This is a genomic window from Oribacterium sinus (genome assembly GCF_014202695.1).
GTDB classification, from domain to species: domain Bacteria; phylum Bacillota; class Clostridia; order Lachnospirales; family Lachnospiraceae; genus Oribacterium; species Oribacterium sinus.
On record NZ_JACHHH010000006.1, the window covers coordinates 1 to 57,671 of the forward strand.

Annotated in this window: 47 protein-coding genes and 1 tRNA gene (1 of these 48 running past the window's edge); all 48 read left to right on the forward strand. The window is 43.0% G+C overall.

What is annotated here, in order from left to right:
- Window positions 1-271 precede the first annotated feature (271 nt).
- Window positions 272-344 (forward strand) — tRNA-Thr (locus tag HNQ46_RS06455).
- Between the two features lie 143 nt (window positions 345-487).
- Complete coding sequence (locus HNQ46_RS06460; protein ID WP_183683966.1) at window positions 488-1,018, forward strand: NusG domain II-containing protein; 531 nt, start codon at window positions 488-490, stop codon at window positions 1,016-1,018.
- Between the two features lie 101 nt (window positions 1,019-1,119).
- The gene (locus HNQ46_RS06465; RefSeq protein ID WP_183683968.1) at window positions 1,120-2,118 is read left to right on the forward strand and encodes a C40 family peptidase; all 999 of its coding nucleotides are present in this window, start codon (window positions 1,120-1,122) and stop codon (window positions 2,116-2,118) included.
- Window positions 2,119-2,333: 215 nt separating this feature from the next.
- Window positions 2,334-4,706 carry a carbohydrate-binding domain-containing protein gene (locus tag HNQ46_RS06470; protein ID WP_183683969.1) on the forward strand — a complete coding sequence of 791 codons (2,373 nt, stop codon included), beginning with the start codon at window positions 2,334-2,336 and terminating at the stop codon, window positions 4,704-4,706.
- Between the two features lie 156 nt (window positions 4,707-4,862).
- Window positions 4,863-5,582, forward strand: coding sequence for a L,D-transpeptidase family protein (locus tag HNQ46_RS06475; protein WP_243155873.1), 720 nt, complete (start codon window positions 4,863-4,865; stop codon window positions 5,580-5,582).
- Window positions 5,583-5,722: 140 nt separating this feature from the next.
- On the forward strand, window positions 5,723-6,580 hold the full coding sequence (locus HNQ46_RS06480; protein ID WP_183683971.1) for a YitT family protein: 858 nt from the start codon (window positions 5,723-5,725) through the stop codon (window positions 6,578-6,580).
- On the forward strand, window positions 6,546-7,697 hold the full coding sequence (locus HNQ46_RS06485; RefSeq protein ID WP_183683972.1) for a hypothetical protein: 1,152 nt from the start codon (window positions 6,546-6,548) through the stop codon (window positions 7,695-7,697). The genes HNQ46_RS06480 and HNQ46_RS06485 overlap by 35 nt, the downstream gene beginning before the upstream one ends.
- Window positions 7,698-7,705: 8 nt before the next feature.
- The gene (locus HNQ46_RS06490) at window positions 7,706-8,677 is read left to right on the forward strand and encodes a tRNA dihydrouridine synthase (protein WP_183683973.1); all 972 of its coding nucleotides are present in this window, start codon (window positions 7,706-7,708) and stop codon (window positions 8,675-8,677) included.
- Window positions 8,668-9,756, forward strand: a complete 1,089-nt coding sequence (gene fliB / locus HNQ46_RS06495; protein WP_183683974.1) for a flagellin lysine-N-methylase — start codon at window positions 8,668-8,670, stop codon at window positions 9,754-9,756. Before HNQ46_RS06490 ends, fliB begins: the two co-directional genes overlap by 10 nt.
- Before the next feature lie 149 nt (window positions 9,757-9,905).
- Window positions 9,906-11,390 (forward strand): DUF1846 domain-containing protein, encoded by a 1,485-nt coding sequence (locus HNQ46_RS06500; protein WP_183683975.1) that lies wholly within the window; start codon window positions 9,906-9,908, stop codon window positions 11,388-11,390.
- Window positions 11,391-11,716: 326 nt separating this feature from the next.
- Window positions 11,717-13,552 carry an NAD(P)-binding protein gene (locus HNQ46_RS06505; protein WP_183683976.1) on the forward strand — a complete coding sequence of 612 codons (1,836 nt, stop codon included), beginning with the start codon at window positions 11,717-11,719 and terminating at the stop codon, window positions 13,550-13,552.
- Window positions 13,546-15,279 (forward strand): [FeFe] hydrogenase, group A, encoded by a 1,734-nt coding sequence (locus tag HNQ46_RS06510; RefSeq protein ID WP_183684086.1) that lies wholly within the window; start codon window positions 13,546-13,548, stop codon window positions 15,277-15,279. Before HNQ46_RS06505 ends, HNQ46_RS06510 begins: the two co-directional genes overlap by 7 nt.
- 399 nt (window positions 15,280-15,678) lie before the next feature.
- On the forward strand, window positions 15,679-16,596 hold the full coding sequence (locus tag HNQ46_RS06515; protein ID WP_183683977.1) for an ABC transporter permease: 918 nt from the start codon (window positions 15,679-15,681) through the stop codon (window positions 16,594-16,596).
- A gap of 10 nt (window positions 16,597-16,606) precedes the next feature.
- Window positions 16,607-17,659 (forward strand): ABC transporter permease, encoded by a 1,053-nt coding sequence (locus HNQ46_RS06520; protein ID WP_183683978.1) that lies wholly within the window; start codon window positions 16,607-16,609, stop codon window positions 17,657-17,659.
- Between the two features lie 10 nt (window positions 17,660-17,669).
- Entirely contained in the window at window positions 17,670-18,674 is a 1,005-nt protein-coding gene (locus tag HNQ46_RS06525) for an ABC transporter ATP-binding protein (protein ID WP_183683979.1), read from the forward strand.
- On the forward strand, window positions 18,675-19,655 hold the full coding sequence (locus tag HNQ46_RS06530; protein ID WP_183683980.1) for an ABC transporter ATP-binding protein: 981 nt from the start codon (window positions 18,675-18,677) through the stop codon (window positions 19,653-19,655).
- Window positions 19,656-19,814: 159 nt separating this feature from the next.
- The gene (locus tag HNQ46_RS06535) at window positions 19,815-21,491 is read left to right on the forward strand and encodes a peptide ABC transporter substrate-binding protein (RefSeq protein ID WP_183683981.1); all 1,677 of its coding nucleotides are present in this window, start codon (window positions 19,815-19,817) and stop codon (window positions 21,489-21,491) included.
- 140 nt (window positions 21,492-21,631) lie between these two features.
- Window positions 21,632-23,302, forward strand: coding sequence for a peptide ABC transporter substrate-binding protein (locus HNQ46_RS06540; RefSeq protein WP_183683982.1), 1,671 nt, complete (start codon window positions 21,632-21,634; stop codon window positions 23,300-23,302).
- Window positions 23,303-23,407: 105 nt separating this feature from the next.
- Window positions 23,408-24,112: a UMP kinase gene (gene pyrH, locus HNQ46_RS06545; protein WP_183683983.1), complete on the forward strand. Its 705-nt coding sequence runs from the start codon at window positions 23,408-23,410 to the stop codon at window positions 24,110-24,112.
- A 131-nt stretch (window positions 24,113-24,243) separates the two neighbouring features.
- Window positions 24,244-24,798: a ribosome recycling factor gene (frr, locus tag HNQ46_RS06550; RefSeq protein WP_007156174.1), complete on the forward strand. Its 555-nt coding sequence runs from the start codon at window positions 24,244-24,246 to the stop codon at window positions 24,796-24,798.
- The gene (locus HNQ46_RS06555) at window positions 24,795-25,532 is read left to right on the forward strand and encodes an isoprenyl transferase (RefSeq protein ID WP_183683984.1); all 738 of its coding nucleotides are present in this window, start codon (window positions 24,795-24,797) and stop codon (window positions 25,530-25,532) included. Before frr ends, HNQ46_RS06555 begins: the two co-directional genes overlap by 4 nt.
- 111 nt (window positions 25,533-25,643) lie before the next feature.
- Window positions 25,644-26,519, forward strand: a complete 876-nt coding sequence (locus tag HNQ46_RS06560; RefSeq protein WP_183683985.1) for a phosphatidate cytidylyltransferase — start codon at window positions 25,644-25,646, stop codon at window positions 26,517-26,519.
- 239 nt (window positions 26,520-26,758) lie between these two features.
- Complete coding sequence (gene dxr / locus HNQ46_RS06565; RefSeq protein ID WP_183683986.1) at window positions 26,759-27,910, forward strand: 1-deoxy-D-xylulose-5-phosphate reductoisomerase; 1,152 nt, start codon at window positions 26,759-26,761, stop codon at window positions 27,908-27,910.
- The gene (locus HNQ46_RS06570) at window positions 27,907-29,082 is read left to right on the forward strand and encodes a M50 family metallopeptidase (protein WP_183683987.1); all 1,176 of its coding nucleotides are present in this window, start codon (window positions 27,907-27,909) and stop codon (window positions 29,080-29,082) included. Before dxr ends, HNQ46_RS06570 begins: the two co-directional genes overlap by 4 nt.
- 22 nt (window positions 29,083-29,104) lie before the next feature.
- Complete coding sequence (gene ispG, locus HNQ46_RS06575) at window positions 29,105-30,169, forward strand: flavodoxin-dependent (E)-4-hydroxy-3-methylbut-2-enyl-diphosphate synthase (protein WP_183683988.1); 1,065 nt, start codon at window positions 29,105-29,107, stop codon at window positions 30,167-30,169.
- Window positions 30,170-30,188: 19 nt separating this feature from the next.
- The gene (locus tag HNQ46_RS06580) at window positions 30,189-34,835 is read left to right on the forward strand and encodes a PolC-type DNA polymerase III (protein ID WP_183683989.1); all 4,647 of its coding nucleotides are present in this window, start codon (window positions 30,189-30,191) and stop codon (window positions 34,833-34,835) included.
- Window positions 34,836-34,943: 108 nt separating this feature from the next.
- Window positions 34,944-37,037, forward strand: a complete 2,094-nt coding sequence (locus HNQ46_RS06585; RefSeq protein WP_183683990.1) for an elongation factor G — start codon at window positions 34,944-34,946, stop codon at window positions 37,035-37,037.
- Between the two features lie 1,717 nt (window positions 37,038-38,754).
- Window positions 38,755-39,783 carry a phosphate acyltransferase PlsX gene (gene plsX / locus HNQ46_RS06590; protein ID WP_183683991.1) on the forward strand — a complete coding sequence of 343 codons (1,029 nt, stop codon included), beginning with the start codon at window positions 38,755-38,757 and terminating at the stop codon, window positions 39,781-39,783.
- Window positions 39,784-39,804: 21 nt separating this feature from the next.
- The gene (gene acpP / locus HNQ46_RS06595) at window positions 39,805-40,041 is read left to right on the forward strand and encodes an acyl carrier protein (protein ID WP_183683992.1); all 237 of its coding nucleotides are present in this window, start codon (window positions 39,805-39,807) and stop codon (window positions 40,039-40,041) included.
- Between the two features lie 2 nt (window positions 40,042-40,043).
- Window positions 40,044-40,769, forward strand: coding sequence for a ribonuclease III (rnc, locus tag HNQ46_RS06600; protein WP_183683993.1), 726 nt, complete (start codon window positions 40,044-40,046; stop codon window positions 40,767-40,769).
- Window positions 40,750-44,013, forward strand: a complete 3,264-nt coding sequence (gene smc / locus HNQ46_RS06605; RefSeq protein WP_183683994.1) for a chromosome segregation protein SMC — start codon at window positions 40,750-40,752, stop codon at window positions 44,011-44,013. Before rnc ends, smc begins: the two co-directional genes overlap by 20 nt.
- Before the next feature lie 9 nt (window positions 44,014-44,022).
- Window positions 44,023-44,898: a signal recognition particle-docking protein FtsY gene (gene ftsY, locus HNQ46_RS06610; RefSeq protein WP_183683995.1), complete on the forward strand. Its 876-nt coding sequence runs from the start codon at window positions 44,023-44,025 to the stop codon at window positions 44,896-44,898.
- Between the two features lie 445 nt (window positions 44,899-45,343).
- Window positions 45,344-45,658, forward strand: coding sequence for a helix-turn-helix domain-containing protein (locus HNQ46_RS06615; protein ID WP_007156149.1), 315 nt, complete (start codon window positions 45,344-45,346; stop codon window positions 45,656-45,658).
- A complete protein-coding gene (gene ffh / locus HNQ46_RS06620; protein WP_007156148.1) occupies window positions 45,648-47,027 on the forward strand; it encodes a signal recognition particle protein in 1,380 nt (459 codons plus the stop codon). The genes HNQ46_RS06615 and ffh overlap by 11 nt, the downstream gene beginning before the upstream one ends.
- Window positions 47,028-47,171: 144 nt before the next feature.
- Window positions 47,172-47,411 (forward strand): 30S ribosomal protein S16, encoded by a 240-nt coding sequence (gene rpsP, locus HNQ46_RS06625; protein WP_007156147.1) that lies wholly within the window; start codon window positions 47,172-47,174, stop codon window positions 47,409-47,411.
- A 26-nt stretch (window positions 47,412-47,437) separates the two neighbouring features.
- Window positions 47,438-47,665, forward strand: a complete 228-nt coding sequence (locus HNQ46_RS06630) for a KH domain-containing protein (RefSeq protein ID WP_007156146.1) — start codon at window positions 47,438-47,440, stop codon at window positions 47,663-47,665.
- A gap of 51 nt (window positions 47,666-47,716) precedes the next feature.
- Window positions 47,717-48,241 carry a ribosome maturation factor RimM gene (rimM, locus tag HNQ46_RS06635; protein ID WP_183683996.1) on the forward strand — a complete coding sequence of 175 codons (525 nt, stop codon included), beginning with the start codon at window positions 47,717-47,719 and terminating at the stop codon, window positions 48,239-48,241.
- A complete protein-coding gene (trmD, locus tag HNQ46_RS06640; RefSeq protein ID WP_183683997.1) occupies window positions 48,238-48,990 on the forward strand; it encodes a tRNA (guanosine(37)-N1)-methyltransferase TrmD in 753 nt (250 codons plus the stop codon). Before rimM ends, trmD begins: the two co-directional genes overlap by 4 nt.
- Window positions 48,991-49,151: 161 nt before the next feature.
- On the forward strand, window positions 49,152-49,505 hold the full coding sequence (gene rplS / locus HNQ46_RS06645) for a 50S ribosomal protein L19 (protein WP_040648518.1): 354 nt from the start codon (window positions 49,152-49,154) through the stop codon (window positions 49,503-49,505).
- Window positions 49,506-49,632: 127 nt separating this feature from the next.
- Window positions 49,633-50,160, forward strand: coding sequence for a signal peptidase I (gene lepB, locus HNQ46_RS06650; protein WP_007156142.1), 528 nt, complete (start codon window positions 49,633-49,635; stop codon window positions 50,158-50,160).
- 9 nt (window positions 50,161-50,169) lie between these two features.
- Complete coding sequence (gene ylqF, locus HNQ46_RS06655; RefSeq protein WP_183683998.1) at window positions 50,170-51,057, forward strand: ribosome biogenesis GTPase YlqF; 888 nt, start codon at window positions 50,170-50,172, stop codon at window positions 51,055-51,057.
- 51 nt (window positions 51,058-51,108) lie between these two features.
- Window positions 51,109-51,762, forward strand: coding sequence for a ribonuclease HII (locus HNQ46_RS06660; protein WP_183683999.1), 654 nt, complete (start codon window positions 51,109-51,111; stop codon window positions 51,760-51,762).
- Window positions 51,763-51,778: 16 nt separating this feature from the next.
- The gene (locus HNQ46_RS06665; protein ID WP_183684000.1) at window positions 51,779-52,231 is read left to right on the forward strand and encodes a YraN family protein; all 453 of its coding nucleotides are present in this window, start codon (window positions 51,779-51,781) and stop codon (window positions 52,229-52,231) included.
- 106 nt (window positions 52,232-52,337) lie between these two features.
- Window positions 52,338-53,477 carry a tryptophan--tRNA ligase gene (trpS, locus tag HNQ46_RS06670; RefSeq protein WP_183684001.1) on the forward strand — a complete coding sequence of 380 codons (1,140 nt, stop codon included), beginning with the start codon at window positions 52,338-52,340 and terminating at the stop codon, window positions 53,475-53,477.
- Window positions 53,450-54,001: a Holliday junction resolvase RecU gene (locus HNQ46_RS06675; protein ID WP_183684002.1), complete on the forward strand. Its 552-nt coding sequence runs from the start codon at window positions 53,450-53,452 to the stop codon at window positions 53,999-54,001. Before trpS ends, HNQ46_RS06675 begins: the two co-directional genes overlap by 28 nt.
- Window positions 54,002-54,078: 77 nt before the next feature.
- Window positions 54,079-55,473, forward strand: a complete 1,395-nt coding sequence (gene trkA / locus HNQ46_RS06680; protein ID WP_183684003.1) for a Trk system potassium transporter TrkA — start codon at window positions 54,079-54,081, stop codon at window positions 55,471-55,473.
- The gene (locus HNQ46_RS06685; protein ID WP_183684004.1) at window positions 55,463-56,911 is read left to right on the forward strand and encodes a TrkH family potassium uptake protein; all 1,449 of its coding nucleotides are present in this window, start codon (window positions 55,463-55,465) and stop codon (window positions 56,909-56,911) included. Before trkA ends, HNQ46_RS06685 begins: the two co-directional genes overlap by 11 nt.
- 210 nt (window positions 56,912-57,121) lie before the next feature.
- Window positions 57,122-57,671 carry the 5' portion of a tyrosine-type recombinase/integrase gene (locus HNQ46_RS06690; protein ID WP_183684005.1) on the forward strand. Its footprint extends 527 nt past the window's final position, so 550 of the gene's 1,077 nt are visible here — the first part of the coding sequence; its start codon is at window positions 57,122-57,124; its stop codon lies off the right edge, out of view.

A 57,671-nucleotide genomic window follows, 5' to 3' on the forward strand; every position in this document is an offset into this window, starting at 1 on the left:
TTTAGACTTTGTTCTATAAAGAGTCGGTCTTCTAAAGAAAGATGTTTTTGGTTACCGGGAATAATTTTACTCATAATAAACTCCTTCCATTGCTGTCAGAAGGAGCTCTAAACATACCATGAGAAATGTGAAAGAGAAAATATCAACTGTGCAGAAGTAAAATCTACCGGGAGACAGATGAGTGGAATTTACTTTTTCATTTTTGGAAGCGGAATAAGCTTGTATTTCGCTCTTGCCATGGAGAAAGAAGCTGTGCTATACTGCGGGGGATGCCACAATAGCACAGTCGGTAGTGCATCTGATTCGTAATCAGAAGGTCACCAGTTCAAGTCTGGTTTGTGGCCTCTCTTTAGTGGGGAAGCAGAGTAGGCTTCCCTGCTTTTTTATTCATAACGAGTATCGATTGCAAAGCGTGCGATATCTCGTTTCATTGGTGATTTTTTTTGAGTAAAACGGTCGATAGATAAGATAGGGAGTTGAAATAGTTATGGAAGTGCAGGGAAAGGAAGAAAAGAAAACAAGCATGGAGTCGGAGCTTTCTGAAGCAAAGGAAAAGCAGAACTTGGCGGATAAGAATGGTTCACCGGAAGGGGAGAAGAGAAAGGAACAAAAGAGAGTCCTTATCATTCTTCTTCTTGTATGTCTGATGGCAGCTTTATCTTTTTTTCTTCCAAAGGCTTTTGCCAAAAAGGATGCCAGAAAGGTACAGATTTTAAAAAACGGAATTGTTCTGATTGAAAAAAATCTCTCGGAAAACAGCAAAATTTTGATTATGGATAACGAGGCCAGAGAAGTGGACTTTAAGGAAAATCTGGCATCCCTTTCCGAAGATGAGGTAAATCCTGCAAAACATGAGGTGAACTTTATAGAAATTAAGGATGGAAAGGTGCTTTGTACCGAATCCAACTGTAATAATCAAATCTGTGTACGGACCCCGGCCATCAGTGTGGAAAATCCGGACCTGCCCATTGTGTGTCTGCCCCATGGCTTAATCATTCAAATTATTACAAAATCCTAACATTTCCCCGGATTAGCTTACAAATCTCATTTCGAACTTGCGAAAAAAGAAGCTATGCTTTATCATGCAGATGTATCATTTTATTAAAAAAGGAAAAGAAAATGAAGAAGAATTGGAAAATTTTAGTAGTGAACTCTATTTGTCTGATTTCTCTTTTTTCTGCCATCCCGGCTTATGCAGGTCGTTGGCAGAAGGGAAACGGCAAGAACAGCAATAAATGGTGGTACAATCATCAGGATGGAACCTATCCAAAGGCTACCTGGGCTTGGATTGACGGTAACGGTGACGGCATTGCAGAGTGCTATTATTTTGATGCCAACGGATGGCTAAAGTCCAATACCACGGTGGAGGGATATAAGGTAGATACTACCGGTGCCTGGCTTAAAGATGGTGTTGTGCAGGTGAAGGCTATCGGAGAAGCGGGAGTTTATACCAACGGTAAGAGCGAGTCCAGCTCCGGAACCATTGATGTGATGGGTTCTGACTTGGATTTGGGAACAGCAGTTTCCGATCAGGAAAACCAGAAGCCTTCTGTGGAGAAAAAGAGCTCCGCTTCCAAGAAGGCAAGTGCAAAGGAAGAAAAGAAGAGCGGACAGGATGTTCTGGAGGTTTCCGGCTCTTATTCCGGCCCCGAAGTGGAAGGGGACAGCAATCTTGCAACGGAAAAACCTGCTAAGAATAAGGCTGAGAATTTCAGCGGAAATGTTGGAAACAGTGCACAGGATTTAAAGAAGTCCGAGGCAACGGAGTTAATCAGCTATGCCCGTTCCTTCATTGCAGTACTTCCCTATAAGGTGGCAGGAACTTCTCTTAGTACCGGTGCGGATTGTTCCGGATTTACCCAGGAGGTATTTAAGAAATTCGGTATTTCCATCCCCAGAGATTCCCGTTCCCAGTATGCTTCTGCACAGAAGATTTCCGCGGAAGAGTTACAGCCCGGTGATTTAGTATTTTACGGTTCCTCCCCAAGTACCATTTATCATGTGGGAATTTATTCCGGAAACGGAACCATTATTCACTGTACAAGAACCGGTGACTTTGTTCGAGAGCACGATGTTTTCTACAAGAAGCCATACGGATACGGAAGATACACAAAATAATTTTCTTTTCTTAAATTCTATAGATAAAAAAATCAGCAAAAAGATCGATAGATTCGGCTCATACGGATTTATCGGTCTTTTTTTCATGTTTGAAACTTTCTGACATTCTTTCAGTTTCATTTCAGCAAAGCTTTCTATACTGGGGCTATCTCAAAAAGAAAGGAGATGTTGAAATTGAAAAAGCAGAACATATTCTTTTTGGGAACAAGAAAAGGATGAAAAAGGGAATCTATGGAAAAATGAAGAAGGATTATTTTAGGGAGAATTATTTATCTGAAGAGTACAGAAAGGAAAAGAAAAAAATGAAGAAGAAAATGAAGGTAAATTACAATAAGCTTGCAGCCTTGGCTTTAGGTCTGGGATTAAGTAGCATTATGGTGGCCTGTGGAAGTACAGCCAATGCGGCACAGAATAAAACAGTGAGCAATAATACACAAGCTACAAGCCAAAAGCCGGCGGAAAAGTCTACGGGAAGTGAAACCAAGATTACCGTGGAAAACGGAGAGATTAAAACAAACGGAAATGGCGTTTCTGTAGAGGGGAAAACCATTACCATTTCCGCTGCGGGGAACTACAGACTTTCCGGAAATTTGGAGGACGGTCAGGTGGTGATTGCGGCGGGAGATACCCATAAGGTCAACTTGGTTTTGGATAACTTCAGCATCAGCAACAAGGAAACAGCTCCTATTTATGGGAAGACCTCCGGGGATTTCACCCTAACTTTGGCGGAGAATTCCAAGAACTCTGTACAGGATCTTAGAGCGGCCAATACCGCAGAAGACAGCAATTCCAATTCTTCCAATAAAAAGACAGAGGATATTCCCGATGCGGCAATTTACAGTAAATCCGATTTAATATTAAGCGGAAGCGGTAGTCTGGATGTCAAAGGAAATTATGAGGACGGAATTCATGGTAAAGACAGCTTAACGATTGAAGGCGGAAACTATACTGTCGAGGCTACAAAGCACGGCATTAATGGTAAGGACAATCTGACTATCAATGATGGAAGCTTTACGATTACTGCAGGACAGGACGGCTTTAACACCAATGGAGATATGACGGTATCTAAAGGAAGCTATAGCCTTTCCGTTTCTGATGACGGTATGCATGCAGACGGTAAGCTGGTGGTAAATGAAGGAACGGTAAATATCGAGAACTCCAATGAGGGACTGGAGGGCGCTTCTATTGATATTAATGGAGGTACAATTACCGTAAAGTCTCAGGACGACGGTTTAAATGCGGCAAGCGACAGCAATTCAGGAAATGAATTTGCCGCACAGGAAGGAGTATATATCAATATCAATGGCGGTACCCTTCGGGTAAATGCAGGAGGTGACGGTCTGGATTCCAACGGAGACTTAAACATTAGCGGCGGAACTCTTATAGTAGATGGCGCCGGACACGGAAACGGACCTTTAGATTACAATGGAACAGGAACCATTACCGGCGGTACGGTTTTGGTAGCCGGAAACAACGAAATGTTCCAGACCTTTGACGGAAACAGCTCTACCCAGGCCTTTATGGTAGATTATCTCAGCAATAATCAAAATGCGGGAAGCACAATTAAAATTACTGACAGCAAGGAAAAAGAAATCTTCAATGTTTCCGATTTGCTAAACAGCTACGGTGTAGTGCTGTTCTCCTCTCCGGAGCTTAGCAATAATCAGAGCTATAAGCTTTCTATAGGAGATACTACTGAAGAATTTACCGTAAGTTCTATTGCTAATACTATTGGAAATGGAAATGCTATGGGCGGCGGAATGGGCCATGGCGGCCCACAGGGAGCTGCTCCAAATAAAGGCTTTAACGGCGGACAAAATGGAGGCCAGAATGGCGGCGGTCCGCAGGGCGGCCCTCCAAACGGAGGCTTTAATGGCGGACAAAATGGAGGACAGAATGGCGGCGGTCCACAGGGCGGTGCTCCAAACGGAGGCTTTAATGGCGGACAAAATGGAGGACAGAATGGCGGCGGTCCACAGGGTGGCCCTCCAAACGGAGGATTCCAAGGCGGCATGAACGGCAACCAGGGCATGCCCGGTGATAGGGGCGGATTCTCCGGTGGAGATGGCAACAACTTCCCCGGTAATCCCCCCGACGACAATGGCATGGGAATGCCTCCAATGAATAACGGTCAAGGAATGGAACGAGGAGGCATGAATGGTGAGCAGGGAATGCCCGGTGACAGAGGACAGGGCGGCATGAATGGCAGTCAAGGAATGCCCGGCGGAAGAGGTCAGAGAGGAATGAATGGAAATCAGGGAATGCCCGGTGACAGAGGACAGGGCAGCATGAACAATGGTCAGGGAATGGAAAGAGGAAGCAGAACGGATGGACAGGAAAGTAAGAAGAATAAGCAGAAGAATTCAAAATCTTCCAATAGTCAATCTCAAAAGAATTCGAACAAGAAAAATGTAGGTACATCCGATAAGAATGATGGAAATACTTCCAAGAACAATACTAAGAAGAAGTCTGACAACAGTTCTCAGAATCAGTCCGGCAAGAATTCCAAGAATAATTCTTCAAAGAAGAATACTCAGGCTGGAAATAAACAGGCTACTCAGGGAACAGAGAGTAATCAGGCAGGATAAATTTAAATAAGCTAAGGGTATGAATTCTATTTTTCCTTTACAAGCTTTCCTGAATTGGATATGATGTTATGGATTGTATCAAGATATTTCAGAGCGAAAAAGGAAAGGAAAGCTATGAATTTATTCTCTCAAAAGAAACAGCAAAAAAAGACTAAGATGGTACTTACAAGTGTCCTGATTCTTAGTCTTTTTTGCCTGTCTATGATATTTACAGCATTTGCAGGTCCGGGGGAGCTTTATCAGAAAAAACTGGAATCCCAAACTTCCACGTCCAATAACGATACGGAGATTCGGATTGGCAAAAAACTATTCCAAACAGAGGCAGGAAAAAAGGAAGATCAGCTTCTTGTAATGCTGGACCATGAATTAAGCCTTTGGAACAAGGGAGAGGATCGCTATTATTTACAGTGGAAAACATACAACGGTTATGGCAGAAACGGTTTGAAAGAAGGAACGGAAAGAAAGGAAGGGGACGGAACCACTCCTTTAGGTGCTTATCCCATTTCCTTTGCCTTCGGCTTTCCTAGCTCTGTAAATACAAAGCTTCCTTATAAGCAGATTCAAAGGACTTCCTATTGGTCCGGAGAGAAAAATACTTACAATACCTGGGTGGAAAGTCCTACGAAGATTACCGGGGAAAGATTGTATTCCTATAAGATTTGCTATGAAAAGGCTTTGGCCATCGGATTTAATCAAAATCCCGTAGTATTTGGTAGGGGCTCCGCTATTTTCTTACATATCAAGGCGCCGGATACCTGGGAGAGCTCCGGCTGTATCACCATTGAAAAGCAGGCGATGGAAGACTTACTTCCTTTACTAAAGGAGAAGCTGAGTATTATTACCTTACAAAAAGAGGATGAACTTCAAAAGTATTAAAATATTAGGAAGCACCTAAAGAGCTTTAAAGAGTATGAAAGTTTTTGAAGAGCATAAAAGTTTTTAAGGCGTTTTAAGACATTTTTATAAAATGTTGCAAGGAACTATGGAATGGAATCCATAGTATTGAAGGAGGAGAAATGGATAACAAGAAAAAACGTTTAATTCGGGACTATTGTTATATGATTATAGGCTCCCTATTAATTTCCATTGCCTCCAAAAATATTTATGATCCGGCAGGATTAATTATCGGAGGAGTTTCCGGTATATCCATTATCCTTCGACACTTATTCGGTCTGCCCTTGTGGTTAAGTAATACCGTTATTAATATTCCGCTTTTTGGTCTTGGATATCTCACTAAGGGATGGAAATTTATTGCCAGAACCATATTTGCCACCATGCTATGCTCCTTTATTTTGTATGTACTTCCGGATTATACTCTGATTCCTGCAGATGATTTATTTTTAGACTCTGTGATTGGTGCCATTCTTATGGGAATTGGCTGCGGCTTGGTCTTTGCGGCATCCAGCACTACCGGTGGAACGGATTTGATGGCTGCGATTATTCAAACTCGCTTTAAGCATATATCCATTGCGAAGCTTTTACAGTTCTGCGACGGTGCTGTAGTGCTTTGGGGATTACAGCTCTTTGGGGTAACCAAGGCCTGCTATGCCATTGTATCCGTATATGTTTTCACCAAACTTTGTGATTCCTTTATTGACGGTATGCACTTTGCTAAGGCGGTTACTATTATTTCCAATAAGGGAGAGGAAATTTCTCAATGGATTATGAAAGAGCTGGAACGAGGCGTTACCGGTATTGATGCGAAGGGAATGTATACCAGACAGGGAATTACCATGCTGTACTGTGTGCTGAGTCCAAGAGAGGTGACCAGAGTGAAGGACCAGGTTTACAGTATGGATGATAAAGCATTCTTTATCATTTCCGATGTGCGGGAAGTACATGGCGAGGGTTTTATCAATCATAATGAAGATTAAAAGCATTACCATTCGTAAATCCAAAAATATTGTATTGCTTATCATGGCAGGATTGGTGCTTCTATCCTGCCTTTTTCAGTATCCGGATTTCTCTTTTCTAAAGGGTTTTCCCGTAGAGAAGTATTTCTCCATGCTTTCCATTCTGCTTCTGTCCGTGTATTTGATGGAAAGCCAATATTTGCATCATTTGGTGTACAAGCAGTTAAACCGCAGTAAAACAAGAAAAGGCTTATCCCGCAGACTGATTTTCTTTAGCTTTCTATTTTCTACCTTTTTTGGAGATACTTTGAGTCTGTTTGTGATGATTCCCATCACATTGGACAGCCTGGGAAAAGAAAAAAATTGTAAATATCTTTTGGTGCATACTCTGGTTCTACAGGTTTTGGCCGGAGAGATCGGAAGTTTTCTCTTTCCCTACACCAGCCTTTCTTCCCTATATTTGTTTTTAGAATATGGCTATAGCTTTCTGTCCTTCTTACGGATTAGCTTTATCTTCTTTCTTTTTGGAGGAATTTTTTTGCTTCCCTATGTACTGATTTTAAAAGAGGAAGAAAATGACGTATTTCAGGGGAATTTCAGGGAAAGCAGATTGGACACCAATTCCCTGCTTCATTTTTTTGTGTTTTCCATTTTTATTTTTTTATCCTATCTAAGAATTCTTCCGATTCTTTTGCTTTTCCCCATTCTTAGCTTTTATACGCTTATCTTTCGAAGAAGAATTTTCTTAAAGCTGGATGGCTTTCTATTTCTTTTTCTCTTTTTGATTTTGCTGTTAAAGGAAAGTACCTATCATAGTGCATTGCTTAGCCGCTTGTTTGGAGAATGGATTCTTGCCCATGAGACCGGTAGAGGCTTTATTCTGTCGGAAATTTTCACAAGACTTCCTGCCGCTGTACTGTTGTCCTCCTTCAGCACCAAGGGAAGACAGCTGATTGTGGCTTCCATATTATCCACGATTCACCCCTTGGCGTTAAACTATAGCAGTATTATGGCTATTGTTTTCTTACGTAAAGCTAAGCTTGTGAACCTGAAGCTTTTTCTTTTGCATTATCTTATGGTACATGGACAAATGCTGATTATTCTGCTGTTTTTGGCCTTTTTCACCGGAAATTTTTAGGAGAGATTATGAAGTATTATTTTGCCCCATTGGAATCCATTACAGGCTATCCTCTTAGGAATGCCCATAGAGCTTTATTTCCGGAAACGGATGGATATTTTAGTCCCTTTATTTCTTCCAATGAGGAAGGACATTATACCGGAAGAATTGAACGAGATTGTGCAGTAGAGAACAATAATAGCTTAGTGCTGATTCCCCAAATTATGGGAAATCGTCCGGAGTTTGTTCATGCGACTATGGAATATCTTGAGGGGTTGGGATATCAAGAGTGTAATTTAAATCTGGGCTGTCCCAGCGGGACCGTGGTGGCTAAGGGGAAAGGCTCCGGCATGCTTAGAAATCCAATGGTATTGGAAGACTTCTTTCAAGAGCTTTTTTCCTTGCTGAAGAATTCGAAAATGAAGGTCTCCATAAAGACAAGAATAGGTTTAAATACAGAAGGAGAATGGGAAGAGCTTTTTGCGGTATTCAATCATTTTCCTTTTTCGGAAATCATCGTTCATCCCAGAACCCAAAAGCAGTATTATTCCGGCCGAGTGAATTTATCTTGTTTTCAAAATATTTGTAAATGCTCTAAGCTTCCCCTTGTATATAACGGAGATGTGGAAACAGGGGAGGATATTTTGTTTCTACAGGAAAAGTTTCCCCGGATTCAGGGGATAATGTGCGGACGAGGGCTCCTGTCCAATCCGGCTCTTTTTCGGGAGGCTCGAGGCGGAAAGGTTTTGGAGGAAGGAGAGTTTAAGGACTTTCTCAGTTTGGTGGAAGAGAATTTTGCCAAAGAAATTCAAGGAGAAAGAAATATATTGGCAAAGTACAAAGAATTTTGGAGTTATTTTGCCAAGTCCTACCGGGGCGGAGATAAGGGCTTAAAGGAGATTCGAAAGGCTAAAAATTTGGCGGAATACAAGGCGGCCAAATATCGCTTTTTTGCAGAAAGCCATTTTCAGGTAAGGGAGGGATTAAGCCTATGCTTTTAGAGTATCCTCTTTTTTATCCGGATTTTGCCTGTATAGGGAAGGCTTGTAAAGACAGCTGTTGCAAAGACTGGTTAATTGACATTGATTTTGATACTGCGGAAAAATATCAAAAAATGGGCGGTGCTTTAGGAGAGAAACTTAGCAAGAAGCTCCATAAAAAGGACGGCGAATTTTATTTTGAGGTGGAGAAGGATGGAAGATGTCCATTTCTTCAGGAGGATGGTCTTTGTGAAATTCAGAGAGAAAGGGGAGAAGAGGAGCTTTCCAAGGTCTGCGATGCTTATCCCAGAAAGGAATATATTGTTCATCCTTATATGCAGCTGGATCTGCATTTATCCTGTGAAGAGGCAGCTAAGGCTATTCTGTCCTGGAAAGGGGAACTGATTAGGGAAGAGGTGGAGGATGAAAGAATTTCCGAAGAGGAGGATATGCCGGAAAATAACTTTGACCGTAACGGACAGAATGAAAACCTGGTTTCTCTTTTGGCTTTTCGACAAAGTCTTTGGGAGGCCTTACCCGACTTTCCTAAGGATATTCATGGATTTTTTGCGGAGCTGAAAACGGTATTTTTACAGGGAGAAGAGATTTTGTTTTATGAAAATACAGCTTTTCCATATTGTAAAGAATTGGAAGCCTTGGAAAACGGATTAACGGAGCCGTTTTTTTCAGAGGAAAGCTTTAGAGAATATTGCAAAATGAATGAGGAAATTCAAGGGAGAGGCGAATTGTGGAAGAGTTTTCAGACCATTTTTCATAGGGCGGAAAAGGATTTGCAGAATAAAATGCAAAGCTTTTACAGAGAAAGAGAAAAGCTATATTTGGAAGAGTTTTGCAGATATTACACGTTTCGCTACTTAATGACAGGGTTAAAGAAAAAATCCATTTTGCCTTTATTTCATCTTATCAGAAAGTGTATTCTTTGGATGGTTTATACGGATTCGCTCTTACAATATTATGCAAAGGAAGAGGAAAAAAAGCTTTTCTTCTATGGGGAGGAAAAGGCCTTTTTCAGGGTAGCGGTATTCTTTTCCAAAGAGGTGGAACACCAAAAAAAGAATATGGATTTATTTCTGGAATAAAGAATAAAAAAACAGATGCAAAAATTTCAAAAAGCAGTATAATAGCTTTTTTGTTGTAGGGGATTTGGAGTGGATTTCATGCAAAATGAATCTTCCGAAAAGAGCTTTTTTAAAAATGTGGCAGTTTAGTAAAAAAATAGGAGGGAAAGATGGACAAGATCGGTTTTGATAATGAGCAGTATTTAAAAACCCAGTCAGAGCATATCAAGGAAAGAATTGCGAAGTTCGGCGGGAAGCTATATCTGGAATTTGGCGGAAAACTCTTTGACGACTATCATGCCAGCAGAGTATTGCCCGGATTTCATCCGGACAGTAAGATTCGGATGCTGGGAGAGCTTAAGGATGATGCGGAAATCGTGATTGCTATCCATGCCGGTGATATAGAGAAGAATAAGGTCAGAGGCGATTTGGGCATTACCTATGATATGGATGTGCTTCGTTTAATTGACGCCTTCCGGGGATATGGCCTTTATGTGGGTTCCGTGGTTTTAACTCGTTTTACCGGTCAGGAAAGCGCTATTGCTTATCAGCGTAAGCTTGAGTCCCTGGGAATAAAGGTCTATCGCCACTATTCCATTCCTTCCTATCCCTCCAATGTTCCCCTGATTATCAGTGACGAGGGCTTCGGAAAAAATGATTATATTGAAACCTCCCGCTCCTTGATTGTGGTAACAGCACCGGGACCGGGGTCAGGAAAGATGGCCGTTTGTCTTTCTCAGCTTTATCAAGAGCATAAGCATGGGGTAAATGCAGGATATGCCAAGTTTGAGACCTTCCCGATTTGGAATATTCCCTTGCAGCACCCTGTAAACCTGGCCTATGAAGCTGCTACAGCAGATTTAAATGATATCAATATGATTGACCCATATCATTTGGAGGCTTACGGTGTAAGCACCGTAAACTATAATCGTGATGTGGAGGTCTTTCCGGTCTTAAAGGCCATGTTTAATAAAATTTACGGAAGCTCTCCCTACCAGTCACCTACGGATATGGGAGTCAATATGGCCGGAAACTGTATTATCGATGAGGACGCGGTTTGTAAGGCCTCTCAACAGGAAATTATCCGAAGATATTACGCGGCTTTGGTAGAAAAAAGAAAGGGAAGCATTTCTTCCGATATAGTGGAGAAGGAAGAGCTTTTAATGGAGAAAGCCAATATCAGTATTGCGGATCGTCCCGTTGTTGCTGCTGCAAAACAAAAGGCGGAACTGACCAATGGCCCCGCTGCCGCAATTTCTCTTCCGGATGGCAGTATTGTTACCGGAAAGACCACTCCTTTATTGGGAGCTTGTGCAGCCATGCTGCTTAATGCATTGAAAAAATGTGCGGGACTTCCGGATGATTTAAAGGTGATTTCTCCGGAAATCATCGAGCCTATTCAGCATTTAAAGGTGGAGCATCTGGGAAATCATAATCCAAGACTTCATACCGATGAGATTTTGATTGCTTTAACAATTTCCGCCAATACGGATGAAAATGCGGAGAAGTGTATGGAGCAGCTGGCACAGCTCAATCAGTGTGAAATGCATTCCACGGTGATTCTTTCTCAGATTGATGAGAAAACCCTTGGAAAATTGGGAATTCGTTTAAGCTGTGAGCCACAGTATCAAAATAAAAAATTATTCCATTCCTAAACGTCGGATGCGTAAAGGGAATCAGTACAATAGAGCTATCCTATATTGTTTATCGGATACATAATTTAGAAAAAACTGTCGGGGAAATACTTATTGAAAGATAAAATAAGTCCTTGACGGTTTTTTCTTTTTTTATAATTGTTAGTGTATACTAACAAAAAAACGACCTGTTAATTTTTTGTCTATTATGCACTCTGCACAAAAAATTAATTCTTTTTTTAAACAGAAAGAAAAAGTTTTTTGTGTTATACTGCGAGTATGAACCCTAAGCTAGGGATGGAAGAGTCTATAGCAAGACGCAATAGCGTCTTGGCAAAGGAGAAAAAATGAGCAGGTTAATAATTGTAACTGAAAATGAAGCCCAAAAAACCGTAGAAGGCCTTTACCGAGACATAGAGCGAAGAATTCAGGCGTCCCAGCCTGGTCTTTGTCCTGTTGACTTGGCGGAGGCTTTTGTTCATGTATGTCATTCCCAATCCTGTGGAAAGTGTACTCCCTGTAGAGTGGGACTTGGACAGTTGGAAGGTCTGATTGAATCCGTATTGGACGGTTCTGCGGATATGGATACTTTAAAGACCATTGAGAAAACTGCAGAAGGAATCTATAACTCTGCAGATTGCGCCATCGGATTTGAAGCGGCGAAGATGGTGCTTAGAGGAATCCGCGGTTTCTACGAGGACTATGCGGAGCATGTACAGCATGGACGTTGTTTTGCCAAGCTAAGCCAGCCGGTTCCTTGCGTATCCCTTTGTCCTGCCCATGTAGACGTTCCCGGATATGTTTCTTTGATTCATGAAGGTCGTTACGGAGATGCGGTACAGTTGATTCGAAAGGATAATCCCTTCCCTGCTGCCTGCGGTTTAATCTGCGAGCATCCCTGTGAGCTTCGTTGCAGAAGAACCATGGTGGATAAGGCGATTAATATTCGTGGACTTAAGCGCTATGCGGTGGAGCATGAGGGAGAGATTCCCGCACCGAAGATTATGGATAAGACCGGAAAGAAGATTGCTATCGTAGGTGGCGGTCCCTCCGGCTTAAGTGCTGCTTATTACCTTAGCATTATGGGACATGATGTTATGGTATATGAGCAGAGAAAGCAGCTGGGAGGAATGCTCCGTTATGGAATTCCGGCTTATAGACTTCCCAGAGAAATCCTGGATCACGAAATTGACGGCTTAAAGAAGGCCGGCTTCCAGGTTAAGACGGATGTCTCCATCGGACATGATATCAGCTTAAAGGATTTAAGAAAGCAGTATGATGCGGTTTACGTATCTATCGGTGCCCACACAGATAAGAAGCTGGGTATTCCGGGAGAAGATGCTCAGGGCGTAATTTCCGCTGTAGAGATGCTTAGAAATATTGGAGATGATGATTATCCCGATTTTAGCGGCTTGAATGTCATTGTAGTGGGCGGAGGAAACGTGGCTATGGACGTGGCGCGTTCCGCAATTCGTCTGGGAGCAAAGACCGTAAAGATTGCCTACAGAAGACGTAGAGTAGATATGACCGCTCTACCGGAAGAGGTAGAGGGCGCAATCGCAGACGGTTGCGATATCGTAGAGCTTCATTCCCCGGTTCGCATTGAGAAGGATGAGAATGGACATTGTAAGGGTCTGGTGCTTAAGCCCCAGATTATTGGAGGAGTACGTTATGGAAGACCTTCCCCCAAGGATTCTCAGGCACCTGAAGTAGAGCTTAAGGCAGATCTGGTTCTGGTAGCCATCGGTCAGGGTATCGACTTCCGTAAGTTCGAGGAATATCAGGAAATTCCTATTGAATCCGGAAGAATTAATGCCTTAGATACCTCTGCACTGAAGGATGTTGACGGCATTTTTGCAGGAGGAGACTGTGTAACCGGTCCTGCAACCGTAATTCGTGCGATTGCTGCAGGAAAGACTGCTGCGGCTAACATCGATGAGTACCTTGGCTACTGCCATGAGATTACCTCTGAAATCGAACTTCCACCGGTTCGTTTCGATGACAATGCACCTACCGGCCGTGTCAATATGAAAGAGCGTCCTGCCGATGAGCGGGTTAAGGACTTTAAGCTTATGGAGTACGGCATGACAGATGAAGAGGCTTGCCAAGAGTCGGGCAGATGTCTTCACTGTGATCACTTTGGTTATGGTATCTTTAAGGGAGGCAGAGAATGCAAATGGTAAATTGTACAATCGATGGAAAAAAAGTATGTGTTCCGGAGCATACCACCATCCTGGAAGCGGCTAAGGAAATTGGCGTTTATATCCCTACCCTCTGCTACTTCAAAGGCTTAAATGAAATTGGTGCTTGCCGTGTCTGCGTTGTAGAGGTGGAAGGAGACCAGAGACTCCATGCCGCTTGTAACAGCCCTGTGCTGGAGGGAATGGTAGTGCATACCAATTCCAAAAAGGCAAGAGAGGCCAGAAAATGTAACGTAGAGCTGATTTTATCTCAGCACAATGTTACCTGCACCACCTGTGTTCGTTCCGGGAACTGTGCGTTACAGCACGTTGCCAATGACTTAAATATTATGGGAGAAAGCTTTCCTAAGGATTTACCGAAGCAAAAGGGATCCAAAAGCTTCCCCTTGATTCGAGAATATGACAAATGTATTAAGTGTATGCGTTGTATTCAGGTCTGCGATAAGATTCAGGCTACCCATGTTTGGGATGTTATCAACAGTGGCGGAAAGAGTACGGTAGATGTTCGGGATTTCTATCGTTTGGAGGATTCCCCCTGTTCTCTTTGCGGACAGTGTATTACCCATTGTCCTGTAGGTGCTCTTAGAGAAAGAGATGATACGGATAAGGTTTTGGATGCTTTAGATGATCCGGAGACCATTGTACTGGCACAGATCGCCCCATCCATTCGTACGGCATGGGGAGAGGAATTCGGCTTGGATGCGGAAGAAGCCTCTGTGCAGAGACTGGCCAGCTGCTTAAAGGAAATGGGATTTGACTATGTATTCGATACCGACTTTGCAGCGGATTTAACCATTATGGAGGAAGCTTCCGAGTTCTTACATAAGTTAACCCATCAGGAAGGGGACTTCCCTATGTTTACCAGCTGCTGTCCGGGTTGGGTTAGATTTATTAAGAGTCATTATCCCGAGTATATTCCGCAGGTTTCTACCTCCAAGTCTCCCCAGCAGATGTTCGGTGCTATTGCCAAGAGCTATTATGCGGATATTTTAAAGGTAAGCCCTAAGAAAATCTTCTCTGTCAGCATCATGCCTTGTCTTGCGAAAAAAGCGGAATGCTCCTATCCCAATATGACGGACAGCGAAGGCAATTTTGATGTAGATGTAGCTTTAACCACAAGAGAGGTGAATCGATTGATTCGGGCTATGCATATTTCACCCAAGAAGATGAAGGATGTAGAGCTGGATATGCCTTTAGGACTGGGCTCCGGTGCAGGTAATATTTTCGGTGCAACCGGCGGTGTTATGGAGGCGGCTTTACGTTCCGCATATTATCTGGCAACAGGAGAGAATCCGAATCCGGACGCTTTCAAGGATGTAAGAGGAATGGACGGCTGGAAAGAATCCTCCTTTGATATTGCCGGCAATAAGCTAAAGATTGCCGTAGTTAACGGATTGGCCAATGCAGATCGCCTTTTAACAGCTCTAAAGAAGGGACAGGTGCATTATGACTTTGTAGAAGTCATGGCCTGCCCGGGAGGTTGTGTAGGCGGTGGTGGCCAGCCGATTCATGATCAGAAGGAAATGGCTGCCCATCGTGCACCGGTTCTCTATAAGCAGGATCGGGAAGGAACCCTTCGTTTCTGTCATGAGAATCCTTCTATCAAGCTGGTTTACCAGGATTATCTGGAGAAACCCCTATCTGAAAGAGCGGAAGAGCTTCTGCATACCAGTCAAAAGGGCTGGCTGATGCCGGGAGAAAGTGAATAAGATATTTTTCTACCATAGAGTTTTTTATCCTATACGGAGATGGGACTGTAAAAATCAAAATAGTTTTCTTGTTTTGATTTTTTACAGTCCCTTCTCTTTTTTTGCTCTAAAGCAGATATTGCACACCGGGCGGGTAATACTCGTTAAGATTATAAATTCATTTTTATTCATTAGTGCGAATAAAAATGATGAGTTTATGCGATATTAAAGACACAAAATAGAGTCTTTATTTGGTTGTGTCTTTTGATAAAATTAAAAAATTTATTGATAAAAAGAAAGATTCCAAGAATTGTCTAAAAAAAATGCAATCTGATGCCCAAAATTCATTTTATTGTGTCTTGAAAGTCCGGGGCATATCGTGTATATTTCTCTGTAAATTCATTAAAGAAGGAGGGCGCTATGCCAAAGTATATTTTAAAAAGGGCGATTATGTCCTTAATTACAGCCTTTTTGGTAGCAACATTAACATTTTTTGTTATGAATATGGTTCCGGGAGGGCCGTTCTTGTCCGAGAAGGCAGTAACGCCTCAGGCCCAGGCTGCTATGGAGGCGAAATATGGTTTGGATAAGCCCTTATTTCAGCAATACACCACCTATATGACCGGCATTTTAAAGGGAGACTTCGGTTTATCCATTAAGAAGAGGGGAAGAACGGTATCCCAGATTATCGGGACAAAGTTTCCGGTTTCCGCGAAGGTGGGAGGACTTGCCCTAATCCTTGCAGTTTGCACCGGAATTCCTTTAGGGGCTGTAGCCGCATTTAACAGAGGAAAGTTTATTGATAACCTTTTGGTGGTTTTATCCACTGCAGGAATAGCCATTCCTTCCTTTCTGTCCTCTACGATTTTAATTTATATCTTCACCACGAAGTTAAAATGGCTACCTTCTCTTGGCTTAAAGGATGCCCAAAGCTATATTATGCCGGTGGTGGCCTTGGCTTTATATCCCACCTTCTATATGGCACGATTGATGCGTTCTTCCATGCTGGATGTTATGGGGCAGGATTATATGAGAACCGCAAAGGCCAAGGGGGTTACAACTTTTAAAGCAATTTTCAAGCATGCCTTACGAAATGCAATCTTACCGGTAATTACTTATCTTGGACCCTTGCTTGCCGCTTTAATGACCGGTTCTTTCATCATTGAAAAGATTTTCAATATTCCGGGACTTGGTTCGGAGTTCGTAAGCTCTATTACCAGCCGAGATTATCCCATGATTATGGGAACCACCATTTTCCTGGCGGTATTTATTATTATCATGAACCTTTTCGTGGATATTGCTTATGCGATTGTGGATCCGAGAATTAAATTAAAGTAAGGAGAATAAAATGGAAGAAATAAAGAATAATCCCTTGAGCCTTCAGTGGAGCTTGGAAGATTTTACTCCGGCTTCTGTGGAGGATAAGGAGTCTCTGGTCTTTATGAGAGAATCCGTAAGCTTCTGGAAGGACGGCTTGCATCGTTTCCGGAAAAATAAAATTGCCATGAGTGCCCTGTTTATTGTTTTTTTGATTACTATTTGCTGCTTTCTGATACCCGGCGTTTATCCCTATAAGTATGAACAGCAGATGAAGGGCTCGGAGCGTTTGGCTCCCATGCAGTACTCAAAGACGGAGCAGAAGCAAATTGATGCAGGGGAAAAGGTTTTTCCGCATCTTTTGGGAACGGATCAAAATGGTCGTGACTATATGATTCGTGTACTGGTAGGAGGAAGAGTCTCCATGACGGTAGGTCTTGTGGCTTCCGTTTTGATCCTGGTCATTGGCTCCATATTTGGGGCAATCGCCGGATACTTCGGCGGATTAGTGGATATGATCATGATGCGTATTGTGGATATTATCTACACGGTTCCCGACGTACTGATTATTATTCTTTTGGCCCAGACCTTGAAGTTCCCTCTGGAAGCATTGGCCAGCAAACCGGGCTTTGCCTGGATGCAAAAGCTTGGCTCCAATATGATTTCCATGTTTATCGTATTTGCTTTGCTGTACTGGGTGGGAATGGCCAGAATCGTCCGTTCTCAGATTATGGTTTTAAAGCAGAGTGAGTATGTTACCGCGGCAAAGGCTTTGGGTGCAGGATCCGGTCGTATTATCTTTAAGCATTTGATTGTGAACTGTATCGGTACCCTGATTGTAACCACTACCTTACAGATTCCCAGTTCCATTTTTACCGAGTCCTTCCTTTCCTTTTTAGGACTGGGTGTACAGGCACCGATGCCATCTTTGGGATCTTTGGCCAGTGCCGCTTTAAACGGATTCCAAACCTATCCGGAAAAACTTTTTGCCCCGGCTTTCTTGATTTTTATTATCATTTTAAGCTTTAACCTTTTGGGAGATGGCCTGCGTGATGCCTTTGACCCGAAATTGAAACAGCAGTAAGGAGGAAAATATGTCCGGTCAATATCTTGTGGATATTCAAGAAGAGCGTTTATCCTTCTTTACTCCGGCAGGAGAGGTAAAGGCTTTAAATAACGTTACCCTGCAAATGCGCGAGGGAGAAGTTTTAGGAATTGTTGGAGAATCCGGTTCCGGAAAATCCGTTACCGCCTACTCCATTATGGGACTTACCGCCCAGAATGGTAAGATTGTGGGAGGCTCGGTAGAGTTTAATGGCCATAAAATCCATGAAATGAGTGAAAAGGAGCTTCGGAAGATTCGGGGAAATGAGGTCAGCATTATTTTCCAGGATCCTATGACCTCTTTGAATCCGGTATGGACTGTTGGAAATCAGATTGCGGAAGCGGTTTCCCTTCATACGGATAAAAAGGGAAGAGCGGCTATGGCGAGAGCCAAGGAGCTTTTGGAATTGGTTGGTATCAATGAGCCGGAGAAGCGATTAAAGCAGTATCCCCATGAGCTTTCAGGAGGTATGCGGCAAAGAGTAATGATTGCCATTGCCTTAGCCTGTGAACCCAAGCTTTTAATTGCGGATGAGCCTACTACGGCCTTGGACGTAACCATTCAGGCACAGATTTTAGAGCTGATGCAGGAGTTAAAGCAGAAATTGGGCATGGGAATTATTATGATTACCCATGACTTAGGGGTTGTGGCCTCCATGTGCGATTATATTGCAGTAATGTATGCCGGAGAAATCGTGGAATACGGGACAACGGATGATATTTTCTATAATCCGAAGCATGAATACACCAAGGGACTGCTGCGTTCCATTCCCAAGTTCCATGAGCATGATTATTCCAAGCTGGTACCTATCGAAGGACAGCCGGTGGATCTTCTGAATCCCCCAAAGGGTTGCGGCTTTGCGCCAAGATGCAGTAACTGTATGAAGCTTTGTCTAACCCATAAGCCGGAGAAGAATCAGTATGAGGGTGTGCATTATGCCAGATGTTTTATGCAACAGAAGGAAGACTTTTTGAAGGAAAGGGGGGAAGCATAAATGCCGGAGCGTTTATTAGAGGTAAGTCACTTAAAGCAGTATTTTCCTGTGGCAGGAAGCAATAAGGTGGTTAAGGCTGTGGATGATGTTTCCTTCTTTATCAATAAGGGAGAAACCTTTGGTCTGGTAGGAGAGTCCGGCTGCGGCAAAACTACAACAGGCCGTTCTATCCTTCGTTTAACAGAGCCTACCGGCGGAAGTATCACTTATGGCGGAGAAGTCATCTTTGATGCGGAAAAGAAAATCAAGAAGAATATGCTTCCCTACAGAAGGAAGATGCAGATTGTTTTCCAAGACCCTTACGCATCTTTGGATCCCAGAATGACTGTAGAGGATATTGTTGGGGAGGCTATAGATATTCATAAGCTTTGTAAGTCAAAGGCGGAGCGTAGAGAAAAAATTCTTTCTCTGCTTTCTACAGTAGGTCTGAACTCGGAGCATGCCAACCGTTATCCTCACGAGTTCTCCGGAGGACAGCGGCAAAGAATCGGCATTGCCAGAGCCCTGGCAGTGGATCCTGAATTTATCGTTTGTGATGAGCCGGTTTCTGCTTTGGACGTGTCCATCCAGGCTCAGGTGGTGAATATGTTTGAGGATTTGCAAGAGGAGCTGGGATTGACCTATCTCTTCATCGCCCATGATTTATCTATCGTAAATCATATTTCCTCCAGAATCGGGGTAATGTATCTGGGGCATTTGGTGGAGCTGGCGGATAGTGATACCATCACCTTCCATTCACTGCATCCTTATACCAAGTCCTTAATTTCTGCGGTTCCCATTGCAGATCCAAAGGTGGCCAGAGCATCCCATAGAATTATCTTATCCGGAGATGTCCCATCCCCGGTAAATCCGCCATCAGGTTGTCCCTTCCGCACCCGTTGTCCCTATGCAGACGGTTTATGTGCGGAGAAGAAGCCGGAATTTAAAGAGGTGGAAAGCGGACATTTTGCAGCCTGTCATCATTTAGACAGGGTGAATTAAGAGATAAAGCCATACTGTCATAATAGGAATAACAGTAAGGTGGGGTGTTTAATCCTGTTGCAATACATGAGGTTTAGGAGTGATTCGAAAGCTTATGAGCAACGAATAGGCTCCTTCCTATATAGACACTATGACCAATTTTTTAGAAGGGAGAATTTTATGAGAAAAGCAAAGTACCTACTTCCCATTGCGGCCTTGAGTTTGGCCTTTTTGGTATCCTGTGGTGGAGCCGATAAGAGCAAACAGGAATCTGCAAAGGGAGAGAGCGGCAGTCAGGCTGCTGAGGCTTCTGAAGCTTCCGCAGGTGGAGAACTTAATGTTCAGGTTGGTTCCTCTCCGGAAACCATGGATCCTGCTTTAAACTCTGCATCTGATGGAGCCACCTATATTCTGCATGCCTTTACCGGATTACTCAGCATTGATAAGAATTCCGATGTTGTGCCCGGACTTGCGGAAAAATGGGAACATTCCGATGACGGACTTACTTGGACTTTTCATCTTCGTCCCGACTTAAAGTGGTCTGACGGAACGGATTTAACGGCGGAGGACTTCGTATATAGCTGGAAGCGCTTGGCAGATCCCGCCTTGGCAGCTCCCTACGGATATGATTTACTAAGTGTGGTGGCAGGTTATGAAGAGGCTTCCAACGGGGATCTGGATGCTTTACAGGTTTCCGCTCCGGATAAAGATACCTTTGTGGTAAAGCTAAGTAGCCCCTGCACCTTCTTTGATCAGATTGCAGCATTTGTTTCTACAGCTCCCGTACAGAAAAAGACGGTAGAAGAAAATGGAGATGCCTGGGCAACAAAGCCGGAAACTTATGTCAGCAGCGGACCTTATCGCATGACGGAATATGTGGATGGGGATAGAATCGTTTATGAGAAGAATCCGTATTATTATGACAAGGATAATATCACCTTTGATAAGATTGTTTGGCATCTGATTGAAGATGGAAACTCTGTTTATACCGCTTACAATCAGGGAGAATTGGATTTGGCAAAAACCCTTCCTTCCGAGGAGATTCCAAGTCTTAAGGGAAATGAGGAATTTCACTTGGATCCGATGATGGGTACCTATTATATCAGCTTTAATATCCAGAAGGCTCCCTTTAACGATCCTAAGGTAAGAGAGGCTCTTTCCTTAGCAGTGGATAGAGATTATGTGGCCAATACCATTATGCAGGGAACCTATACTCCCGCAAACAATCTGGTTGGTCCCGGAATTAGTGATGCCGGGGAGAACTCCTCCTTTGAAGAGGTGACCAAAGAAAAGTACGGTAATTTCTTTGATAACAGTAAATACGAAGAGAACCTTGCAAAAGCCAAGGAATTACTGGCTGAAGCAGGCTACCCAAACGGACAGGGATTCCCGACATTTTCCTACCTGACCAATGATGCCAGCTACCATAAGCCTGTAGCAGAGTACCTGCAAAATGCTTGGGGGCAGTTGGGACTGACCATGAACATCGATATCCAGGAGTGGAAGACTGTAACCGCAAATCGCCGTTCCGGAAACTATGATGTGGCAAGAAACGGTTGGGTAATGGATTACAACGATCCTTCCAATATGATTAACCTCTTTGAAACCGGAAACGGTAACAATGACGGTAAGTACAGCAATCCGGATTTTGATGCTTTGGTGGACAAGGCGAGAAAGACTGCAAATGTAGAGGAGCACTATGATTATCTGCATCAGGCGGAGCAGGTTCTGTTAAAGGACTATGGCGCTTGCCCTGTGGCTTACTACACGGAGTTTTATCTGGAGAAGCCAAACTTAAGCAATGTTTGGCATACCCCAACGGGATATTTCCTGTTTATGTATGGTAAGAAAGCTTAAAAGAAATTTAAAAAGTATATAAAAGAAAAACGGTCGGGCATTGTCCTGACCGTTTTTCTATGGTAGAATCTCAAAGGTTTTTAACTTAACGATTGTTTCGAGTTTTTCGAAACGCTTCGTTTCATTGAAGAGGAGGAGTAATGAAGAAAAAAATTTTTCTGGGACTTTCCATGGCTGTAGCTGTATCCTTGGCGGCTTGCGGAGGACAAAAATCAGCAGACAACGGAAAGCAGGGAAGTGATGCAACAAAGGCGGAGGGAGCAGAGGCTTCCGATAAATCCGTATTAAACGTGGAAATCGGACCACCCCAAGAGACAATTGATCCTGCATTAAACAATGCCAGAGAAGCGGCAAACATGATTAACCACACCTTTGAAGGACTTTTACGCTATGATAAGGACGGAAACATCGTTCCCGCTCAGGCGGAAAGCTATGAGAAGAGTGATGACGGATTAACTTATACCTTCCATTTACGGGATGGCTTAAAGTGGTCTGACGGTACTGATTTAACCGCTAAGGATTTTCTTTATTCTTGGAAGAGAGTAGCCGATCCTGCCACTGCAGCGCCCTATGCGGAAGAGCTTTTGGGCATGGTGAAGGGCTATAAGGAGGCCTCTGCAGGCAATCTGGATGCTTTGGGAATAGAAGCACCGGATGATAAGACCTTTGTTATCCATCTTGCCTATCCCTGTAGCTATTTCGAGCAAATCTGTGCTTTTGCGGTAATGGTTCCGGTACAGGAGGCTACCATTGAAGCAAACGGAGACGCTTGGACCAACACTGCCGAGACTTACGTTTCCAACGGTCCATACTATGTATCCGCCTATACCCAGGATGAGCAGTATGTTTTGACCAAGAACCCGAATTACTGGGATAAGGATAACGTTACCTTTGAAACCATTAACTGGCTTTTGGTAAAGGACTCCAATGCAGCTTATACCGCTTACAATCAGGGAGACCTGGATTTTTCCAGAGATTTCCCCAAGGAGGAGTTAGAGAGTGTTCAAAAGACAGCGGATTATCATATTGATCCCCTGCGCGGAACCTATTTTATGATTTTCAACTGCAATAAGGAGCCTTTCAACAATCCTAAGGTGAGAGCAGCATTATCCTTGGCATTGGATCGTGATTATATTGCCAACAGCATTATGCAGGGGCTTTACAGTCCGGCAACCAACTTCGTGGGAACCGGTGTTTCCGATGCGGAGGAAGGAAGTTCCTTTGAGAAGGTTACCGAGGAAAAGTATGGCAATGCTTTTGATTTAAAGGGTTATGACGCACAGCTTGCAAAGGCAAAGGAGCTTTTGGCTGAGGCAGGTTACCCCAACGGAGAGGGCTTCCCTGCATTTACCTATTCCACCAATGATACGGATTATCATAAGCCGGTAGCGGAGTATGCTCAGGATGTATGGAAAAAGGAGCTTGGATTAAATTGCTCTATCAGCATTTTGGAGTGGGCAAGCTTCACTGCGGACCGTCGTTCCGGAAACTTTGACATTGCAAGACAGGGATGGCTTTATGACTGGGATGATCCTGCCAATATGTTAAATCTTTTGGTAACAACAAACGGAAACAACGACGGTAAGTATTCCAGCACGGAATATGACTCCATTATGGATAAGGCAAAGACCCTTACCGACAAGGCAGCTTACTATGATGCTATGCATGAGGCAGAGCAGTTAGCTCTTAAGGATGCCGCTATTGCTCCTATTGCCTACTACAATGATACCTGGTTACAGAAAGAGAATTTAAAGAATGTATGGCATCATCCAAACGGTTTCTGGTATTTCATGCATGCTACAAAGGAATAATTAAGGAATCATTCGTAAAGTTTATTTTTACAGGAAAAAGCCTCGGAAGAATTGCCGAGGCTTTTTTTGTATGGTAAACTAGGGAAAGTCAAAAGGGAGGTTAGTATGCCAAATAGAAGAGTGATGTTAAAGCTTTCCGGAGAAGCCCTGGCAGGGGAAAAGCACTTCGGATTTTCCGATGATGTGATTTTTGCCGTTGCCAAGCAGGTGAAGGAAGCCGTAAGCCAAGGTGTGGAAGTTGCCATTGTGATTGGCGGAGGCAATTTCTGGAGAGGAAGACAGTCGGAGCAGGTGGACCGCTACAAAGCAGATCAGGTGGGAATTTTAGCCACCATGATGAACTGTATTTATGTTTCTGAAATTTTCCGTATCAGCGGATTGAAAACAAAGATTATGTCCTCCATTGCCGTAGGAGATATGGCTGAGCTTTTTTCCAAGGATAAGGCGGTGAAGGCTTTGAAAAAAGGACAGGTGGTATTTTGCGCCGGAGGTACGGGACATCCCTTCTTTTCTACGGATACCGGAGTAGTGCTTCGGGCATTGGAATTGGAATGTAAGGAGATTCTTTTGGCTAAGGCCATTGACGGCGTTTATGATAAGGATCCCAAAAAGTTCCCGGATGCAAAGAAATATGAAAGCTTAAGCATTGATGAGGTAGTGGAGAAAAAACTGCAGGTAATTGACCTGTCCGCATCCATTCTTTGCTTGGAAAACAGACTTCCTTTGTCCGTATTTTCTTTAGAAGAGGAAGACGGTATTGCCAAGGCTCTTTTGGGAGAGCATAGAGGAACCAGAGTTACAGCGGATTGATATTCAAAAAGAATCATTGTCCTATAAACGAGATATCGCACGCTTTGCGAGCGATACTCGTTATGAATAAAGCTTTGTTCCATGAAATGAAGCTTTAGTATACAAGATAAGAAGAGCCGGAGGAAAGAAAGATGGATGATCAATTTACCATTTACATTGAGAAGATGCACAAGACTCACGATAACCTGATGAGTGAGCTGGGAACTATTCGTGCAGGAAGAGCCAACCCCCACGTTTTAGACCGTATTATGGTGGATTACTATGGTACACCCACCCCGATTCAGCAGGTAGGAAACGTATCTGTACCGGAGGCGAGAATTCTTCAGATTCAGCCTTGGGATAAGTCTGTTATGAAGGAAATTGAAAAAGCAATCAATATGTCTGAACTGGGAATCAATCCTACCAATGACGGACAGGTAATTCGTCTGGTTTTTCCGGAGCTTACCGAGGAGAGACGTAAAGAATTAACCAAGGATGTAAAGAAAAAGGGAGAGGCCGCTAAGATTGCCATTCGAAATATTCGTAGAGATGCTATGGATTTAGCGAAGAAGCTGGAAAAGAATGCGGAAATCACCGAGGATGACCTGAGCAGACAAACCAAGGATATTCAGGAGCTTACAGACCATATGATTGAGAAAATTGACAAGTCTGTTGAGGCTAAGAATAAGGAATTAATGACTGTATGATTTTTCAAAATAATCAAGAGCAAAGAAGCCTTCCAAGGCACATTGCCATCATCTTGGATGGCAATGGTCGTTGGGCGGCTTCTCATGCGTTACCAAGGGCTTTAGGACATAAAAAGGGTTGTGAGACCCTGGAACAAACCGTGGAAGACTGTGCAAGGCTTGGCATAGAGTATTTAACAGTTTACGGCTTTTCTACGGAAAACTGGAAACGTTCCGAGGAAGAAGTGGGAGCTTTGATGCAGCTCTTTCGTTTCTATATGAAAAAGTTAATTACCGTAGCCAATGCCAACAATGTTCGAGCGAAAATGATAGGAGAAAGAAGCCGTTTTCCGGAAGACATTCAAAAGGGAATTGCCGAGCTGGAAGAGAGCACCAAGGCAAATACCGGTATGCTCTTCAGCTTCGCCGTAAATTATGGGGGAAGAGATGAGATAATCAGGGCGATTCACAGAATAGCGTTGGAAAGCCCTCCTTCAGAGCTCACAGAAAAGCTTTCTCACCTTACGGAAGAAGAGTTCTCGAAGTATCTGGATACTGCAGGAACGCCGGATCCGGATTTAGTGATTCGCACCTCCGGAGAGTTTCGTACCTCCAACTTCCTCCTGTGGCAGTCCGCTTATGCAGAGTATTATATAAGCTCGGTATACTGGCCGGATTTTAACTTGGAAGAGCTGGAAAAGGCCATTTCCTCCTATCAGAAGAGGGAACGGCGCTTTGGTGGACGGAAAGCATAAACAATTTGTCTTTCTTTCACAGGAACTTTTATTCCATGAAGCTAGGAGTGTAAGGAAGAATAACTTTGAAAATTGTTTAGGGATTATAGAAATTATAGTAAAGGGTAGTATATGGTAGAACAAAAGGAAAATAGGACGGAACAAAGTAAGGGACAAAATGAACACAAGTTGAGTTCTTTTCTGACAAGGCTGATTAGCGGTATTGCTCTGCTTTTACTGTTATTTGGAATTCTTCCTCTGGGAGGTTTTCCGGTCTTGTTTTTTTGCTTGTTTTTATCCCTCTTTGCCTCTTATGAATTGTTGCATTGCTTTTCCTTGGATAAGAAGGGGATTTCTTTCTTGTCTTATTTTTTTGTTGTTCTTTACTATTCAGCCTTATTTTTGCACCTTCCTATTTCTTTCTTTTTGCTTCTTTCTTATCTTTTTCTTTTGGGATTCTATTATGTATTAAGCTATCCCAAGGCGGATATTCGGGAGATTGCACTGTTCTTTTTGGTTTTTCCCTACGCGGGAATTCTTTTATCGTATATTTATCTGTGTAGGAGTCTTCCCCATGGGAAGATTCTGGTCTGGCTGGTGTTTTTATCCAGCTGGGGAGCGGATACCTGTGCCTACTGCACAGGACTTCTCTTAGGAAGGCATAAAATGACACCGGTTTTAAGTCCAAAAAAGACCTGGGAAGGTGCTGTGGGAGGCATTCTGGGATCGGGGATTTTATCCTTCATTTTTGCAATTATCTTTAAGGGACACGGACTTCCTCTGCATTTATCCCCCTATTTATTAGCCCTGGCGGTTTCTCTTGCCGCCTTATTTTCCATAGGCGGAGATTTGATGGCCTCCGGAATGAAAAGAGATTTTCAAATTAAAGACTACAGTCATTTGATTCCGGGGCATGGAGGAATTTTGGATCGTTTTGATTCTGTTTTGTTTACGGCGCCCATCATTTACTATGGCATAACAGTTTTAGATTATTTTAAAAAGATTTAATACAAAAGAAGGAAAAACAATCGTCCCTCTCTTTATAATAAGCAAGAAAAACATAGATAAGAACTGATGAGATCAAAAACTCATGAAACGAGATATCGCACGCTTTGCGCACGATACTCGTTATGAATAAAGAATAACGACATATTTAATAATGTCGCAATACTAAATCGTCATGTTAGACTTATCCTTGATATACTTTAATAAAGTAAGTCTTCAGTGTAATTTGGGGAAGGTAGAGAATGAATATCGTAATTTTAGGGAGTAGCGGTTCCATCGGAACCCAGTGTCTATCCCTTTTAAAGGATCATCCAGAGCATAAGGTCATTGGACTTTCGGTGAAATCCAAAATAGAGCTTTTGAAGGAGCAGGCTAAAGAATGGCAGGTTCCCAGGCTTTGTGTATATGAAGAAGCTTTAGCGGAAAAGCTTTCCAACGATTTGGATATGCCGGTGTCTTCCGGAATGGAGGGCTTGATAGAACTGGCCACACTTCCGGAGGCAGATATGGTGGTGATTGCTTTAGTGGGAATGATTGGGATTCTCCCCACAATTTCCGCGATCAAAGCAGGGAAAAAAATTGCATTAGCCAATAAAGAAACGCTGGTTTGTGCAGGGCATTTGATTATGCCTATGCTTTCGGAATACCGGGCGAAGCTCTTTCCCATTGACTCGGAACATTCCGCCATCTGGCAATGCCTTCGGGGGGAAGAAGAAAAATCTGTGGAATCCCTCTTGTTAACGGCTTCCGGCGGTCCTTTTTTCGGACTAAAAAAGGAAGAGATGGAAGGGAAAACCAAGGCGGATGCCTTAAAGCACCCTAATTGGTCCATGGGACAAAAAATCACCATTGACTCCGCTACCATGGTGAATAAGGGTCTGGAAATGATGGAAGCCCACTGGCTCTTTAATATTCCCATGGAGAAGATTCAGGTAGTGATTCAGCGGGAAAGCATTTTACATTCTGCGGTGGTCTTTCAGGATGGCGCAGTAAAGGGACAGATGGGGGTACCGGATATGCGCCTGCCCATTGCCTACGCTCTTTTTCAAGAGGAAAGGGAGTGTTACCGGGAACAAAGAATAGATTTTTCCAAGGTCTTTTCCCTGCATTTCTTTCCTCCTTCCTTGGAGGATTTTCCGGGGCTTGCTTTGGGAATGGAGGCCGGTGCCAAGGGAGGCAGTATGCCTACGGTATATAATGCGGCTAACGAAGAATCGGTTCGCTTGTTCTTAGAGGATAAAATTCGTTTCATGGAGATTCCAAGAAGCATTGCCCATTGCATGGAGGAACACGAAAAAACTTGGATAGAATTTCCTTCTGTAGAGGAAATTTTCGAAACGGAACAGTGGGCTAGAGAAGAAGTAAGAAGATTACATAAGGAGGATAAGAATTGAGTATAGTTTTGGCCATACTTGCCCTGTCATTTTTAGTTTTTTTTCATGAACTGGGGCATTTTCTTGCGGCTAAGTTTTTTCATGTAGGGGTAAATGAGTTTTCTATTGGGATGGGACCCAGACTCCTATCCTTTTTATATAAAAATACCCGATACAGCTTAAAGTTACTTCCCTTGGGCGGAAGCTGTGCCATGCTGGGAGAGGATGCGGCAGGCTCCGGTGATTTTCTGGCTCCAAAGCAGGAGGATAACGCGGAAAATGTCTATGATTTTGACGGAGTAATCTATAGCGAAGAAGAATTAAAGACGAAGAGCTTTGAAGGAAAGCCGGCCTGGCAGCGTTTTATTATCTGTATTGCCGGCGTTTTCAACAACTTCCTTTTAGGCTTTTTGATTGCCCTTTTCCTCACCGGAACGATTGGGGTACAGCTTCCGAAAATTGCCGCCTCCAATGTATCTACTCCTGCCATGGAAAGCGGTTTACAGGAGGGAGATGAGATTCGCTTCATTAAAATCGGAAATGCCAAAGGAAGAACTGTTCATAGCTACTCCGAGCTTGCCATGTATATGGAGCTTCATAAGGAGGAGGTGCAAGAAGGAGAAGTCAGTCTTACGGTTCTTCGAGATGGGGAAAAGCTTAGTTTTCAGTTCCCTGCCTATAAGGATCCTTCTACAGGACTTTATCGTATGGGCGTGGCTCTTTCCTCTGAGCGCGTGAAGTTTCAAAATCCTTTGAAGACTATAGAGTACAGCTTTTATGAACTGGCCTTTAATGCCAGAGTGGTGATTGACAGTTTGGCATTGATTAGTAAGGGAAAGGTAAGCAGACAGGAAGTTATGGGTCCGGTGGGTACGGTTGCGGTTATCGGAGAAAGTGTTTCCAGCTCCAGCCAATACGGATTTTTCGTAATGCTACTGGTTTTACTAAACTTAAGTATGATGTTGAGCGTAAATCTGGCGGTAATGAATCTTTTACCGATTCCCGCCCTGGATGGAGGACGACTGCTGTTCATTCTTTTGGAAATGCTGGCAAGAAAGAGGCTTAATCCCAAGTGGGAGGAGCGAATCAATACCGTAGGGATGGTTTTTCTGCTAGCCCTTATGGTATTGATTGTCGGAAATGATGTGTTTAATTTGTTGACCGGAGCCTATTCGAAATATTTTAGCTCATAAGTTTATTGTATAAAGGAATACTATGTTCAAAAGAGAAGATACTAGGGTAGTAGAAGTAGGAAAACTTAAAATCGGCGGTGGAAATCCGGTGGTTTTACAGTCCATGTGTAATACCAAGACGGAGGATATCAAGGGAAGTATAGCCCAAATTCTTAGACTGGCAGAGGCGGGATGTGAACTCATCAGACTTACCGTACCTACAAAGGAAGCGGCATTTGCTTTAAAGGAAATTAAGGCGGCTTCTCCGATTCCGGTGGTTGCAGATATTCATTTCGATTACCGTATGGCAATCCTTGCCATGGAGAATGGTGCGGATAAGATTCGTATTAATCCGGGAAATATCGGCTCCCGGGAAAGACTTCAGGCTGTTGTGGACTGTGCCAAGGAAAGAAAGATTCCCATTCGAATCGGGGTAAATTCCGGCTCCTTAGAAAAGGAAGTTTTGGAAAAATATCAGGGAAGAGTAACTGCCCAGGGACTTGCGGAGTCAGCCTTGGCGAATTTACGTTTGGTAGAGGAAATGGGCTATCAGGAGCTGGTACTTTCCATGAAGTCCTCCGATGTTTTGATGGCGGTGGAAGCCCATAAAATTGTGGCGGAATCCTGTCCCTATCCTTTGCATGTGGGAATTACCGAGTCCGGAACGGTTTGGTCCGGAAACATCAAATCCGCCATGGGACTGGCTATGATTTTGGGTGAAGGAATCGGGGATACGATTCGTGTAAGTCTTTCTGCGGATCCTGTGGAGGAAATAAAAACCGGTCGATTGATTTTGGAAACCCTGGGACTGAAAAAGGGAGGTATCCATGTGGTTTCCTGTCCTACCTGCGGAAGAACCGACATTGACCTGATTTCTCTGGCCAATGCTGTGGAAAAGCTGGTCCAGTCTTATCCGGAGAAGTCCTTAAAGCTTGCCGTAATGGGCTGTGTGGTAAACGGCCCGGGAGAGGCTAAGGAAGCGGACCTGGCTATTGCCGGGGGTAAGGGTGTGGGACTTTTGATGAAACACGGTGAAGTGATTCGCAAGGTGGAGGAGAAGGATTTGCTCTCCGCCCTTAAAGAGGAAATCGAAAAATACCCTGATTAAATAAACAGAAAGGATAGGCATGAAGCAGTTTTTTCAAGTATTTCAGGAATTAACGGTATCGGAGCATTTAAGGGGAATGTTTTTGAATACCACCATAAGCAGAATCACCTTGAAAAAAGACAGGTCGAAGCTGAGTATTTATTTGCATAGCGACCATTTACTGGAGAGAAGTGATATTCGGGAAATGGAGGAGGCTATCTATAAGCAGCTTTTTATCGGGAAAAAAATTGCGATATGTATTCGGGAAAGCTTCCACCTATCCAGTCAATATACGGCAAAAGTGCTTTATGAATTCTATGAAAAATCCCTTTTGGAGGAATTAAAGGAAAGAAACATTCTCCTGTATCAGATGATGAAGCAGGGGGAAATGGAATGGAGAGAGGACGATCGTCTCTCTCTTATTTTAGAGGAACAAATTCTTTTTCAAAAGGAAGAAAAGGAATGTGTTAGGGTCATTCAAAAGATTTTTGAAGAGCGTTGCGGCGTTCCTATCCATTTTACTATTCAGTTTGTGCCTGCAAAGAAAAAAGATGAGGAGGAAGCGGATAGGGCGATTGCCTCTCTGTATTCTTCCGGGAATCCGGGATATTCAGAAGAAGGATTGTCCGATATTTATCCAGGGGCAGAGGAAAGTGCAGCTTATCCCGGAACAGCAGATAGGGCAATACAGGATGGAGAAGCAGCTTCACTAAGCCAAGAGAGTTCCGCACTTTCTGATGGAAACAGCTCGTCAGAGAAATTTGCAGGACAAGGCCAAGACTTTGATGCTGTGAAAAATGCAGGAAATACTCATGACGTTTTAGCAAAAAATAGTGCTAATACTGCTTTAGAGAAGAAATCCATAGAAGATTCTCTCAAGCAGAAGACAAGCTCCGGGGAAAAATCCTTTGAAAAGAAGGGCTTTGAGAAAAAAGGCTTTAACAAAGGAAAGTTCCAGTTTAAGCGTTCCGACCATAGTGATGTGTACTATGGCAGAGACTTTAGCGATACCCCCATTCCTTTAAAAGATATTCCGGAGGATGGAGGTTTGGTAACGGTGGAAGGTCTGATTATTCAGGTGGATGAACGGACCACCCGTTCCGGAAAAACCATTTTCAGCTTCTCCTTTACGGATGATACGGATTCTTTGGCCTCTAAGATTTTTGTGGAGGAAGAGAATCTGGATGAGGCCAGAGCCTTTCTCAAAAAGGATAATTCCATTTGCATCAAGGGAACTATGGAGTATGACAGCTACGACCAGGAGATGGAGCTGGCCCATGTGCAGGGAATCAAGAAATCTTCCTTCACCCGGAAAAAGAGGGAAGATTTAGAGAAAGAAAAGCGGGTAGAACTGCATTTACATACCAAGATGTCGGATATGGACGGGGTTTCGGATATTGAAAAATATATCGACAGAGCCCTGGATTTTGGCATGCCTGCAATGGCTATTACGGATCATGGTGTAGTACAGGCCTTTCCGGATGCCATGGCTTATTTGAAGAAAATTGGAAGACAGAAGGATTTACAGCTGATTTACGGTATGGAAGGCTACCTGGTCAATGACCTGGATTCCATTGTAAAAAATGCTTGCAAGAGAGATCTAAGCAGTACCACCGTGGTCTTTGATTTGGAGACCACCGGTTTTGATCCGAGAGTCAATCATATTATTGAAATCGGTGCGGTGAAGATTGAAAACGGAAAAATCATTGACCGGATGGATGTTTTTGTAAATCCGGGTGTACCGATTCCCTTTCGAATTACCCAATTAACTTCCATTGATGATTCCATGGTAATGGATGCCAAGGGAATCGAAGAGGTACTTCCACAATTTTTGGACTTTGCCAAGGATGCGATTTTGGTGGCTCATAATGCGGACTTTGACTATCACTTTGTCAGTACCAAAGCTAAGGCCTTAAACATTCCTTTTTCAGCACCGGTGATTGATACGGTGGCCTTGTCCCGCCTGCTTTTACCCAGGTTAAATCGTTTTAAGTTAGACACTGTGGCTAAGGAATTAAAGATTGAGCTTTTGCATCACCATAGGGCGGTGGATGATGCGGAGGCTACCGCAAGAATCTACCTAAAGGAACTGGAGATTTTAGAGCAAAGAGGGGTAAGCTCCTTAGAGGAAATCGACAGTCTGGAGGTAGATCAGGTGGGGAAGGTGCGGAAGCTTCCCAGCTATCATATTATCCTGCTGGCCAAAAATGATATTGGAAGAATCAACCTCTATCGTCTGGTTTCTCTGTCCCATTTGCAGTATTTCCGAATGAAGCCGAGAATTCCCAAGTCTTTGCTGAAAAAATATCGGGAAGGACTGATTATCGGCTCAGCCTGTTCCAGCGGAGAGCTTTTTCAGGCTATGGTGAGAGGGGCGGACGACCAACAGCTTTTGGAAATTGCCTCTTTTTATGATTATCTGGAAATTCAGCCCTTGGGAAACAATGCCTATATGCTGGAATCAGACCGTTTTTCCGCAGAAACGGAAGAGGATTTGATTGCTTACAATAAAAAGATTATTGCCTTGGGAGAGCAGCTGAAAAAGCCGGTTTGTGCTACCTGCGATGCCCATTATGCGGATGAGGAAAATGATGTTCTTCGGAGAATCGTTTTGGCTACCAAGGGAATGACAGATGAGGAAGGAGAGGCAAGACTCTTTTTTAGAAGTACCACGGAGATGCTGGAGGAATTTTCCTATCTGGACAGCAATACCCAAAAGCAGGTGGTTATTGACAATCCCTTGAAAATCATGAAAATGTGTGAGCCGATAAAGCCGGTGCGGCCCGACAAGTGTCCTCCGATTATTGAACATTCAGACGAAACTTTACGGCAGATTTGCTACGAAACCGCCCATAAAATCTATGGGCCAAACTTACCGGCCATGGTAGAAAACCGCTTGGAGACGGAATTAAATTCTATTATCTCCAACGGTTATTCCGTGATGTATATTATTGCCCAAAAACTGGTGGATAAGTCCAATGAGGACGGCTATCTGGTAGGTTCCCGAGGTTCTGTAGGATCCTCCTTTGCCGCTACCATGGCCCATATTACCGAGGTAAATCCCTTGCCTCCCCACTATGTTTGCCCCAACTGCTACTACACGGACTTTGACTCGGAGGAGGTAAAGTCCTATTCCGGTATGGCAGGTTATGATATGCCAAGTAAAATCTGTCCCCACTGCGGTACGGTTTTAAATCGTCTGGGCTTTGATATTCCCTTTGAAACCTTTCTGGGCTTTGACGGAGACAAGGAGCCGGATATTGACTTAAACTTCTCCGGAGAATATCAGGCCAGGGCCCATGCCTATACCGGAGCTATTTTTGGAGAGGAAAATACCTACAAGGCGGGAACTATCGGTACTTTAGCTGAAAAAACCGCCTATGGTATGATTAAGAAATTTTATGAAGAGCGGGGGGAGAAGAAGAGAACTGCAGAACTGAATCGTCTAGTAGCGGGAATCACCGGAATCAGAAGAACCACCGGACAGCATCCGGGAGGAATTGTGGTGCTTCCCCACGGAGAGGATATCAATACCTTTACCCCGGTACAGCATCCTGCCAACGACACGGAAAGCCCCATTATCACTACTCACTTTGACTACCATAAAATCGACCATAACCTTTTAAAGTTGGATATTCTGGGACATGATGATCCTACCATGATTCGAAAGTTACAGGATTTGACAGGCTTGGATCCGGTAAAGGACATTCCCTTGGATTCTCCCGAGGTGATGTCTTTATTCCAATCCACGGAAGCTTTAGGCATTTCCCCGGCGGATATTCAGGGAGTGGAATTGGGCTGCCTGGGTATTCCGGAGTTTGGTACCCAGTTTGCTATGCAAATGGTGCAGGATACCAAACCGAAATACCTTTCCGACCTGATTCGTATCTCCGGACTTTCCCATGGAACGGATGTCTATCTGAACAATGCCCAGGATCTTATCCTAAGCGGGGTAACCACCCTTCGTGAAGCTATTTGCTGTCGTGACGATATCATGGTGTATTTGATGCACATGGGCTTGGAGCCGGGAGAAAGCTTTAACATTATGGAGGCTACCAGAAAGCATAAGCCCTTAAAGGATGAGTGGTGCGAGCACATGCTGGAGCATGGAGTGCCTCAGTGGTACATTGATGCCTGTAAAAAAATTAAATATATGTTCCCTAAGGCCCATGCGGCAGCCTATGTTATGATGGCTTATCGTGTAGCCTATTGTAAGGTTTTCTATCCTAAGGAATACTATACCGCCTATTATACGGTTAGAGCGGACGGCTTTGATTTTGACAAGATGTGCTTCGGTGTGGAGAAGCTTCGTTTTCATATTAAGGAGTATTCTGCTAGAGAGAAGCTTTCCGCAACAGATCAACTCTGTCTTAGAGATATGAAGATTTGTGAGGAAATGTATGCCAGAGGAATTCAATTTGCTCCTTTAGACATCTACAAGGCGAAGGCAAAGGACTTCCAAATCACGGAAAATGGAGAGATTATGCCTTCTTTCAGTTGTATTGCCGGTTTGGGAGAAGCGGTGGCCCAGGGATTAGAAGAGGGAGCAAAATACGGAAAATACCTCTCCAAGGATGATTTTATCCAAAGAACCCACTGCCCCAAGGCCTTTGCGGACAAATTCCACGAATTGGGGCTTCTAGGTGACATTCCCCTATCCAATCAGATGTCCCTCTTTGACTTATAATACAAAACAACGGATTTTCTTGTAATATTGCCTTTTTTCATATACAATACAACTATATATCTTGCGACATGCAATAGACTGCATTGTTAGAAATAGGAGGAAGGATCTATGAAAGTTTATGAAACCGGCAGTATTCGTAACGTAGTTCTTTTAGGTCATGGAGGTGCCGGAAAAACCACCATTGCAGAAGCATTAGCTTATGTAACTTCTGGAATTAATAGAATGGGCAGTGTTGATGACGGGAACACCTTGTCTGACTTTGATAAAGAAGAAAAGAAGCGGAAGTTTTCAATTTCCACTTCCGTGATTCCTATCGAGTATAAGGGAGAGTCCGGAGAGCTGAAGATGAATATTTTGGATACTCCCGGATACTTCGACTTTGTAGGAGAGGTGGAAGAGGCTGTTTCTGCAGCGGATGCGGCGATTATCGTGGTAAACGGTAAGGCGGGGATTGAGCCGGGAACGGTACGGGCCTGGGAGCTATGCGAAGCCAATGCTCTTCCCAGACTGTTCTTTGTCAGCAATATGGATGATGATAAGGCTTCCTTCAGACAGCTGGTTTTGGATCTGGAAAAGCAGTTTGGTAAGTCCGTAGCACCTTTCCAGCTTCCTATCCGTGAAAATGAGAAATTCGTGGGCTTTGTAAACGTGGTAAAGATGGCTGGAAGACGATTTACAAAGATGAATGAATATGAGGCTTGTCCTATTCCCGACTATGTTGAGAAGCACTTAACCATTGCCCGTTCCGCCTTGCTGGAGGCAGTAGCGGAAAGTTCCGATGAACTGATGGAGAAGTATTTTGCCGGAGAAGAGTTTACGGTAGAAGAGATTCAGGCGGCTTTACGGGAGAATGTAGAAGCCTGCAAGATTGCTCCGGTGCTTATGGGATCCGGGCCAAATGTTCAGGGCTTTAATGTATTGCTTCAGGTTTTGGAGAAATACTTCCCCTCTCCTGAGTCCTTGGAATCCATCGGTGTGGATGCTTCTACAGGAGAACACTTTAGAGCAAAGTATCAGTCCGATAAGAGCCTTAGTGCAAAGATTTGGAAGACCATCGCAGATCCTTTCCTTGGAAAATACAGTCTATTTAAGATTTGTACCGGTGTATTAAAGGCCAATTCCGAGATTTACAATGTGAACAAAGAAAGCATGGAAAAGGTGGGAAAGCTCTATCTTCTTCGGGGAAATACCCCTATCGAAGTGCCTGAATTAAAGAGTGGAGACATCGGTGCGGTAGCGAAGTTAAATATCAGTGAAACAGGAGACAGTATCTCCGTTCGTAATGCACCTATTTTGTATCATGGACCCAAGCTTTCCGAGCCCTTTACCTTTATGGCTTATCGTGCAGAGCAAAAGGCGGATGAGGATAAGCTTTCCACTGCTTTACAGAAGATGATGGACGAGGATAGAACCATCAGATTACAGGCTGACCCTGAAAACAGACAGAGCTTAATTTATGCTATCGGAGAACAGCAGTTAGAGGTTTTGGCTTCCCGATTAAAGGATAGATACAATGTTTCCATTAACCTGGAAAAGCCTCGCTTTGCTTATCGGGAGACCATTAAGAAGACCGTAAAGGTTCAGGGCAAATATAAGAAGCAGTCCGGTGGACACGGACAGTATGGAGATGTTGTTATGGAATTCTCTCCAAGCTTTGACTATGACCAGGCCTATACTTTTAAAGAGCAGGTATTCGGCGGTGCAGTACCGAAGAACTACTTCCCGGCTGTTGAAAAGGGAATTGCAGAGTCCTGCAAGAAGGGACCTTTGGCAGGATATCCTGTTGTAGGTGTCAATGCCACCTTGTTGGACGGCTCCTACCACCCTGTAGACTCCTCCGAGCAGGCCTTTAAGACAGCGGCTTCCATGGCTTTTAAGGATGCTTTCCTTCAGGCAAGCCCCATGCTTTTAGAGCCGATTGCACACCTGAATGTTACTGTTCCGGATGCCTTTACCGGAGATATTATGGGAGATCTGAATAAGCGTAGAGGAAAGATTTTGGGTATGACCGCTCTTAGAGACGGAAAGCAGCTGGTTGAGGCTGAGCTTCCCATGAGTAACCTCTATCTTTATAACACCGACCTTCGTTCCATGACCGGAGGAGCAGGAAGCTTTTCCTTCTACTTCGTTCGCTATGAGCAGGCTCCCGGAGATATCCAGAATCGTGTAGTGGAAGAGTCCAAGAAGATGATGGAAGAGTAAAAAGAAATGCTTACAATACTTAAGATAATATATCCCATTATAGTCGTGGTGGTAGGGTTTGCTCTTTCTTGTGTATTTTATGTTTGGAAACCAAGAGGAGTACTTGGGTTTTTTGTGTATTGCCTTATTATTATTTTGATGATTATAGTGGGCAAAAAAATATACCATAAGAGTTAGAATTGCATTTCAAACCAAATATCAAACTTAAAGGTAGCTATAGTTTTGGCTACCTTTTTTTATATTTACAAGGAAGAAATGAGCGTTATAGGACAAAACGTGTGTAAAAAAATATTTCAAAATTTAGCAGTAAATACTTGAAAATAAACTACAATAATGATAAACCTCTAATAAGTTAATTATAACAAATTCGGGATGTAGTAAATTTATTGGATATCACTTGAGAAAAATGTAATTTAAGATTGTATTAATTTACTTCAAAATAGGGAAATAGCTATTAGAAGAAGGCAGGAGCGACGACTTTGCCGAATTATTTATATGTGACAAGTGATATATATACAAGCCACAGCGTGGATAAAATTTATACTAGATATGAAAACAAATATTATTTAGATTCGGCGAGAACACAGTATGTGGGTTCTTGGTCATTCAGTAAACGATGGGGACATTAAAGTATGAAATTTGCGAAACAGGAGATATTACGTGCACTTTTAATACTGGTAGTACAAATGCTAACAAGCTTTATGATAGCATATTTTACCGATAGAACATGGAGTTTAAAGAACTTCATTTCTAACGATACATTAATAGTATTTTGGGTTACTTATTTAGTTTGTACAATAGCTTTTGCATTTTTTAAGAAAGCCAATTTAAAATAAGTTAGTTATAGCAAATTCAGGATATACGAAATTAATTTCTTGTAAATGAAACGCATATTGATCGAGATTTGTCTGTGCGGTGAAGAATCATTTAGAAACAGTTCCTCTTGGTCAGCACATTCCAGCTGTGTCTTGGCTCAAAGTGTAAATATATTATAATAAAGGAGCAAATAAGATGTTAACAATATTCACGATAGTAGTATGTGTGGTTTGCTATTTGATGAATATTAGTGCGTTTTTAACGTATTTTTCTTATGTTCTTGCCTTTACAATATTGAAAGCATTTCTATCGAAAAGATTAAAAGATGTATACAATATAAGAAAAGCTGAAGCAATTTATACAGAAGTCGGATTTATGAATACTCTGGATTCATTTATTTCGCTCCTTTTCATAACGCTTTATTATGTGTTTAGAGAGTATGAGCATTTTGGTATTGAGTATATGCTTCCGGTTCTTTTGTGCTATATCTTGATTTATAGATTTTTGTTTTGGGATGTAGGGTATAAAGTAAAGCAATTATTTAGAAAGAGCCATCAGTAAACAGAATACTATAAACGATCAGTTTGGAGGATATTTGTGTAAATGCAGAAATCCTCCTTTTTGAAGTTTCAAGGCGGGCACATGTTTGAGCCCGAAGGGCGAGTTTGCGCAGGAGCCTGAGTGAAAAAGCGAGTGCAGTGAGTAGGAAACGTAGTGTGTCTTTGAGGCAGAGCCTAAGCAAAGCAAGGCATTCATTAGTCTGCATGATGGAGTTGCCAACGATTACTTGACAGTAATCTAGCAAGAAATGACTTGCTGCTTTCATTGACAGAAAATCAAGAATACTCTATCATATCTCTGATTCCTTAAGAAGAAATAACGAGTTTCAGATGAGGTGAATATGATTCGTATAGCCATTGATGCCATGGGAGGGGACTTAGCACCTGCTGCCATTGTAAAAGGGGCAATTGACAGCCTTTCTTCCTGCCTGAATACCAAGCTTCTTCTCTATGGAGAGGAGAAAGCCATTCAGGAGGAATGTGCCAAATACCAATATGATACAGAAAGAATTGAGATTATTCCCTGTAGCGAGAATATCAGCTTGCATGAGTCTCCGGTTATGGCCATTCGGAGAAAAAAGGATTCCAGCATTGTTAGGGGAATGAAGGCGGTAAAAGAGGGAGAGGCAGAGGCCTTTCTTTCTGCCGGTTCCACCGGAGCAATTTTAGCCGGAGGACAGCTGATTGTAGGAAGAGAAAAGGGGGTACTCCGTCCTCCTCTTGCGGCTTTAATGCCCACAAGACAGGGGGTAACTCTACTTACTGACTGCGGCGCCAATGTGGATGCCCATCCGGAGTGGCTGGTACAGTTTGCCAAGATGGGTGCCATCTATATGAAGGAAATGCTGGGCGTTCCCTCCCCAACAGTAGGCCTGGTAAATATCGGTGCGGAAGAAGAAAAGGGAAATGCTCTGGTAAAGGCTGCCATGGAGAAGTGTAAGGAGGAAAAGGACTTAAACTTTATCGGTTCTGTGGAGGCCAGAGATATTGTGGAAGGAAACTGTTCCGTAGTGGTGGCAGATGCCTTTGTGGGAAATGTGGTTTTGAAAATGTACGAGGGTGTAGGAAAGATGCTTCTTTCTGAGATCAAGTCCGGCATTAAAGAGGGTGGCCCTCTTTCTTTGGTAGGCGGTGCTTTGATTTCTTCTGCCCTACGAAAGAGAATGACAAAATTTGATGCCAAAAGCTATGGAGGAGCTCCCATCCTGGGCTTGAAGGGCTTGGTAGTTAAAGTTCACGGCAATACGGACGGGGTGGAGATTACTACGGCCATTCGACAGGCCAAGGAATTTGCAGAAAAGGGCTTGACTAAGAAGATTGCGGAAGCCTTGGATTTCTCTGATAAAGAAGAGGAAAGCAAGGAAGAATAGATTACAGGAAAGGACAGTAATATGGAATTAGATAAGTTAAAAGAAATTATTGCCAGAGAATTACAGCATGTCAAGAAAGAGGAGATTACGGAGGATTCTCGTTTTGTAGAGGATTTAAATGCTGATTCCTTGGATATTGTACAGATTATTATGGGAATTGAGGAAGAGTTCGGCATTGAAATTCCGGAAGAAGCAAGCTTTCAAATTAAGACCGTTGGAGAAGCACACAAAGCTATTTTAAAGGCTTTAGGAAAATAAAAATGATGGAAAACATGGGCAGCACTCCGTCTCTTTCCAGGCTGGAAGAGGATTTGGGGTACCACTTTCAAGATCAGAAGCTTTTATTGCACGCCTTAACCCATCCTTCCTATTCCAATGAGATGGGGCATCCCAAGGAAGCCTCCAATCAAAGGCTGGAATTTCTGGGGGATGCGGTGTTGGAGCTGGTTTCCAGTACCCTTCTTTACCATAAAAAACCGGTGATTCAAGAGGGGCGGATGACCAAGCTTCGGGCGGCATTGGTATGCGAATCGGCTCTGGCTGTGGTGGCAAAATCGCTACAGCTTTCTTCTTATCTTCTTTTAGGAAAGGGAGAGGAAAGAGAGGGGATTCAATTTCGGGATTCCGTTTTATCCGATGCTTTGGAAGCGGTGATTGGAGCCATTTATCTTGACGGCGGTATGGAAAAGGCGGAAGGCTTTGTTCGGGGAAAGGTTTTATCCGATATTGAGCATAAAACCCTCTTCCAGGATGCGAAAACCATGTTGCAGGAGTATTGTACGGCAAAACATTATCCTCTGGAGTATGATTTATTGGAGGAAAGCGGTCCCTTTCATCAGCGTTTTTACAAGGTGTCCGTAAAGGTAAATGAAGAAGTTTACGGCATCGGAGAGGGAAGTTCCAAAAAGAAGGCAGAGCAGGCGGCTGCCTATTTTGCATTAGAAAAAATAAAGGTGGAAACAGGGGATGTATTTAAAGTCTATTGAAATTCAAGGATTTAAGTCCTTTGCCAATAAAACTGTTTTGGATTTTTCTCCCGGAATTACCGGGATCGTAGGGCCTAACGGCTCCGGAAAATCCAATATTTCTGATGCGGTTCGTTGGGTTTTGGGAGAACAGAAGGTAAAACAGCTTCGTGGGAATTCCATGCAGGATGTTATTTTCTCAGGAACTGCCTTAAGAAGAGCCCAGGGCTATGCCTATGTAAGCATGTGTTTTGACAATGCAGACCATGCCTTAAATCTTCCTTATGAAGAAATTACCGTTAGTAGAAGACTGTATCGTTCCGGAGAATCGGAATATCGTTTAAATGATGCGGAATGCCGTTTAAAGGATATTCACGAGCTTTTTTATGATACCGGAATCGGAAAAGAAGGCTATTCCCTAATCGGACAGGGGCAGATTGATAAGATTTTGTCCGGAAAGGCGGAAGAGCGAAGGGCTCTCTTTGATGAGGCGGTGGGAATTGTTAAGTTCAAAAGAAGAAAGGACATTTCCCAGAAAAAGCTGGAAGAAGAGCAGGCCAATATGGAGCGTATTCAGGATATTCTTTCTGAGCTGGAAAAGCAGCTGGCCCCATTGGAGAGACAGTCCGGAAAGGCAAAGAATTATCTACAGCTTAGAGATAAGCTCTTACTTTATGAAGCCAATCTTTTCCTTCTGGAAATGAAGGAGGCGGAGAAGGGCTTAGAGGAATTAGCGAAAAAAATTGAGAATTTAAGCTATTACCAAAAGGAAGAGGAAGAGAAACAGAATCGTTTAACCCAAGCCTTTTTAGCAATGGAAAGGGAGGGGGACGCCTTAGAGGCGGAGGAACAGAGAATTCGACAGCGGGAAGAAGAGTATCTGTCGGAAAAGGCGGAGATAGAACGCCGGATTTCTCAGCTTCGAGAGGATATTTCCGGAAAAGAAAGCAGTAAAAAGCATTTTCAGGATCAAATTGAAAAGCTAAAGGAGGAAAGTAGCCGGCTTCTTGGAAAGATGGAGGATTTGGCGGCTACTTTATTTGCTATGCAGGAGCAGTTTTCCTCTTTGCTCCCTTTTAGTAAGGACAAGTCAGAAGTTCAGCTGGACATTGATTTTATTCGTTCCACCATTAAGGAAGCGGAAAGAACCATTCAAAACTGCTTCGAGAATAACTTTGCTTTTGAAGAGGCTCCAAAGCTGTCTAAGGGCGAGGAAGAGAATCTTGGAGAGCAGTTTTTAGCCTTTCAGGAAAAAGAGGAGGAGCTGAAAAAAGCCAAGGAAGCATTTCAGTCTTTACTGCAAACAATGCAGGGACTTTCCCGGGAATTGCAGGGAAAAAGACAGGAGCTGGAATCTGAAAAGAGTCGTTTGGCCCTTCAGGAGAGGGCGGTAGAAAATCAAAGCCTTCGCCTTGACAATCTGGAAAATCTTGCGGAGCGTTATGAGGGCTTCGGAAATGCGGTTCGTTTCTGCATGAGGGAAAAGGATAGAGAAAAAGGCCTTATCGGTGTTGTGGCTGAGCTGATATCCGTTCCCAAAGACTATGAACTGGCACTGGAAACGGTACTTGGTTCCGGTCTGCAACAGTTGGTTTGTGAAGATGAAGGCACTGCAAAACGATTGATTGAAAAGTTAAAAAGGGAGAGGCAGGGGAGAGCCAGTTTCCTTCCTTTGCCTTCCCTTCGGAAAAACAGAGATGAAAAATATGATAGTTTAAAAAAGGAAGCGGGAGTGATTGGGGTATTTGCAGACCTGATTAAGGTTCCGGATTCCTGTAAGGGCTTAGAAAATTATCTTTTATCCAGAGTGCTTTTGGTGAAAAGCATGGAGGAGGCCCTTAGCTTAGAAAAGAAATATCATCATAGCCTAAGGATAGTTACTCTGGAAGGAGAGCTTTTACAGGCAGGAGGAGCTATTTCCGGAGGTGCCTATAAAAATAATTCCTCTCTTATGGGAAGAAAAAGAGAGATGGAAGAACTTAAGGAGAGCATTGAGAAGGGAAAGGAAGCCTGCAACACTATTCGGAAGGCTGTAGAGGAGAAGGTGAAGGCCTGCAATAGGCTGGAACAGGAGCTCTCCGCTAAAGAAGAAGAAAGGCATCAACAGGAAAAGGGGCTTTCTGAGCTGGAGCTTATGTTACAGGCGAAGATGCAGTTAGAGTATCAAACCCTGTCCACCAAGACGGATTTTCTGACGGAGCAGATGCATGGCTACAGCGATGCTTTGGAAAAACTCTTTGCGGAAAAATTTGATCTGGAAGAGGCGGAAAAGCAGTCAAAGGAATCCGTATTGCATCAGGAAGAGGAAATTCTAAAGCTGCAGAAAAAGCTTTCCGATGGAGAAAAAGCATTTTCCGATAGAAAGGAAAGCCTGCAAAGTATTCAGGAGCAGAAGCAAAAGATTGCCGAAAAACAAAAGGCATATTTTGCGGAAAAGGAGAAGTTTGCAGAGGCTCAGTTAAATCAGGAAAAGGAAGCTCTTCGTCTGGAAAATCAAAAGGAAAAATTAGAGGAGCAAAGCGCCAAGTCCGCCCAATATATTTTGGAAGAGTACGGTCTAAAGTTCTCCGAGGTGAAGCAGTATTACCGGGAGGAGCTTTGCGAAGATCCTGCGCTTTCCAAGGAAATTCAGGAAATGAAGGGGAATATTCGGAGTCTGGGACCTATCAATCTGGACAGCATTCAGCAATTTGAAGAAGTTTCGGAGCGTTACAGCTTCCTGCATCAACAGGTGGAGGATCTTCTTGCTTCCGAAAAATCTTTACAGGAGATTATCGCCGACCTGGATCGGGGGATGCGAAAGCAGTTCCATGAAAATTTCTCCAAGATTCAAGTGGAGTTCAACAAGGTTTTTCGGGTTCTCTTTGGGGGAGGACAGGGAAGACTGGAAATGGAAGAGGGGGAGGATGTGCTGGAAAGCGGTATTCGTATCGTGGCAGAGCCTCCCGGAAAGAAATTACAAAATATGATGCAGCTCTCCGGAGGAGAAAAGGCTCTTACCGCTATTTCCCTGCTTTTTGCTTTGCAAAGTCTAAAGCCTTCTCCCTTCTGTTTATTGGATGAGATTGAGGCGGCACTGGATGATTCCAATGTGGTACGCTTTGCGGAGTATTTGCATCATTTGATTAAGAACACCCAGTTTATTGTCATTACCCATAGAAGAGGAACTATGGAAAGGGCAGACAGACTTTTTGGTGTTACCATGCAGGAAAAGGGTATTTCCACCCTGGTATCTGTTGACCTGGTAGAAGACCAGCTGCAATAAGGAGGAATCATGGCAAATATTTTTACCAAAATACTGAATAATATTTTTCAATCCAATGAGGTGGCGGATGAGGCCTTTTATGAAGAGTTGGAAGAGGCCATGATTCTCAGTGATGTTTCCTATAGCAGCTGTATGCGTATTATTGATGCGGTAAAGCATGAAGCCAATCAGCGGGGGGTAAATCTGACCCGGGATGTGCAAAAGATTCTAAAGGACTATATCTTGGATCTGATGATGGTGGAGGAAGGCTATTACGCCTTTGAACAGGAGAAAAGCATTATCTCCGTAATCGGCGTAAATGGCGTAGGAAAAACCACATCTATCGGAAAGCTGGCCTATCATTTAAAGAAAAAAGGAAAGAAGGTTATCCTTGCGGCGGCGGATACTTTCCGTGCCGGAGCCATTGAACAGCTGGTGGAATGGGGGAACCGTGTAGGGGTGGATGTTATTCACCAAAAGGAGGGCTCCGACCCTGCGGCAGTAGTTTTCGATGCTCTTCAGTCCTTTAAGGCGAAAAATGCGGATGTTTTGATTATTGATACCGCAGGTAGACTGCACAATAAGAAAAACCTGATGCAGGAGCTTGGAAAAATCAACCGCATCATTGACCGGGAATTTGCGGAAGGCTATAGAGAAACTCTGGTGGTTTTGGATGCCACCACAGGACAGAATGCCATGAGCCAAGCAAAGCTCTTTAAAGAATGTAGTCAGGTTACCGGTGTAATCTTAAGTAAGATGGACTCCACTGCTAAAGGCGGCATGGCCCTATCCATACAGGCAGAGCTTGGCCTTCCGGTAAAATACATGGGCACCGGGGAAAGAGTTGAAAACCTACAGCGCTTCGATGCCAAGCGATATGTTGAGGATATTTTTGACTTGCATTAAGGCAAAGGGGCTGTACTTCTTCAATAGTAGTCTTATGCAGTATAGGTCTGAAAGAGGGGCATGCTCCCGCTAACATTTCTATAAATTGAAGGACTGTATACTTTAAAATTTGCTTTTATGCAACATCGGTCTAAAAGTGGGGCACGCTCTCGCTAACCTCGCCACGCAGCGGTACTAACTTCAAGCTTCGCTTTCAGTAAGTACCGGCGGGCTCAGATTACCCCTTTTTTAGACCGATGTTGCATCTAAAGCAATCCATAGATTAAGTTTTACAGTCCTTCAATTTTATTGTTAACGAACCGTCAACACTAGATTAACCCTTTTCAGACCTATACTGCATATATACTATTACAAAGGATTACAGCCCGTTTTTCTTTATGCTGTCAACAAAAATGCTTGACAGTAGGAAGCTTTTTTGTTAATTTACTATATCGTGAGGTGAAGTATGGAAGCTTTTGTGGAAAAGGGAAACCTGTTTTTGCTGTATTCCGGCTTGTTAAAGGAGAAGCAAAGACAGATTTATGAATACCATATTTTGGAAGACATGAGCTTTACGGAGATTGGCTTGGAAATGGGTATCACCAGGCAGGCAGCCCAGGCGGTATTTCGAAAGGCGGACGAAAAGCTAAAGTTCATCGAAGAGAATCTTCACCTGGCAGAAAAGTGGCTCAGTATACGGCGTTGTGCGGAAGAAATTCAGAACAAGGCACGGGATGCGGAAATCAAAGCATTAGCAGGAGAAATCATTCATGGCATTTGAAAGTTTATCCGATCGTTTAAGTGATATATTTCAAAATTTATCCGGAAAGGGAAAGCTTTCCGAGGAGGATGTAAACCTTGCCTTAAAGGAAGTTCGAATGGCTTTGTTGGAAGCAGACGTGAACTTCAAGCTGGTAAAGGATTTCATTGCCAAGGTTAAGGAATCCGCCATCGGAGAAGAGGTATTTTCCTCTTTAAGTCCGGCCCAGACAGTGATTAAGATTGTTCGGGATGAACTGACCAAGATGATGGGGGAGGAAAATACGGAGCTGAAGCTTCGCCCTCAAAGTGAGATCACGGTTTTGATGATGGTGGGCTTACAGGGAGCCGGAAAAACCACTACTGCGGCAAAGCTTGCAGGTAAGTTCCAAAAGCAGCATAGAAAGCCTTTACTGGTAGCCTGCGACATTTATAGACCGGCAGCTATTGAACAGCTTCGTGTCAATGCGGAAAAGCTTTCCATCCCCTTCTTTAGCTTGGGAAATCAAGTAAAGCCGGAGGAAATTGCAAAGAAAGCCTATGAAGAGGCCAAGGCAAAGGGCTATAACCTTTTGATTTTGGATACCGCCGGAAGATTGCAGATTGATGATGCTTTGATGGAAGAACTAAAGCGGATGAAATCTGCTGTACCTGTTGACTGGACCATCCTTACTGTGGACGCCATGACCGGACAGGAAGCGGTAAATGTTGCGGAGAGCTTTAGCAAGGAAGTAGGCGTTAACGGCGTAATCCTCAGTAAGTGCGACGGAGATACCAGAGGAGGAGCTGCCTTATCCATTAAGGCCATGACCGGACAGCCTATTCTATACCTTGGTATGGGAGAAAAGCTTTCTGATTTAGAGCCCTTCTATCCGGATCGTATGGCAGGTCGAATTCTGGGAATGGGAGATGTACTTTCCCTCATTGAAAAAGCCCAGAGCGAAATGGATGAGGAAAAGGCCAAGGAATCCGTTCGGAAATTGTCCAAGGGACAGTTTAACTATGATGATTTCCTGGATCAGATGAATCAGTTGCAAAAGCTTGGAGGAATCGCAGGGATTTTAAAGATGCTTCCCGGCATGAACAAGGCTATGCAGGGGATTGATCTGGAAGATTCGGAAAAGAAGATGAAGCAGGTAAAATCCATGATTCAGTCCATGACCTTCAAGGAAAGAGCCAATCCGAAGCTTATGAATCCCTCCCGTAAGAAAAGAATTGCTCAGGGAGCCGGAGTGGATATTGCAGAAGTCAACAAGCTGGTAAAGCAGTTTGAAGAGATGCAGAAGATGATGAAGCAATTTGGCGGTTCCATGAAGGGAAAGCACGGAGGTTTCCCGGGAATGGGTATGGGCAAGAACCCCTTCGGAAGAGGAGGCGGGTTTCCCTTCTAAAGAGATGGACTCCCCTTCTAAAGAATAGGTGGATTACCTTCTAAAGAATAGGAAACTTGTTTTTTCATCAAGCATTTTATGTAGCGTTTCAACAGCTAGTCTGTAGAAATAAATTTATCTAAACACACACAAAGGAGAAAAGAAATGGCAGTTAAGATCAGATTAAGAAGAATGGGACAGATTCACGCACCTTACTATCGTGTTATTGTGGCAGATTCCAGAAGCCCAAGAAACGGTAAGTTCATTGCAGAGCTTGGATATTATGATCCAACTAAGGAGCCAACAGTATTTAAGGTAGACGCAGAAGAGACAAAGAAATGGTTACAAAACGGAGCACAGCCAACAGAAACTGTTGCAAGACTTCTGAAGAAGTTTGACATCTAAGTCTACTTTTAAAGGAGGATGCTGTCGTGAAGGAATTACTGGAAACCATTGCAAAGGCATTGGTTCAGTTTCCTGAAGATGTTCATGCTGAGATGGAAGAGAAGGAGGGAGAAATCCACCTGACTCTTTCCGTAAATGAGCAAGACATGGGAAAGGTGATTGGACGTTCAGGTCGTATCGCCAAGGCGATCCGTTCTGTCATGAATGCTGCTGCATCCAAGCAAAATCTCAGAATATCCATCGATATTCAGTAAGGAGAAGGTATGTCTTAGGGCATACCTTTTCTTCACGCTAGGGGAGGGAAGATGTTAAAAGAGCTACGAGTAGGAACGATTTTGAAACCCCATGGTTTAAAGGGGGAAATGAAGGTTTTTCCCACAACGGAAGATCCAAGACGTTTTACTCAATTAAAGGAATTGATTTTACGAAGAGAAAGTAAGGGGCTTCGAGATACTTCCTTTTCTGAAAGCAGAAAAATCAAGTCCGTTCGCTTTCAGGGAGAATTCCTGCTTTTACAATTAGAGGGGATTGACTCTGTGGAAATGGTGGAAAAATATCGTAACGTATCTTTAATGATTCCTAGAGAGCAGGCTCTTCCTTTAGGGGAAAATGAGTTTTTCCTTGGGGATTATATCGGTATGGAAGTCTATATTGAGGGAAAAGAGCTCTTGGGAGAAGTGAAGGAAGTGATTGAAACCGGGGCAAACCTGGTATTTTCCGTAGAAGGAAAGGAAAAAGAATATCTTATTCCTCATATTCCTCCGGTGGTATATGAAATCAAGGACAATCGTATTGCCATTCACCTGATGGAAGGATTGCTGGAGCTATGAGTAAATTTACTGTTTTTACTCTGTTCCCGGAACAGATTGAAAATGCCCTATCCCATTCCATTATGAAAAGAGCCATGGAAGACGAGAAGTTATCCTTAAATTGCGTCAATATTCGTGATTTCACAGAGGATCCTCACGGCCATGTGGATGATGCCCCATTTGGGGGAGGGGCAGGAATGTTAATGCAGGTTCAGCCCATTGTTTCCGCCTTTGAGGACTTGGTAAGAAGAGAAGGAAGACCGGATAGAGTCATTTACTGCTCCCCCAGGGGAAAGGTATTTCAGCAAAGTATGGCCATGGAATTGGCCAAAGAGGAGCATATTCTCTTTCTTTGCGGGCATTACGAAGGCATAGACCAAAGAGCCTTGGATATTCTGGAGGTAGAAGAGGTTTCCATCGGAGACTATGTGCTTACGGGAGGAGAGCTTCCGGCAGTGATTATGATTGATGCCATAGCCCGCTTACAGGATGGGGTTTTAAACAAAAAGGAAAGCTTCGAAGAGGAAAGCTTTTCCCAGGGGCTTTTAGAATATCCCCAATATACCCGTCCCAGAAGCTTTCAGGATAGAGAGGTTCCCGAAATTCTTCTTTCCGGAGATCATAAAAAAATCCGGCAGTGGAGGTGGGAAGAAAGTCTTAGAGTCACGAAGGAACAAAGACCGGAGCTGTATGAAAAGTACAGAGAGGAAAATCCCGAGCTTTTTATCGAAAAAAAGAAGCGGAAGAGATCAAAAATTAAAGCGGAGTAGATGAAAAAAATAAAGCAAAGTCAAGGATTTTGCTTGCAATTCTAGCTGCTTTGTGGTAATTTATTGAGGCTGTTTTGTAATAGGACAAAACGAAAACCGTATCATATGTTCCGCTGACGCAAGACGTGTATGAACATGGAATCATTATGGAGGACAAAGAAATGTCAAATTATGAAATCATTAAGGGAATTGAAGATGCTCAGCTGAGAAAAGAAGCATTGGCAGACTTCAACACAGGAGATACCGTAAAGGTATACAACAAGATTAAAGAGGGTAACAGAGAGAGAACTCAGGTTTTCGAGGGAACTGTTCTGAAGATTCAGGGTGGATCCAACAGAGAAACCTTTACTATTCGTAAGACATCCAACGGTGTGGGTGTAGAGAAGACTTGGCCAATCCACAGCCCATTCGTAGAGAAGATTGAAGTGGTTCGTAGAGGTAAGGTAAGAAGAGCTAAGTTGAACTACCTTCGTGACCGTGTTGGTAAGGCTGCTAAGGTTAAGGCTGCAAAATAAGAGTAAAAGCGGTGTTCCTCAGGGGACACCTTTTTTATTATCGATGCAATGTGTAGAATAGAGTTGATGCACTTTAAAAATAGTTGCTATGCTTTAGAAACGAAAAATAAAAAGGAAAAGGAGCCCCATGAAAGAACAAGCAATACTGCAAAAATGGATTCGTAATTTAGTGGATTTTATTGTTATCCTTTCCTTGGCCTGGTTTGTGGTGCATAGCTTTTTTTCTTTGGCGAGAGTTTCCGGTCACAGCATGGAGCCCTCCCTTTCTGCAGGAGATACGGTATTGGTGGATGAATTCTTCTACCAGTTTAAAAAGCCTAAACGCTATGATGTGGTGCTATTTCAAAAAAAGGATAAGTCCAACAATATAAAACGTATCATCGGACTGCCCGGAGAAACCGTGATAATCCAAAACGGTCGTGTGTATATCAACGGCACTCTTTTGGAAACAGACAAGCTTTCTCCCATTGTCCTTGAGGGAGTAGCCAAGAATCCGGTGGAGCTGGGGGAAAATGAATATTTTCTTTTGGGAGATAACACGGACTCTTCAGAGGACAGTCGTTTTCAAAATATGGGAAATATACAGGAGAGCCAGATTGTAGGCAGGGTTTGGTTCAGGATTTTTCCTTTTCGGAAAATATCCTTGATTGGCTAAGGAGGAAAAATGAAGATACAGTGGTATCCCGGTCATATGGCAAAAGCCAAGCGGAAAATGAAAGAGGATTTGCCTTTATGTGACGTAATCGTAGAGGTTATTGACAGCCGTTGTCCCAATTCCTCCAGAAATCCGGAAATCGACCAGCTGGCTAAGGATAAAATCAGAATTTTATTGTTTAATAAGCTGGACTTGGCGGATGACGAGCGTAGCAAGCTCTTTATGGAGGACTTTCATAGAAGAGGATTCTTTACTTTAGGGATTGATGCCAGAAACAGAGCCAGTGTAAAAAGAGTAAGTAAATTGATTCAAGAAGCCTCTCAACCTCTTTATGAAAAAAATAGAAAAAAAGGGATTTCCTCTCAAATGGTTAGAGCTATGGTGCTGGGAATCCCCAATGTAGGAAAATCTACATTTATCAATGCCTTTGTAGGTCGTTCTACTGCTAAAACCGGGAATAAGCCCGGAGTTACCAGAGGGAATCAGTGGATTAAGCTGGATAAAAATGTACAGCTATTGGATACTCCCGGAATTACCTGGCCGAAGTTTGAACGGAAAATTGTGGGCTATAACTTGGCGCTGATTGGTTCCATCAATGATGATATTTTGCCAATAGAGGATCTGGTTTTTTATTTCTTGAAATATCTTGTCCGCTACTATCCTAAAGCCATTCTTGAGCGTTATGGAATAGAGCCGGAGGAGGGGGAAGCGGCTCTTTCCATTATGGATAAGATTGCCGTAAAAAGAGCCTGTATCAAAAAGGGAGGAGATGTGGATTACACCAGAGTCTCCCGTCTGATTTTAGATGATTTTCGCAGTGGCAGACTGGGGAAGATCAGCCTGGAACATCCCGGTAAGTGGTATGATGAAGGGGATGAGGATTCAGCAGTAGAATAAAGTGGAAAGATAATACCGGGAAGAAGCGCTTTACAGAAATGAGGCCAAGGCATGACAGATGCACAAAGACTTAAAGAGGAAGCCCGTTTAAAGGAAATGTGGAAATTGGAGGAAGAACATACACATCTTCCCTATGTTGCCGGTGTTGATGAAGCAGGGAGAGGACCATTAGCCGGACCGGTAGTAGCGGCTACCGCCATTTTACCAAAAGAGCATCTGTTTTATTTTCTCAATGATTCCAAGAAAATGACGGAAAAGCGAAGGGAAGCTCTCTTTCTTGAAATTAAGGAAAATGCGATAGCCTATGGAATCGGCATCGTTTCTCCTGAAAGAATTGATGAAATAAATATCCTGCAGGCGACTTATGAGGCTATGCGACTGGCTATAGAGGAGATGGAGAAGAACTTTTCTATTATCCCTTCCCTTATGCTAAATGATGCGGTAAGGATTCCTATGGTGGATATCCCCCAAATTCCGATTGTTCACGGGGATGCCAAGTCTTTGTCCATTGCGGCAGCCAGTGTTTTGGCCAAGGTCAGTAGGGATCATCTTATGCTGGACTATGCCAAGGAATATCCGGAATATGGCTTTGAGAAACATAAGGGATATGGAACCAAAGCCCATACAGAAGCTATTTTAGAGTATGGCCCCTGTCCTATACACCGGCGAAGCTTTTTAAAAAAGCTTTATGCCGGAGAATCGTAAAACTTTAGGAGTACAGATGGGAAAGACAGAAGAAGACAAAATACAGAAGGTAAATGACTCAAAAAGGAAGCTTCTTCATTTAAAATCCTCTGTGAAGGCTACAGATAGTTTAAAGTCTTCCAATACCTCCAATGTCATCAAAGGAAAGGCCTTTGAAGACAGAGCAGTAGCCTTTTTGGAAGAAAAGGGCTATGAAATTCTGGAGCGTAACAGTCGTTTTCATCATCTGGAGATGGATGTGGTGGCTAGAGATGGAGACACACTCTGCTTTATAGAGGTGAAGGGCAGGAAGGAGCATAGCCTTGTGCCGGGCCTTTATGCGGTGGATAGAGCGAAACAAAAGCGACTTCGTAACTGGGCCACAGCCTATCTTTGTAAACATGGCTATTCTTTGACAGAAACAGCCTGTCGCTTTGATGTGGTCAGTATAGAAGGAGAGAAGATTCAGCTGATTCAAAATGCCTTTTAAGAGAATCTATGGTATACTGGGCAAGGTTATAAATAAGAAGAAAGGCTTTCGATTATTATAAATACTTCAAGAAATAAAGAAGTATCTAAGGTTTAAGGAGAGAAAAATGGGAAGTACAGGAAAGAAAATCATTTTAACCGGAGACCGTCCTACAGGAAAATTACATCTGGGACATTATGTGGGTTCTCTACGAAGAAGAGTGGATTTACAGAATTCCGGAGAATATGATCAGATCAATATTTTGATTGCAGACGACCAGGCATTAACGGATAACTACGATAATCCCAAGAAGATTCGGGATAATATTATCGAAGTGGCCTTGGACTATCTTTCCGTTGGGCTTGATCCCAAGGTAAGTACCATTTGTATCCAGTCCGGATTACCGGCTCTCCATACCCTTAGCTTTTATTATTTGAATCTGGTCACAACCCAAAGACTGAGCCGTAACCCCACCGTAAAGGCGGAGATGAAGCTCCGGGGCTTCCATGGGGGAGAAAGTGTCAATGACAATGAAGTAGGCCTTCCGGCGGGATTTTTCACCTACCCTGTTTCTCAGGCTGCGGACATTACTGCCTTTAAGGCGACTACCGTGCCGGTAGGAGAAGATCAGCTTCCTATGATTGAGCAATGTAAGGAAATCGTTCGTAAGTTTAATCAGCTTTATCAAAAGGAAGTGCTTTTAGAGCCGGAAATTCTTCTGCCGGAGCATTCCAGCCAAAGAAGACTGCCGGGTACGGACGGTAAGGCGAAGATGAGTAAGTCCTTAGGTAACGGCATTTACCTTTCCGATGACCCAAGCACGGTAAAAACCAAGATTATGAGTATGTATACAGATCCTACTCATATCAATGTGGCGGATCCGGGACATGTGGAAGGCAATGCCGTATTTACCTATCTGGATGCCTTTGCACCCAAGGAGGATTTCTCTCGTTTCTGTCCGGATTATCAGAATCTGGAGGAGATGAAGGAGCATTATATGCGAGGCGGTCTTGGGGATGTTAAATGTAAGAAGACCTTACTGGCTGTAATGGAAGAAATTCTACAGCCTATCCGAGAAAAGAGAAAGCACTGGGAGAATAACATCCCGGAGGTCTATGAGATTCTCTTGGAAGGTACGAAGCTGGCCAGACAGCGGACAGAGGAAACCTTGGGAGAAGTATGTGAAGCCATGAAAATCAATTACTTCCAGGGCAATTCCATCATTCAGGAATGGGAAACATGGGTACATGGAAGTCACGAGGGCTAAGAGGCTCTCTTTTGGAAGAGGAAATTAATCATACCATTGCGCTTTATGAGGAAAAGAATTTAGCTCTCATTCAAAAGATTCCTACTCCCATTACTCCTATTAAGCTGGCTCAAAGCCATAAACAAATCACCCTGGCCTATTTTGATAAGAAGTCAACGGTGGATTATATGGGAATCGTTCAGGGGATTCCCATTTGTTTTGATGCTAAGGAATGTCACAAGGACTCCTTTCCCTTGCAAAACCTTCATGCTCATCAAATGGATTTTATGAAGCGTTTTATGCTGCAAGGCGGCATCAGCTTCATTATCCTATCCTTCAGCAAAAGAGGAGAGAAGTACTATGTTCCTTACCGGGAGCTGGAATACTTCTATCAGAGGATGGAAGAGGGGGGAAAGAAGAGTTTTCGCTATGATGAACTTAGGGAGGCTTTTTTGGTAGAGGCGAAAAGGGATTTGCTGGTTCATTTTTTAGAGGCTTTAAATCAGGATATTTCCGTATTAAATGAGCTATCGAAAAAGGATTGAAAGATCCGGTTTCCATTGGAATAGCAGGAGTATGGTCGTATTTATTTTGTTTTATATCTGTAAAATGAGGAAAAGTCATGAATATTATTGTGGTAGGTTGCGGTAAGGTAGGTCTTACCCTGGCAGATCAGTTGAACAAAGAAGGGCATGATATTACCATTGTGGACCAGGATGAGAAGGTTCTTCGCCATGCGGTGGATTTTCTGGATATTATGGGAATCCATGGAAACGGTGCCATGCTTCAGACGCTAAGGGAAGCCGGAGTGCAAAATGCGGATGTTTTAATTGCGGCAACCAGCCGGGATGAAGTCAATATGCTTTGTTGCCTCTTTGCCAAAAAAGAGGGAAATTGTCGTACCATTGCCAGAATCCGTGATCCTCAATATACTACGGAAATCTCTTATCTTCGAGATGAATTGAACCTGGCCATGGTAATCAACCCGGATATGGCTGCAGCAAAGGAAATTGAGCGTCTGCTTCGTTTTCCTTCTGCAATGAAGGTAGACAGCTTTTCTCGAGGAAAACTGGATTTGATTCGTGTAAAGGTACCCAAGGAGAGTCAGCTGATTGGTATTCCTCTTCATACCTTTCAAAAGGATACGGGCTTAAATGTACTTATTACTTTGATCCAAAGAGGAGAGGATATTCTTATTCCAAACGGTTTTGATGCTTTGGAAGCGGATGATTTGATGAGCTTTATTGCAGCACCCAAGGATGTAAGCAAGTTCTTTATTAAGTTGGGTGTGGATTATACCCCTGTAAGGGATTGTATTATCGTAGGGGGAGGACGAATCAGCTATTATATTGCTCGCTATATTGATGAAATGCATTTAAATATGCGTTTGAAAATCATTGATTCTAACAAGGAGCGATGTGAGTATCTGGCAGATGTACTTCCGGATAGTATTATCATAAACGGTGACGGTATTGATGCCGAGCTTTTAAAGAAGGAAGGAATAGAAAATACGGATGCCTTTTGTTCTTTGACAGGATTTGATGAGGAAAATATCATGCTTTCTCTTTATGCGGGAAAGCTTTCCGATGCCCGTTTGATTACCAAAATCAATCGTATTGCCTTTGAAAATGTTACCAATGAAATGAATTTGGGTTCTGTCATTTATCCGAAGCAGATTGTTGCAGAGAGTATTCTTCGATATGTAAGGGCTTTGGAGAATTCCAAGGGCTCCAATGTAGAGACCTTGTATAAGCTTGCTGACGGAAAGGCAGAAGCTTTGGAGTTTAAGGTATTAAATGATCCGGACTTAATCAATATTCCATTCGCGGAGCTGTCCTTTAAGCAAGGAGTTTTAATCTGCGGAATTATACGACAGAATAAAATTATTACCCCTAGAGGAGCTGATGTTATGAAGGTGGGAGACCGGGTGATTGTGGTTACCACCAACACAGGTTTTAATGATTTACGAGATATTTTGGAAATAAAGAAGGAAGAGGATATTCATTATGAACTTTAGTATGATTGTCTACATCCTGGCTTGGGTACTGAGAATAGAGGGAATCAGCTTATTGCTTCCCTTTATTTGTGCCATAATATATCGGGAGCATAGTTCTGCCGCGGCTATATTATCCGTGTCGGCGATGTCCTTGGTTGTAGGGGCGGTTTTAACACGAAAAAAACCGAAAAAAATTGCCTTTTATACCAGAGAAGGCTTTGTCATCGTGGCAGGTTGCTGGTTGGTGCTTTCTTTAGTGGGAGCTTTACCCTTCTATATTAGCGGAAAAATTCCCCATTATATCGATGCGGTTTTTGAAATTGTTTCCGGCTTTACCACTACAGGTTCTTCCATCTTAAGCGATGTGGAGGCCTTAGGAAAGGGATTGATTTTTTGGCGCTCCTTTTCCCATTGGATGGGAGGCATGGGGGTATTAGTCCTTGTTTTAACGGTTCTTCCCCTAGGTGGCGGTTATAACATGATGATTATGAAGGCGGAATCTCCGGGACCGGATGTGTCCAAGATGGTGCCTAGAGTAGCAGATACCGCTAAAGCCCTTTATAAGATTTATTTTGTTCTAACGGTAATTTGTATTTTTGCCTTTTTACTTTCCGGAATGCCGTTTTTTGATGCTTTGTGTATCGGCTTCGGAACGGCGGGAACAGGGGGATTTGCCATCAGGAATTCCGGAATGGCGGATTATTCCATGTTTAGCCAGTTCTTGATTACCATTTTTATGATTTTGTTCGGTATTAACTTCAATGTTTATTATCTTTTACAAAGAAGGAAGTGGAAAGATGCTTTTTCCTCAGAAGAAGCCAGAACCTATCTTTTGATTATCCTTTGCTCAACTTTATTCATTGCTTTTAATAATCTAAAAGAAATGGGAAATGGCCTGTTATTTGCCCTTCACCATGCTTTTTTTACGGTAGGAAGTATTATTACCACAACAGGCTTTTCAACTCTGGATTACAATCATTGGGCAGTACCCAGTCAAATGGTGATTTTATTCTTAATGATTTCCGGTGCCTGTGCAGGCTCTACAGGTGGCGGTATAAAGGTTTCCCGATTGATTATCTTATTGAAGAATATGGGGAAGGAGTTGCACCTCATTATTCACCCGGAAGCCATCAAGAGAATTCGTTTGGAAGGAAAAAGCCTGGATTACAATGTGGTACGTTCGGTAAGTACGTATTTGATTGCATATTGCTTTGTCTATATAATATCCATTTTTCTTATCAGCTTTGACGGTTTTGATTTTACTACAAACTTTTCAGCAATTTCCGCAACCTTTAACAATATCGGACCGGGATTGGCAAAGGTTGGACCAATAGAAAATTTCTCGATTTATTCGCCATTTTCAAAGGCAGTCATGATTTTTGACATGTTGGCAGGAAGATTGGAAATATTTCCTATGTTGATTCTGTTTTCTCCAAAGACCTGGAAAAGAACGAATTAGCAATAACTATTCGCTAAACTCTTGTTTAACGAATAGTTATTGCTTTTTAAAAAGGGATTATGCTATAATCTACTAAAATTAAGATGCATTGGCTTGAATATGGCTTTGGTATGCTATCAAATTTGATTTCAAGCTAAAACGATTTACTCTGTATTGATCATGGAGAAAAAACCTTATTAGAGTGAATAACATTATTAGAGAGAATAAGCTATGCCATTACAATATCATTTAGAATTAGATAAACAGAATACTTTAAAGCTTCGTCAGTTACAAAAGGATTTACCCTCCTTTTGTGCTTCTTTTTTTCGTGGTATTGATCAAGTTACTTCCTCCAGAACTAAGATTGCCTATGCCTATGATTTAAAGGTGTTTTTTCAATTTTTATTAGAGGAAAAAAAGCTTCGTTCCGATATTTATGATTTTGAAGCTCGGGATTTAGATCGTTTATCCCTGGTGGATTTAGAGGAATATATGGAATTTTTGAAATATAGAACGAAAAAAAAGACCGGTAAAGAGGGACAAATTGAAGAAGTTGAAGTCTTAAATCATAACAAGAGCATCAAAAGGAAAATTTCCAGCTTAAAAAGCTTCTTTGGCTATCTATATAAAACTGAGCAAATCAAAGAGAATAAGACCGCTCTTCTCTCCTTACCGAAGCTTTCTCAGGAAGATATTGTTCGTATGGATCAAGGAGAAGTTGCACAGTTTCTGGATCAGGTAGAGTCCGGAGAAGATTTAAGCAAAAAGGAAAAGCTTTACC

What these genes read in the sequence shown, in the direction of transcription:
- frr (WP_007156174.1), top strand. Translation starts at nt 24,244, where the DNA reads ATGGATGATCAATTTACCATTTACATTGAGAAGATGCACAAGACTCAC.
- HNQ46_RS06480 (WP_183683971.1), top strand. Translation starts at nt 5,723, where the DNA reads ATGGATAACAAGAAAAAACGTTTAATTCGGGACTATTGTTATATGATT.
- HNQ46_RS06580 (WP_183683989.1), top strand. Translation starts at nt 30,189, where the DNA reads ATGAAGCAGTTTTTTCAAGTATTTCAGGAATTAACGGTATCGGAGCAT.
- trkA (WP_183684003.1), top strand. Translation starts at nt 54,079, where the DNA reads ATGAATATTATTGTGGTAGGTTGCGGTAAGGTAGGTCTTACCCTGGCA.
- acpP (WP_183683992.1), top strand. Translation starts at nt 39,805, where the DNA reads ATGGAATTAGATAAGTTAAAAGAAATTATTGCCAGAGAATTACAGCAT.
- ffh (WP_007156148.1), top strand. Translation starts at nt 45,648, where the DNA reads ATGGCATTTGAAAGTTTATCCGATCGTTTAAGTGATATATTTCAAAAT.
- trpS (WP_183684001.1), top strand. Translation starts at nt 52,338, where the DNA reads ATGGGAAGTACAGGAAAGAAAATCATTTTAACCGGAGACCGTCCTACA.
- HNQ46_RS06520 (WP_183683978.1), top strand. Translation starts at nt 16,607, where the DNA reads ATGGAAGAAATAAAGAATAATCCCTTGAGCCTTCAGTGGAGCTTGGAA.
- HNQ46_RS06560 (WP_183683985.1), top strand. Translation starts at nt 25,644, where the DNA reads ATGGTAGAACAAAAGGAAAATAGGACGGAACAAAGTAAGGGACAAAAT.
- HNQ46_RS06475 (WP_243155873.1), top strand. Translation starts at nt 4,863, where the DNA reads ATGGTACTTACAAGTGTCCTGATTCTTAGTCTTTTTTGCCTGTCTATG.
- lepB (WP_007156142.1), top strand. Translation starts at nt 49,633, where the DNA reads ATGAAAGAACAAGCAATACTGCAAAAATGGATTCGTAATTTAGTGGAT.
- HNQ46_RS06675 (WP_183684002.1), top strand. Translation starts at nt 53,450, where the DNA reads ATGGGTACATGGAAGTCACGAGGGCTAAGAGGCTCTCTTTTGGAAGAG.
- HNQ46_RS06460 (WP_183683966.1), top strand. Translation starts at nt 488, where the DNA reads ATGGAAGTGCAGGGAAAGGAAGAAAAGAAAACAAGCATGGAGTCGGAG.
- rnc (WP_183683993.1), top strand. Translation starts at nt 40,044, where the DNA reads ATGATGGAAAACATGGGCAGCACTCCGTCTCTTTCCAGGCTGGAAGAG.
- trmD (WP_183683997.1), top strand. Translation starts at nt 48,238, where the DNA reads ATGAGTAAATTTACTGTTTTTACTCTGTTCCCGGAACAGATTGAAAAT.
- HNQ46_RS06515 (WP_183683977.1), top strand. Translation starts at nt 15,679, where the DNA reads ATGCCAAAGTATATTTTAAAAAGGGCGATTATGTCCTTAATTACAGCC.
- HNQ46_RS06485 (WP_183683972.1), top strand. Translation starts at nt 6,546, where the DNA reads ATGGCGAGGGTTTTATCAATCATAATGAAGATTAAAAGCATTACCATT.
- HNQ46_RS06525 (WP_183683979.1), top strand. Translation starts at nt 17,670, where the DNA reads ATGTCCGGTCAATATCTTGTGGATATTCAAGAAGAGCGTTTATCCTTC.
- dxr (WP_183683986.1), top strand. Translation starts at nt 26,759, where the DNA reads ATGAATATCGTAATTTTAGGGAGTAGCGGTTCCATCGGAACCCAGTGT.
- HNQ46_RS06615 (WP_007156149.1), top strand. Translation starts at nt 45,344, where the DNA reads ATGGAAGCTTTTGTGGAAAAGGGAAACCTGTTTTTGCTGTATTCCGGC.
- HNQ46_RS06470 (WP_183683969.1), top strand. Translation starts at nt 2,334, where the DNA reads ATGAAAAAGGGAATCTATGGAAAAATGAAGAAGGATTATTTTAGGGAG.
- HNQ46_RS06555 (WP_183683984.1), top strand. Translation starts at nt 24,795, where the DNA reads ATGATTTTTCAAAATAATCAAGAGCAAAGAAGCCTTCCAAGGCACATT.
- HNQ46_RS06660 (WP_183683999.1), top strand. Translation starts at nt 51,109, where the DNA reads ATGACAGATGCACAAAGACTTAAAGAGGAAGCCCGTTTAAAGGAAATG.
- ftsY (WP_183683995.1), top strand. Translation starts at nt 44,023, where the DNA reads ATGGCAAATATTTTTACCAAAATACTGAATAATATTTTTCAATCCAAT.
- smc (WP_183683994.1), top strand. Translation starts at nt 40,750, where the DNA reads ATGTATTTAAAGTCTATTGAAATTCAAGGATTTAAGTCCTTTGCCAAT.
- rimM (WP_183683996.1), top strand. Translation starts at nt 47,717, where the DNA reads ATGTTAAAAGAGCTACGAGTAGGAACGATTTTGAAACCCCATGGTTTA.
- HNQ46_RS06665 (WP_183684000.1), top strand. Translation starts at nt 51,779, where the DNA reads ATGGGAAAGACAGAAGAAGACAAAATACAGAAGGTAAATGACTCAAAA.
- ylqF (WP_183683998.1), top strand. Translation starts at nt 50,170, where the DNA reads ATGAAGATACAGTGGTATCCCGGTCATATGGCAAAAGCCAAGCGGAAA.
- HNQ46_RS06540 (WP_183683982.1), top strand. Translation starts at nt 21,632, where the DNA reads ATGAAGAAAAAAATTTTTCTGGGACTTTCCATGGCTGTAGCTGTATCC.
- HNQ46_RS06510 (WP_183684086.1), top strand. Translation starts at nt 13,546, where the DNA reads ATGGTAAATTGTACAATCGATGGAAAAAAAGTATGTGTTCCGGAGCAT.
- rpsP (WP_007156147.1), top strand. Translation starts at nt 47,172, where the DNA reads ATGGCAGTTAAGATCAGATTAAGAAGAATGGGACAGATTCACGCACCT.
- fliB (WP_183683974.1), top strand. Translation starts at nt 8,668, where the DNA reads ATGCTTTTAGAGTATCCTCTTTTTTATCCGGATTTTGCCTGTATAGGG.
- HNQ46_RS06585 (WP_183683990.1), top strand. Translation starts at nt 34,944, where the DNA reads ATGAAAGTTTATGAAACCGGCAGTATTCGTAACGTAGTTCTTTTAGGT.
- rplS (WP_040648518.1), top strand. Translation starts at nt 49,152, where the DNA reads ATGTCAAATTATGAAATCATTAAGGGAATTGAAGATGCTCAGCTGAGA.
- HNQ46_RS06505 (WP_183683976.1), top strand. Translation starts at nt 11,717, where the DNA reads ATGAGCAGGTTAATAATTGTAACTGAAAATGAAGCCCAAAAAACCGTA.
- ispG (WP_183683988.1), top strand. Translation starts at nt 29,105, where the DNA reads ATGTTCAAAAGAGAAGATACTAGGGTAGTAGAAGTAGGAAAACTTAAA.
- HNQ46_RS06465 (WP_183683968.1), top strand. Translation starts at nt 1,120, where the DNA reads ATGAAGAAGAATTGGAAAATTTTAGTAGTGAACTCTATTTGTCTGATT.
- pyrH (WP_183683983.1), top strand. Translation starts at nt 23,408, where the DNA reads ATGCCAAATAGAAGAGTGATGTTAAAGCTTTCCGGAGAAGCCCTGGCA.
- HNQ46_RS06530 (WP_183683980.1), top strand. Translation starts at nt 18,675, where the DNA reads ATGCCGGAGCGTTTATTAGAGGTAAGTCACTTAAAGCAGTATTTTCCT.
- HNQ46_RS06535 (WP_183683981.1), top strand. Translation starts at nt 19,815, where the DNA reads ATGAGAAAAGCAAAGTACCTACTTCCCATTGCGGCCTTGAGTTTGGCC.
- HNQ46_RS06685 (WP_183684004.1), top strand. Translation starts at nt 55,463, where the DNA reads ATGAACTTTAGTATGATTGTCTACATCCTGGCTTGGGTACTGAGAATA.
- plsX (WP_183683991.1), top strand. Translation starts at nt 38,755, where the DNA reads ATGATTCGTATAGCCATTGATGCCATGGGAGGGGACTTAGCACCTGCT.
- HNQ46_RS06490 (WP_183683973.1), top strand. Translation starts at nt 7,706, where the DNA reads ATGAAGTATTATTTTGCCCCATTGGAATCCATTACAGGCTATCCTCTT.
- HNQ46_RS06500 (WP_183683975.1), top strand. Translation starts at nt 9,906, where the DNA reads ATGGACAAGATCGGTTTTGATAATGAGCAGTATTTAAAAACCCAGTCA.